The organism is Micromonospora sp. NPDC049230, from assembly GCF_040647875.1.
GTDB lineage: Bacteria > Actinomycetota > Actinomycetes > Mycobacteriales > Micromonosporaceae > Micromonospora.
Genome location: NZ_JBEZCZ010000021.1, coordinates 1 through 57,671 on the forward strand (window position 1 = coordinate 1; position 57,671 = coordinate 57,671).

The following is a 57,671-nucleotide window of genomic DNA, read 5'->3' on the forward strand; positions in this document are numbered from 1 at the left end:
CGGCGCCAGCACAGCCCACTCGTGATTCGTCAGATCGCCTCGTGCCACAACGGGTCTAACGAGCGAGATTCATGATCCGCGAGACAGAACCTAGGCGCGGGTCCTCCGCTGCCGGACGATCAGCAGCAACGTGGCGCCGAGCAGCACCGCCAGCAGGCCGGCGGTCATCCAGCCCCCGATCGGGAACGACTCGCCGGTCACCGGGAGCTTGCCCTTTACCGTGATGGTGATGGTGGACTCGGGAGAGACAGGCGCCGGACCGTCCGGCGGGGTGCCGGTCGCGGTCGCCGTGTTGCGCACCGACCCGTGGCGGTAGTCGGCCTTGCTGACGGTGTAGGTCGCCGAGCAGGTGACGGCGGCGCCCGCCGCCAGGGTCACCGCCCCGTTGGGTGTCCGGTCCGGTCCGCAGGTGATCGGACCGAGGTTCGTCGGCGCGGCCGGCGCGGTGAGGGTGTCGGTGACAGTCACGCCGGTCAGGGCCACCTGCCCGGTGTTGGTGACCACGAACTGGAACGGCACCTGCTGGCCCGGCCGACCGATCTTGTCGGTGCTGCTGGACTTCACCACGGCGATCGCCGCACCCCGGGTGGCCGTGACCTCGGCGGTGGCCGGATCGGAGCGTACCGGTGCCGGTGGTGCTTGCCCCGGGATGGTCGGCGGCGTGCCGGCGGCGACGGCGGTGTTGGTGATCCGGCCGGCCTCGATGTCGGCCGCGGTGACGGTGTAGGTCGACGTGCAGGTGGTGCTCGCTCCCGCCGTCAGCGTGACGCTGCCGCTGGCCACCGGCGGCGTGCCGCAGGTGATCGCCCCGGGCGTGCCGGTGCCGGAGAACTCGGTCTCGTCGACCGTCACCGCGCTGAGTGAGGTGTTGCCGGTGTTGGTCACCACGAACTGGTACGTGACGGTGTCACCGACCGCGGACACCACGCTGGGTGTGACCGCCTTGGTGATGCCGATCTCCGGGTGCGGGATCGGAATGTCCAGCGACGACGGCGGGGAGACCGGTGCCGGCCCGATCGGTGGTGTGCCGGTGGCGGTGGCGACGTTGATCAGCGCCGTGCCGGTGAAGTCCTCCGCGGTCACCGTGTAGGTCGCCCGGCACAGGATGGAGGCACCCGGAGCCAGGGTCACCGCGCCGTTCGGGGTGTTCTGCGGACCACAGGTGATCGGCCCGAGCACGGCGCGCTCGGACGGCGGCAGCACGGTGTCGGTGACTGTCACGCCGGTGAGCGTGAGGCCGCCGGTGTTGACCACCAGGAAGGTGAACGGCACCTGCTGCCCGGGCGCGGTGATCGCCACGGTCGTCGACGACTTGATCACCTCGATGTCGGCGACGAGCCCCGCCTCCGGAATGGTCAGCGTCGAGGGCGGCGAGTTCACCGGCGTCCCCCCACCGGGCGGCGTCCCGTGTGCGGTGGCGGTGTCGGTGATCCCGCCGTTGTCGAGGTCGGCCTGCGTGACCGTGTACGTGGCGGCGCAGTCGGTGGACTCGCCGGGGGCGAGTGTGGTCGTCGTGCAGGTGATCGGGCCGAGGTCGGCGTTGGAGGAGGGCGGTGCCTGCACGTCTGTGACGTTGACGGTGGTCAGGGTGAGCCCGCCGGTGTTGACCACGTGGAACCGGTAGGGCACCTGCTGCCCGACCGCGCCGATCGTGACGCTCTCGGAGGACTTGATCACGGAGATCGCGGCGACCAGGCCGGTCTCCGGGATCGTCAGTGTGGACGGTGGCGAGTCGATGGGCGTGTCACTGCCCGGCGGGTTGCCGTGCGCGGTGGCGACGTCGACGACCGCGTTGTTGTCCAGGTCGGCCTGGGTGACGGTGTAGGCGGCGGTGCAGGTGGTCACCGCACCGGGCGCGAGCGTGGTCTGCGGGCAGGTGATCGGCCCGAGGTTCGCGTTCGACGAGGGTGGGGTCTGCGCGTCGGTGACTGTGACGTTGGTCAGCGTGACGCCCCCGTTGTTGACCACGAGGAACTGGTAGGGCACCTGCTGCCCGACCGTCGTGATCGACGTGGTGGTGGACGACTTGACCACCGAGATCGACGGGGTGACGTCGGCTGCCGGGATGGTCAGCACCGACTGGTCCGAGTCGACCGGCTCGTCCGTGCCCGTCGGGGTGCCGTGCGCGGTGGCGATGTCGGTCACCTCGTCGTGGTCGAGGTCGGCCTGGGTGACCGTGTAGGTGGCGGTGCACACTGTGGTCTCGCCGGGGGCGAGGGTGGTCTGCGGGCAGGTGATCGGGCCGAGGTTCGCGTTCGACGACGGCGGGTCCTGCACGTCTGTGACGTTGACGTTGGTCAGGGTGATGCCGCCGGTGTTGGCCACCAGGAACCGGTAGGGCACCTGTTGGCCCACCGCGTTGATGGTCGCGGCGGTGGACGACTTCACCAGCGCGATCGCCGGCGCGACCGCGTCGCCCGGGATCGTCAACGTCGACGGGGGCGACTGCACGGGTGGACGGCCGCCGGGTGGGGTGCCCTGCGCGGTCGCGGTGTCGCGTACCGAGCCGAAGTCCAGGTCGGCCTGGGTGACGGTGTAGGCGGCGGTGCAGGTGGTCTGCGTGCCGGGGGCGAGGGTGGTGGCGGCGCAGGTGATCGGGCCGAGGTTCGCGTTCGACGAGGGCGGGGTCTGCGCGTCGGTGACGCCGATGTTGGTCAGGGTGAACCCACCCGTGTTGACCACCTGGAACGAGTACGGCACCTGCTGTCCGGCGGTGGTGATCGTGGTGGTCGTGGACGTCTTCACCACCGCGATCGAGGGGACCAGGCCGGTCTCCGGCAGGGTCAGCGTCGAGGGCGGCGAGTCCACGGGTGTGCCGCCGCCGGGCGGGGTGCCGTGGGCGACGGCGGTGTTGGTGACGCCGTCGTTGTCGAGGTCGGCCTGGGTGACGGTGTAGGTGGCGGTGCAGGTGGTCTGCGTGCCGGGGGCGAGGGTGGTGGCGGCGCAGGTGATCGGCCCGAGGTTGGCGTTCGACGAGGGCGGTGCCTGCACGTCCGTGACGTTGATGTCGGTCAGCGTGAGGCCGCCGGTGTTGACCACCTGGAAGGAGTACGGCACCTGCTGCCCGACCGTGGTGATCGACGCGGCGGTGGAGGTCTTCGTCACCGCGATCGACGGGGTCAGCCCCGCCTCGGGAATGGTCAGCGTCGACGGTGGCGAGGTGACCGGCGTGCCACTGGGCGGCGTGCCCCGCGCGGTGGCGGTGTCGGTGACCCCGTTGTTGTCGAGGTCGGCCTGGGTGACGGTGTAGGTGGCGGTGCAGGTGGTGGTCTGGCCGGGCGCGAGAGTGGTCACCGGGCAGGTGATCGGCCCGAGGTTCGCGTTCGACGACGGCGGCGCCTGCACGTCGGTGATGCCGACGTTGGTCAGGGTCAGACCGCCGGTGTTGGCGACCAGGTAGCGGTAGGGCACCTGCTGGCCCACCGAGCTGATCGACGCGGTCGTGGACGACTTCACCACGGTGACGGCGGCGGTGAGCCCCTGCGCCGGGATGGTCAGGGTGCTCGGATCGGAGACGACCGGTGGACCGGTGGGTGGGTTGCCCTGTGCGGTGGCGACGTTGGTGACGCCGTTGTTGTCGAGGTCGGCCTGGGTGACGGTGTAGGTGGCGGTGCAGGTGGTCTGTGTGCCGGGAGCGAGGGTGGTGACCGGGCAGGTGATCGGGCCCAGGTTGCCGTTCGACGACGGCGGGGTCTGCGTGTCGGTGACCGAGATGTTGGTCAGCGGGACGCTGCCGGTGTTGACCACCTGGAACGAGTACGGGACCTGCTGACCGACACTGGTGATCACCGTGGTGGTCGACGACTTGACCAGGTCGATGTCCGCCGGGGTGCCGCCCGCGCAGGCGAGCGTGGTGCTGAACGGGAAGTAGTGGATCTCGCCGCCGCGGTGCTCCAGCGTACGGGTGATGACGCTGCCCTCGGTGTTGCTGGCCGAGAGGTCGGTGAGGCTGGCGTTGGGGGCGTAGATGGTGCCCTCGACCGTGGCCGCACCCGGGGTGAGGGTGAGCGCGGTGGCGGTCGGGAAGTTGAACAGGATGTAGCGCGCCTGCGGGCCGCCGATGCCGGCGAAGTTCGGGGCGGTCCAGGCGAAGGTGTTGCCGACGCCGCTGGTGTCCACGTTGACAAGCAGTGGAGTGTCCGCCGTGGGCTGACTGGCGAAGGTCAGCGTCTGAATGTTGTTCAGATCGCTCGCGCCGAGGTTGAGCACGTTTGTCACACCGGGGGTCAGGGTGACGACGGCGTTGCTGCCCGCCGGGATGGGCCGGGGCAGCACGTCACCGTTCGGCGTGCGCAGCACCACGGTGTTGTCGCAGGTGGCCAGCCCGGCGGTGGTGTCGCGGAAGCTCGCGAAGGCGCCGGCGAAGTTGATCGGGGAGGCGGGCCCGACGCTGGCGACCGGCTGCCGGGTGACCAACTCGACCCGGGGGAAGGCGTCGTAGTTGTCCGACGGCAGGATCCGGGTGTTGACCTGGGCGCCGTTGTTGTCGGTGTCCCGGACGAACGTGCCGGTCAGGTCGCCGACCTTGGCGTACCCGCTGTTGAGCACCTGGAGCCGGCTGCCGCCGACGCTGCCGGCGAAGTTCACCCGTCCACCCACGACCAGGGCTGTCGGGTTGGCGTCGCCCGGCACCACGAACGACCCGGCGGTCGCCCCGGCCAGCTGGTAGCCGCCGAAGGTGAGGTCGCCACCCACGGCGAGGGTGCCCTCGTTCTCGTTGTCGAACACACCGGCGTCGCCTTCGGTCATCACCCCGAAGCTCAGCGCCTCGGCGACGGGATTGACCGGCCCGAAGGCCTCGGCCGCGGCCAGGACCTGGTTCAGCGGGGGTTCGGCCGGCGTCGGCGCCAGCAGGGCGTTGACTGCCAGCACGCCGCCGACGGCGACCAGCGCCGCGGCCCGTGACCTGCGACCACCCCACGAAGAAATCCTCATCACGCCCCCGTTGCGTCCAGTGTGCGAGGGGAGCGTAGCGAGGCGTTTGAGGTGCTATGAGGTTTTTGTCCGAATAGGTCATCCCGGCGCACACCGGCGAGGCGACCCGGGATCGCGGATCTCGTCGAACTGCGGACGCCGTGGCTCCGTGTTTATGATCGACGACCCCGACCGGGGGCGAACGCGGCCGTCCGGTTCGGCCAGGAGACAAGAGGTGAGGTGCGCGAGGGTGATCCGCGAGGCGTACGCCTGCTGGGTGCGCGAGCCCGGCGCGGCGGAGATCCGGCCGGTGCCGCTGCCGACGCCCGGCCCCGAGGACGTCCTCGTCCGGGCCCGCTACTCCGGGGTCAGCCGGGGCACCGAGACACTTGTCTTCGCCGGCCGGGTGCCCCCCGACCAGTACGCCGCGATGCGCGCGCCGTTTCAGGAGGGTGACTTCCCCGGCCCGGTCAAGTACGGCTACCTCAGCGTCGGCGAGGTCGAGCAGGGGCCGCCGGAGCTGCTCGGGCAAACGGTGTTCTGCCTGCACCCGCACCAGAGCGCGTACGTCGTGCCGGCCACCGCCGTGGTGCCCGTACCGGACGGGGTGCCGCCCGCCCGCGCGGTGCTCGCCGGCACTGTGGAGACCGCGATCAACGCCCTGTGGGACGCCGCGCCGCTCGTCGGCGACCGGGTCACCGTGATCGGCGCGGGCATGGTGGGCTGCTGCGTCGCCGCCCTGCTCGCCCGGTTCCCCGGCGTGCAGGTCGAATTGGTCGACGTCGACTCCCGCCGGGCCGGGGTGGCCGGCGCGCTCGGCGTCGGCTTCGCCCAGCCGGCCGACGCCAGCGGCGACCGGGACCTGGTCGTGCACGCCAGCGCCACCGGCGCCGGCCTGCAACACGCCCTGGACCTGCTCGCCCCGGAGGGCACTGTCATCGAGCTGAGCTGGTACGGCGACCGCCCGGTGCAGGTGTCGCTGGGCGGGGCGTTCCACTCCGGTCGACTCACCGTACGCAGCAGTCAGGTCGGCATGGTCGCTCCCGCCCGGCGGGGCCGGCGCAGCTACCGCGACCGGCTGGCGCTCGCCCTGGACCTGCTCGACGACCCGGCCTTCGACGCGCTGATCACCGGCGCGTCCCGGTTCGCGGAGCTGCCCGACGTGCTCGCCAGACTGAGCACGGGTGACCTGCCCGCGCTCTGCCACCTCATCACCTATGACGACGGGGAGTGACAGTGTTCAGCGTGACAGTTCGGGATCACATGATGATCGCCCACAGTTTCCGGGGGGACGTGTTCGGTCCGGCCCAACGCCTGCACGGGGCGACGTTCGTGGTGGACGCGACCTTCCGCCGCGCCGACCTGGACGCCGACGGCATCGTCGTCGACATCGGTCTGGCCACCGAGCAGCTGCGGGCCGTCCTGGGGGAGCTGACCTACCGCAACCTCGACGACGAGCCGGCCTTCGCCGGGGTGAACACCACCACCGAGGTGCTGGCCCGCACCGTCGCCGACCGGCTGGCCGAGCGCGTGCACGCCGGTGACCTGGGCGCGGGTGCCCGCGAGCTGGCGGGAATCACCGTCACCCTGCACGAGTCGCACGTCGCCTGGGCCAGCTACGAGCGGGCACTGTGATCGAAGCGGGCCGGGCGGCGCCCACCGCCGGCCCGGGTAGCACCGGCCGTACGGTGCACGTCGTCCTGCCCGGCGACATCGACGACCCGGCCACTCCCAGTGGCGGCAACACCTACGACCGGCGCGTCTGCGCGGGCCTCGGCGAGCGGGGCTGGGCGGTGCACGAGCACGCGGTGCCCGGGGCCTGGCCGAGCCCCGAGCCGGCCGACCGGGCGGCACTGGCCGGGGTGCTCGCCGCCGCGCCGGACGACGCCGTGGTGTTGCTCGACGGTCTGCTCGCCTCGGCCGTGCCGGACCTGCTCGCCCCGCACACCCGCCGATTGCGCCTGGTCGTCCTCGTGCACATGCCGTTGGACGACGAGGTGGAGGGCCGGGCGCTGGCCACCGCGCGGGCCGTCGTCACCACAAGCGAGTGGACGCGCCGCCGCCTGCTGCTGCGCCATCCACTGCGGCCCGACAGCGTCCGGGTCGCCCGACCGGGGGTGACGGCGGCGTCGCCGGTGCCTGCCGGCCCGACCGCCGGGAACCGGCTGCTCTGCGTGGCCGCGGTCACCCGCCACAAGGGACACGACGTGCTCGTCGACGCGTTGACAGTGCTGCCCGAGGTGCCCTGGACACTTGTCTGCGCCGGCACCCTGACCCGGGAGCCCGAGCTGGTGCGCCAACTCCGGGACCGGCTCGCCGGCGCGGGCCTCGCCGACCGGGTCCGGCTGGCCGGCCCGCTGACCGGTACGGCGCTCGACTCCGCGTACGCCGCCGCCGACCTGCTGGTGCTGCCCTCGCGAGCGGAGACGTACGGCATGGTCGTCACCGAGGCGCTGGCCCGCGGCCTGCCGGTGCTGGCCACCGAGGTGGGTGGCCTCCCCGAGGCGCTCGGCCGCGGCGCCGGCGGCGACCTGCCGGGGCTGCTGGTCCCGCCGGACGACCCGGCCGCGCTGGCCGGCGCACTGAGCTGGTGGTGGGGCGACGACGTGCTGCGGGCCCGGTTGCGCCGGGCGGCTCTCGCCCGGCGCGACACCCTGACCGACTGGACGGTGACCGCCGCGTCGCTGGCCGCCGTGCTGGAGGAGGTGGCGCGATGATCGTCGAGGAGACGCTTCCGTTCGCCGACTGGCTGCGGCTGCGGGAGCCGGCCGACGCGGCGGCGCGTGCCGAGGACCTGGTGGACGCCGTCCGCCCCCGGCTCACCGGTGCCGCCCCGATGGTGATCCACGACCTGGGCAGCGGCACCGGCTCGATGAGCCGCTGGCTGGCCACCCGCCTGCCCGGCCCGCAGCACTGGGTGCTGCACGACCGCGACGCCGACCTGCTCACCCGCGCCGCCGAGGGCATGACCGGGGTCACCGCCGCCGACGGCGCCCCGGTCACAGTGGACGTCCGCCGCGGCGACCTCACCCGGCTCAGCGCCGCCGACCTGGCCGACGGGTCCCTGGTCACCGCGTCCGCGCTGCTGGACATGCTCACCGCCGAGGAGATCGAACGGGTGGTGGCCGCCTGTGTCGGCCGACCCACCCTGTTCGCCATCTCGGTCACCGGCCGGGTCCGGTTCACCCCGACCGATCCGCTGGACGCGGCGGTCGAGGCCGCGTTCAACGACCACCAGCGGCGTACCGCCGACGGCCGACGACTGCTCGGCCCGGACGCCGTCGCCGCCACCGCCGCCGCGTTCGCCCGGCACGGCGTCGACGTGCGGGAACGGCCCAGCCCGTGGCGGCTCGGCCCGGAGCAGGCCGACCTGGCCGCCGAGTGGTTCCGGGGTTGGCTGGGCGCGGCCTGCGCGCAGCGTCCCGACCTGGCCGGCCCGGCCCAGGCGTACGCCCGGCGTCGGCTGGCCGACGCGGCGGCCGGTCGGCTCAGCGTGCTGCTCGAACACACCGACCTCCTCGCGGGTGGATGAACTGTTCACCCCCTGGGTACGTGGACTAGGGCAGGTGAACGATCTTCAGGGGGAGGGCCGGCGTCGATGTTCTGGGCCTGGGCACGAGTGGTCGGCGGGGTGGGTCTGCTCGCCGTCCTGTTGTGGCAGGTGGGCAGCGGCCCGTTCCTCGCCGGGGTGCGGTTGATCGACGCGCCCGCCCTGGTCGCGGCGTTGTCCATCGGGGTGCTCACCACGGTCTGCGCGGCGTGGCGGTGGAGTCTCGTCGCCGGTGGCCTGGGCGTGCGGCTGCCGCTGGCGACCGCTGTGGCGCACTGCTACCGGGCCGTCTTCCTCAACGCCACACTGCCCGGCGGGGTGCTCGGCGACGTGCACCGGGCGGTTCGCCACGGCCGGGACGCCGGTGACGTCAGCCGGGGCATCCGCGCGGTGGTCTGGGAACGCACCGCCGGGCAGGTGGTGCTCGTCGGCGTGGCGCTTGTGGTGCTCGCGGTCTTCCCGTCGCCGGTGCGGCCGTATCTGCCGCTCGCCGCCGCGTCGCTGGTCGGGGGCGGGCTGGTCGCCGTGCTGCTGGCCCGGGCCGTGCCGAGCGCCGGCCCGTCGCGCTGGGCGCGGGCGCTGCGCACCGCCGGGGCGGATGTGCGGTCCGGGCTGCTGTCCCGGCGCACCTGGCTGGGCGTGCTGATCGCCTCCGCGGTGATGGTCGCCGGCCACCTGGCCACCTTCCTGGTGGCGGCCCGCACCGCCGGATCGGACGCCCCGCTGGCACTGCTGCTGCCGTTGACGCTGCTCGCCCTGCTCGCCATGGGGTTGCCGCTGAACGTCGCCGGCTTCGGCCCCCGGGAGGGGGTGGCCGCCTGGGTGTTCGGCGCGGCCGGCCTCAGCGCGGCCGAGGGCGTCGCCACCGCCACCGTCTACGGTGCACTGATTCTCGTCGCCAGCCTGCCCGGAGCCGCGGTGCTGCTGGTGCGACGAAACCGACACCCGGTCGCCGCCCGGGAAGCCGTCCCCGACGGCGGCTGTTGAGTCGGTGGTGAGAAACACGCGTCGCCGCACGTCGGTGGCGCCGGACAGAGGAGTCCCATGCCCGAAGCATTGCCGGTCGCCACGATCCGTACCCAGGTCACTGTGCCGTTGACGTTTCCCGATGGCTACACCACGACCGCCCGGGTGTTCTCCTTCAAGGGCCTGGTGGACGCTCGGGAGCACCTGGCCCTCGGCCTGGGCGACTGGGTGGGCGCCCTGGACCGGCTCGCCGCCGGGGGAGAGCCGCCGCTGGTCCGCCCGCACAGCGAGTGCCTGACCGGCGACGTGTTCGGCAGCCAACGCTGCGACTGCGGGCCGCAGTTGCGCGAGGCGGTGCAGCGGATCGCCGAGGCCGGCGGTTTCCTGCTCTACCTGCGGCAGGAGGGACGGGGCATCGGCCTGTACGCCAAGCTCGACGCGTACGCGTTGCAGGACGCCGGGCTGGACACCTACCAGGCCAACGTGGCGCTGGGGCGGGGGGAGGACGAGCGGGACTACTCCGTCGCCGCGCAGATGCTCGCCACGTTGGGCGTGCCGCGGATCCGACTGCTGAGCAGCAACCCGGACAAGGCCGTGCAGTTGACCCGCCTCGGTGTGGACGTCGCCGAACAGGTGCCCACGAGCGTCTTCCTGTCCCCGGCCAACGCCGACTACCTGGCCGCCAAGGCCGCCAAGGCGGCGGAGGTCGTCTCGGCCGCGCCCGACCGGCCCGCCGACCGGTGAGCCTTCCGCCGGCGCCGACGCGGCCGTACGTGCTGCTCAGTTGCGCCACCTCGATCGACGGGTACATCGACGACGCCTCGGACAAGCGGCTGCTGCTGTCCAACGACGACGACCTGGACCGGGTCGACGCGGTTCGGGCCAGCTGCGACGCGATCCTCGTCGGGGCCGGCACCGTCCGCCGCGACGACCCCCGGCTGCTGGTGCGTTCCGCGAGCCGCCGGGCCGAACGGGTGGCGTGTGGTCGGCCCGCCTCGCCCACCAAGGTCACCCTGACCACCCACGGTGATCTCGACCCGACCGCCCGCTTCTTCACCGCCGGCGACCCGGCCCGGCTCGTCTACTGCGCCTCCGGGGGGCTGGAGAAGGCCCAGGAACGTCTCGGTCGACTGGCCACAGTGGTGGACGCGGGGGAGCCTGTCGACCTGGCCCGGCTACTGGCCGATCTGGCCGCGCGAGGCGTACGCCGGCTGATGGTGGAGGGCGGCGGGACTGTGCACGCCCAGTTCCTCGCCGCCGGTCTCGCCGACGAGCTGCACCTGGTGGTCGCACCGTTCTTCGTCGGCGACAGCCGCGCCCCACGGTTCGTCGGCGAGGGGAGTTTCCCCTGGCACCCGGGCCGCCGCGCCCGGCTGGCCGAGGCCCGCCAGATCGACGACGTGGTGCTCCTGCGCTACGCCCTCTCCGACCGCTGCGCCGAAACCTGACGCCACCCGTCCTGGCTCGGAGAAGGGCCGGCGTTGCTGGCCTTCCGCCGTTGGTCAGGTCTCGTCGACCTGCCCAAACAGGTGGCCCGATCGGCGCTGGGAACAAGTGTGGTGGGTCCGTAACGTCAGCGCCATGAGCGTTGTTGTTAACCCGAGCGCCCCCGATCCCGACCGAGGTCGTAACGTCCTTGAGGACGATTCCGCCCACATCTTCCGTCCCTGGGTCATCCAGGGGGGCTTTCAACCACTGGCGATCGCCGGGGGCGAGGGTTCCTGGGTCTGGGACTACCAGGGCAACCGCTTCCTCGACTTCTCCTCCCAGCTTGTCGTGGCGAACCTCGGCCACGGACATCCGAAGGTGGTCGCCGCCATCAAGGCGCAGGCCGAGCAGCTGTGCCTGATCGCCCCCATGTTCACCACGGAGGCCCGGACCGAGGCAGCCCGGCTCATCGCGGAACTCGCACCCGACTCTCTCAACCGGGTCCTGTTCACCACCAGTGGCAGCGAGGCCATCGAGAACGCGATCCGGATGGCGCGCCTGCACACCGGTCGCCACAAGATCCTCTCCGCGTACCACTCGTTCCACGGCTCGACCAACACCGCCATCCAGATCACCGGCGATCCGCGACGGTGGAGCACGGACACCGCCACCGCCGGCGTGGCCCGGTTCTTCGGGCCCTACCTGTACCGCTCGCCCTTCCACGCGGACACCGCGGAGCAGGAGTGTGCCCGCGCCCTGGCGCATCTGGAGCAGGTCATCGTCCAGGAGGGGGCGAAGACGATCGCCGCCGTGGTGATGGAGACGGTGCCCGGCACCTCCGGCGGGGTCCTCGTGCCACCGGAGGGCTACCTGGCCGGCGTGCGGGAGCTCTGCGACAGGTACGGCATCATGCTCATCTTCGACGAGATCATGGTCGGGTTCGGTCGCACCGGCCGGTGGTTCGCCTTCGACCACTGGGACGTCCGCCCCGACCTGGTGACCTTCGCCAAGGGCGTCAACTCCGGGTACGTGCCACTGGCGGGCGTGATCGTCGGCGATCACATCGTGGACACCTTCCGGCAGCGGCCGTACCCCGGCGGCGGGACCTACTCCGGGCACCCGCTTGCCTGCGCGAGCGCGGTCGCGGCGATCACCGCCATGAAGGAGGAGGGTGTGGTGGAGCACGCCGCCTGGCTCGGGGAGAACGTGTTCGGCCCTCGGTTGGCGGAGATCGCCGAGCGTCACCCGTCCGTGGGCGAGGTCCGTGGACTTGGCGCGATCTGGGCTATCGAACTGGTCCGCAACCGGGGCACCCGCCAGATGTGGGTGGACTACGAGAACCCCGACCGTCTGGCCCCGCACGCCATGCAGCTCTTCGGTGCGTGCCTCTCCCTCGGCCTGTTGCCGAACCTCTACCTGAACCGGTTGCACGTGACCCCGCCGTGCACCATCAGCGCCGCCGACGCCGAGGAGGGCCTCGCCCGGATCGACCAGGCGCTGGCCGTGGCCGACCAGCAGTACGAGCAGGCGTGACCGCGGCGCGGCGGGCGAGGGAGCCGTCCCGCTCCCGGCCCGCGCCGGAATGACAACGAGCAGGGGGAGCGTCCACCGACGCTCCCCCTGCTCGGGTACGAGGTCTACCGGGGCGGCGGGATGATGCCGAACTGCGAGACCGCCGAGTAGTCGAAGACGTCCCAGTGCTCGGCGATCCGTCCGTCCTCGATCCGCAGCAGGTCCGCGGTGTGCAGCTTCAACTCACGTCCGCTGGTGGCCTCCCGGCCACGCCAGCGGGAGAAGAGCGCCACGAAGTCGTCCTGGACCAGGATGTGATCGATGGTGCCGGTCAGGTCCGGGGCAGCGACGAAGAGCCCGGCGAAGAACTGCTTCATCCCCGCCAGCCCTCCGCCGGACTGGGCGGCGAACCGATTGTGCTGGATGTAGTCCGCCCGGTAGTGCTCGTCGGCGTACTCCAGGTTCTGCTTCTGCATCACCTCCTCCCACACCCTGAGCACCAGCCGAAGGTTCTCCTGCTCGGCTGGTGACGCCGTCCAGTCCGGCTCGCTGGCCGGCTGCTCCTGGTCGGGAGGGGTGATGCCGAACGGCACCAGCGCCGAATAGTCGAAGACACTCCAGTGCTCGGCGATCCGGCCGTCCCGAACCCGGTAGAGGTTGGCGGTCTGCGAGTTGAGTTCCTTGCCGGTGCCCGCCATGTGGCCGTGCCAGGCCACGAAAACCATGGCCCGGTCGTTCTGCACCACCATGTGCTCGATGGTGCCGGTGAGATCGGGGAACATCGTCAACATGGTGGACGCCCACTGGCGCAGCCCGGAGATGCCAGGTGCCGCGCCCGGCTGGTGGTTCACGTAGTCGTCGGCGAAGAGCTGCTCGGCCAGGTCGAACGCCTGGCCGTTGTACACCTCACGAAACAGTCGCTCGACGAGGGCGGCGGTGGTCCCCGCGTCGCCGCCGGACAGCGGAGGGTCCTGTGTCGGAATCATGTCGTCCTCTCCATTCGTCGGGCCACCTCGGAAACGGCCGACCCGGTTCGGCGCGACGACGTCATCGCCGTGCGTTCGCCGCACCGCCGACCGCCGCGACGGCGGTCCGTGCCATTGCGCAATGGTGCGGCGCGGCTGCCCCGGACCGGCAGCGCCCATCGACCCGTGAACGTGAGGTGCCCGATCGGCCAGCACTCGCAGTGACCGCGGGAGAGGTGGCAGGGGCGGTCAGCCCCGGGGACCGGCGATCATCCCGATCGGTACGGCGCCGAGGCCCGCCTCGGCGAGATGACGAAACGCCGGGCACTGGGTGAAGTCGTCCGCCGAGCATTCGAGGGCGTGCTCGATCAGCTCCTTGGCCGCAGCCGTCTCCCGGATCCGACGCTCCAGCTCGGCGTGGTGCTCGGCCAGCAGCTTCCGTCGCATCACGCCGTTCGGAGCGGCGAGCACCTCGCGGAGCTGATCCAGGCTGAGCCCGGCGGACTTGCCGCGCAGGATCAGCGTCACCCGGGCGATGTGCTCGTCGTGGTAGAGCCGTCGACCGCTCACCCGGGTCGCTGGCGTGAGCAGCCCCACCGACTCCCAGTGCCGGAGCACGTGGGTGGCCAACCTGAACCTCTCGGCGAGTTGCCCGATGGTCATCGTCTTTGGCGTACCACTTGACTTCATGTTGACATGAGATTCCAGAGTAGGAGAGCAGTCAAGCCGAAACAAAGAACTACCTGCTGTCAGAGGAGGACGCGCTGTGTTTGACGCGATCGTGATCGGTGGCGGGCCGGCGGGCCTGTCAGCTGCGCTCTGCCTCGGTAGAACACACCGGAGCACCCTCGTCCTCGACACCGAGGACGGGCGCAACGCCCCGGCGCAGAACGTTCACAACTTCTTCACCCAGGACGGCACGCCCCCCACCGAGATCCGGCGCATCGGCGCCGAGCAGCTCGGCCACTACCCGAGCGTGCGGCTACAGGTCGCCGAGGTCTCCAGAGTCGAGCGCGAGGCCCCCGAGGCGTTCGCCGTCGTCCTGGCTGACGGGCAGGTCGAGCACGGACGCCGGCTGCTGCTGGCCACCGGGCTCGCCGACGACCTGCCGGCGATCGAGGGCATCGGGCCCCTGTGGGGGCGTTCGGCGTTCCACTGCCCGTACTGCCACGGATACGAGGTGAGCGGTAGCCCCATCGCCGTGGTCGGGTCCACCCCCGACCGCGTACGACTGGCCGTGCACCTGAGCCGCTTCACCGACGACATCGTCCTCTGCGCCGACGGCGAGACCGAGTTTCCGGAGCCGCTCACCGCCGCACTGGGGAAGGCCGGAGTCGAGATCCGGACCGAACGGGTCACCGCGGTCCGCGCGGACGGCCCGCAGCTGCGCGCCATCCAGTTCGAGACCGGACCGGAGTTGGAGCGGTCGGGCATGTTCATCAAGACCGGCCTGCGGCAGCGGTCCCCGATCGCCGCGCAGCTCGGCTGTGCCATCTTCCCCGACAACGCGGTCGAGGTGAACGAGTTCGGCCAGACGAGCGTGCCCGGCGTCTACGCGGCCGGCGACATGGCGCGACGCTCCACCGTCCCGATGCCGGTCTCCGCGGTGGTGGTCGCCGCGGCCAGCGGCACGGTCGCCGCCGGCATCATCGACCAGGACCTGCTCAGTGTCGAGTACGGCCTGCCCAACCCGTTCGCCAACGCCCGGAGCTGATCATCATGAACCGAGAAGAGACCGCGCCGGCCCCGGGCGCCGCAGCAGAGAACCAGGTCGCCACAGCCGGCCGCAGCAACGTCCCGCTGGCCGTGATCGGTCTCGCGCTCGGCATCCTGGTCTCGGTACTAGACCAGACGGTGGTCTCGATCGCGTTGCCCAACATCGCGGCGGACCTCGGCGGCATCGACAACATAAGCTGGGTGGTCACCGCGTACGTCCTGGCGTCCACGGCGACCGGCACGCTGTACGGTCGCCTCAGCGATCGGTTCGGTCGCCGTGGCATCTTCATGTTCGCGATGCTCGTCTTCACTGTGGCATCGGCGCTCTGTGCGGTGGCCGACACCATGGGCCAACTGATCGTGTACCGCACGGTGCAGGGTGTGGGCGCCGGCGCGTTGTTCGCGATCCCCACCATCGCGCTCTCCGAGCTGGTGAAACCGGAGAGCAGGGGTCGCATGCAGGGCGCCGTCGGCGCGTTGTTCGCGATCGCCAGCCTGGCCGGGCCCCTGGTCGGCGGCGCGCTCACGGACACGGCCGGATGGCGTTGGATCTTCTACATCAATCTGCCGCTGGGCGTGCTGTCGATGCTGCTGGTGGCCTTCGCTCTGCGACTGCCCAGGGCGACGGGGCGGCCGAGCATCGACTTCCTGGGCTCCGCCCTCCTGGTCGGTGCCGTCGTGGCGCTGCTGCTGACCACGGAGTGGGGCGGTCGTACCTACGACTGGCTGTCCGGCACGATTCTGAGTCTGGCGGTCGGCACCGTCGCGCTGTTCGCGCTCTTCGTCTTCTGGGAGCGGAGGGCGGCATCTCCGGTAGTGCCGATGCGCCTGTTCAGCAATCCGACGGTCCGGCTCATCCTGCCGGCCACTGCCGTGCTCGGCGCGCTGCTCTACGGGTCCATCGTCTTCCTGCCCACCTACCTGCAAAGCGCGTTCGACATCAGCGCCACGGTGGCCGGGCTCGGCATCAACCCGTACATGCTGACCTTCGTGGTGGCCTCGTTCCTCTCGGGGAGCCGGGTCAGCGCCAACGGCAACGCCCGCCCGTTCCTGATCGCCGGACCGATCGCCATCGCTGTCGGCTTCGGGCTGCTGAGCCTGCTCGACGCCGACAGCAGCTACATCATGGTCGTCGCCGCGTTGCTCGTCATGGGGGTGGGCGTCGGTTTCATCATGCAACTGCTCGTCACCGTCGCGCAGAACGCCGTGCAGCCCTCGGACCTGGCCGCCACCTCGGCGGCGATTCTCTCCATCCGGGGCCTCGGCATGTCCCTCGGCGTGGCGCTCTTCGGTAATCTGCTCAGCCGTCAACTCGGTGCCGACGCGCAGCCGGGCCGGGACGTGGCGAATGCGATTCCGGACGTGATGGTGTGGGGCATCCCGCTGGCGCTGCTGCTGTTCGTGCTGACGGTGGCGGTGCCGGGAAAGACAATCGGGAACAAGTCCGTGTCGGCCGAGGGGCCCGCTACGGCCGACACGGACGTCCCGGCGCGCAGCTGACCCACCCGGGTCAACCACTGCGCCGCTCAGAGCTGCTTCCCGCCGCGCCCCCCCGTTCGCGGCGGGAAGCAGCTCGCCCGTTTCCGCGTCCGGGTCCGGGGGCCCGCCGGGGGCGCGTCGACGTACCCGTTCTGGTGGCCCGATCGGCGCTGGGAGCGACACGACCCGCTCCGTAACGTCGTCGACATGACCACACTGGACGCACCGCCTCTGCTCACCGAGACCGTCACCACCGCGGCGTTCGACCTCCTCGACCTTCCCGCCGACGCGGGCCGGGTGGCGCTGGTCCGGCTGGACAACGGCGACCCGCCTGGCCCGACGATGCGTCCCACCACGTTCGGTCCGCAAAGCCTGGTCAACCTCGAACGTACGCTGGACGAGCTGTCCACAATGGCGGCCGCGGGTGAGATAACCGCGGCGGCGTTCACCGGAAAGGCGATGATGTTCGCCACCGGCGCGGACCTGGCCATGGTGCCGACCGTCACCACCTACGAGCAGGCCCTGGAGATCGTCGGGCACGGTCAGGCAGTGCTGCGGCGGCTCGCCGACCTCGGCGTACCAACCTTTGCCTTCATCAACGGCCTCGCCATCGGCGGCGGCCTGGAGTTGGCCCTGCACTGCACCTACCGGACCGTCTCCGAGTCGGCGCCCGCCCTCGGGCTGCCCGAGTGCGCGCTCGGCCTGGTGCCCGGCTGGGGCGGCACCAGGCTGCTTCCCCACCTGATCGGGCCGGAGAGGGCGGTGCGGGTCATCGTGACGGACGCGCTGGAGGACCGTCGGCTGCTCGACTCGCGGACCGCGCACCACCTCGGTGTCGTCGACGTCTTGCTGCCCCCCGCCGACTTCCTCGGCGCCTCGCTCGACTGGGCGGCGGGGGTGTTGCGGGGACGGACGGTGGTGCCACGGCCCGCGCCAGCGCCGGCGGCCTCCTGGAGGGCCGCTGTCGCGCACGGCCACGAGTTCCTCGGGGCCCGGCAAGGGGTCACGGCGGCGGCGAGGCGTGCGCTCGACCTCATCGCACTGGCCGAGGCGGCCCCTGCGGACGAGGCCTTCACGGCCGCTGCCGAGACAACCGCGCAGCTCTTGATGACCGATGAGTTCCGGGCCGCCCTCTACGCCGTCGGTCTGGTCCGCGCGGCGACGGCACCGGCCGTCGGCGGTGGACTGCCCACCCCGATCCGGCGCGTCGGGGTGCTGGGTACTGGCGACGCGGCGGCCCGGCTCGCTGCTCTGTGCGCGCGGCGACTACAGGTCCCGGTGGTGATCTGCGATGCCGACCGGACCGCTGCCGACAGTGCCGTCCAGCAGGCCGGGGAGTTGGTGGCGGCGCAGGTCGGGACCGACCGCGCGGGCACCAGCTACGCGGTGCGCCAGCGCGCGCTGCTCAGTGGCGGTGACGTTGCGGCTCTCGCTGGCGCCGACGTGGTCCTGGAGTGCCTGGACGATCCGGCGGCCGCTGCTGGCCTGCTGCGGCTGGCGGAGGAAGCCCTCGGGGACACCGGCGTGCTGGTCAACACGACGGGGACGGCCCGGGTGGCCGACCTCGCGGCGGGGATGCGGCGTCCCCAGCGGCTGCTGGCCCTACGGCTGGTGCCACCTGTGGAAACGTCCGGGCTGGCCGAGGTCGTCCGCGGGGACGGGACCGATGACGCCGCCGAAGCCGCGGCCCGGACGCTGGCGCGTCGGCTGGGCAAGGTGCCGGTGCCGGTCGGCGATGTGCCGGGCGGTGTCGTCGTGCGCCTGCTCACCCGCCTGGTGACGGCGTCCGTCGCGGCGGCCGGCGACGCGGCGCGCGCCGACGCGGCGCTGGCTCCGCTGGGGCTGCCCGCCGGGGTGGGTGCGCTGGCCGACCTCGTCGGAGTGGATCTGCCGGCCGCGGTTGCCGACGCGCCCGCACTCTCGGTGGACGAGGTGCGCCGTCGCGTCGCGGTCGCGCTCGCCGAGGAGGTGCACGCGATGCTCGCCGAGAAGGTCGTCCATACCCCGACCGACGTCGACAGGAGTCTGCTGCTGGGCGCCGGCTGGCCCACGCACCTCGGTGGCCTCACACCGTACCTGGATCGCGTCGGGGCGTCCGCGCAGGCGCACGGTGAGCCGTTCCTTCCGGCCGGTGTGGCGAGTCTGCCCAGGTCGGACGCCGACTCGGCCGCGGCACGGTGACCGGTTCCGGTGCGTCCGCGGACCCGGCCCGTGGCGTCGGTACGCGAGGCGGCGCGGAGGGAGACGACCCGGTGCGGGAGGTCCGCGCCGGTGCGCCGCCGTCGCGGGCCGCCGCGGTGCGTACCTTCCTCCGCCATCTGCTGGAGATGCTGGCCGCGATGGTCGCCGGCATGGCGGTGTTGGGCTTCGTCTGGTCGCTCGTCCTCGCTCGACTCGGCTGGCCGTCGCTTGACGATCGGCCGCTGCTGGGAGCACTGGTGATGGTCACGGACATGACGATCGCCATGGTCGTCGCGATGCGATACCGCGGGCACGGTTGGCCGGCCACCGTCGAGATGTCCGTCGCGATGTGTCTGCCGTTCGCGCTGCTGGCCGGCCCCTACCTGATGGGTCTGCTGGCGGCCGACTCGATGATGATGGCCGGGCACCTGCTGATGGTGGTGGCGATGGTCGCAGTGATGCTGCGGCGTCGTGCCGAGTTCGTCGTCCGACACGACGCCGAGGATGTCCGTGCGGCGCCTCGCCAGGGAGGCCGACCCGCCGGACCGTAGCGGGACCAGGGCTCAGCGTGCCGGCGGTGGGTCGCCCTGACGAGATGTGGTGGCGCCGGTCCGGGCCGTGGCGGGTCCGGCCACCCGATTCACGAAATCCCGGAGGGCCGCGCCGAGTTCCGCGGGGCGCTCGCAGGGCGGCGTGTGGCCGGTGTCGGCCAACACGAGGAGTTCCGCGCGCGGCAGTTCGGCGGTGTACCGCTGGGCGACCGGAAGCCGGATGGGAACGTCGGCCGCGCCGTGCACCACGAGGACCGGCACGTCGATCTTCCCGAGCTGGTCGGAGATGTCGCGTCTGCGGTAGACCGAGTAGCAGGTCTGTGCGATGTCGTTACCCACCAGAGTGCGAAAGTGCGCGATCCAGTGCCGGGCCACGTCGGTGTCGAGGAAGCCTCGGGCGAAGTTGAGCCGCGCCATCAGCCGAGCCAGGTCGGATGAGACACCGTCGGTGATGGCGACCTCGACCATCGCCTCGTAGGGGTTGGCGGTGCTCGCCGGTTCCTGGTACGGCTGCGTGGAAACCAGCACCAGCCCGCTGGTCAGGTCCGGCCGGCTCAACGCGACGCGCATCGCCTTCATGCCGCCCATGGAGTGTCCCACCCAGACAGCGGGCTGGCCGTCGGTGAGCCTCTGCACCACGTCCGCCAGCCGGGAGGCCTCCTCCTCCAGCGAGTACGCGGCACTGCGCGGGGGCGAGGTGCCGTGCCCGGGCGCGTCGATGGCGATCACCTGGTGGGTGGCCGACAGGCCCTCGACGGCCTGTTGCCACACGCGGCTGTCGGTGAGGAGGCCGTGCAGGAGGACGACTGGTGGCCCCTCGCCGCGTCGGTGCACCCCGAGCGACCAGTCGCCAGTCGTGAGTACGGTGCTGTCAGTAGCGTGCTCGATGGTTGTCACCCTGTCAGCCTCGACGCTACGGGCGGAGCCAGCGAGAGCCTGACGGGTGGTGCGGTCGACGCGGGACATCGATGTGCCCTGTTGGGCACCTCGGGCGGCGCTGGGCGCGGCGGGACGCGACTGCCATCATCGGCCACACCGGGTGGCCTATTGCCGGTCAGTCCGTTCGTTGAGCAGGCCCTCCTTGAGAGCGATCGCCACCGCGAGTGTCCGGTTGGGGCTGTTCAGCTTCGCCAGTACGTTCGCGACGTGTCGCTTGGCGCCGTGTTCGGAGATGCCCAGCCGCCGGGCGATCTGCTTGTTGCTGAGGCCGTCGGCGAGCAGGAGCAACGCCTGGAGTTCGCGCGGCGTGAGGAGCACCCCGCGACCGGGCTTCTCGCTGCGTCGTCGGCGGACGTTCGAGAGCAGCTCACGAGCAAGGGTGGAGGGGATCGACATCTCGCCGCTGGTGATCCGGTGCAACGCCTCGTGCAGCCGGTCGCGGGTCAGCTCGGACTGGATGAGGAAGCCGTCGGCACGAAGGTTGGCCGCCTTGGACACATCCTGCTGGTCACTGGTGTTGAGCAGGACGAGGACCTTTGTTCCGTGTGCGTTCGCCTCCTGGATGGCGAGACTGACCGAGCCACAGTCCTCGGTGGGACAGGGCAGAACCACCACGTCGAAGTCACGTTCACTCATGTTACGAATGAGTTCGTCGACGCTGGCGAAGGTCAGGAGCTGAGAGATGGACGGAATCGCCATGAGCATGCTGGTCAGTCCGAGTTGAACAACCTCGTTGGGTATTGCGACTGCGATCGTCAAGTCACCATCCTGACCGACGGGATGACGATGATCGATGTCATTGGTGAAACTTCGGGTCATGTCGTCCCCCGTAAGTTGGGTCCTGTTTCCCTCGGTGCCGCCAAGCTGCTGGGGCGCGCACCAGCCAGCGACGTGCGTCTCGTGGCCAAACGCACGCGGTCGCTGGTGGCCTGCCTCCCCAGGTGCGCCACATAGCGCGGTACTACTAAGCTTGCCTAGTAGTACGTTACGAACGTAACGGGCTACTCCCCGTAGCACAACCGCGTGGGAGGAATCCCTGACGGTCCAATCCTCGCGCGGACCGGCTGGCGAGGGCGCACTTCCGGCAGATGCCGGATCGGGTGTCCGAATGGGCACCCCGTCCAGCGGCCAATGAACGGACCATCCAGTTAGGTCAATGGGCCGACGGAAGTGACCCTTGGGTCTGCCCGCCCCGACCTCTACCGTCGCAGCGGAGCCGCACGATCTGAACCACGCGGAGGCCCCATGCTCTACCAGTCGGCGATCTCCATTCCCGAGGCGATGCGCAGCGCGGCGGCCCACGGCGGCTCGCTGACCTTCCTCGACGCGAAGTTGCAGGCTACCCGCCACACCCTCGACGAGCTCAACGACCTCGCCGAGGGCCTCGCGGGTGGTCTGGCGAAGGCCGGCATCGCGCCCGGCGACCGGGTGGGGGTGCTGGCCCCGACGTCCGACCGGATGATCGCCACGCTCTTCGCGCTGTGGCGCCTGGGGGCGGCCGTGGCGGTCCTACCCCGGCCCCGGCAGACCGACGGGGACACCATCCGGCGCGAAGTGGCCGACCGGCTCGCCGCCATCGGCGCGGCCGCCCTCCTGACCGACGCGGCCACCGCGACCGAGCTGAGCGGCCGTCTCCCCCTCGCGGTGTGGGCAATGGACGCCGTCCCCAACGCGCCCGCGGCGGCACCCCCGCCCCCCGCGCCCGATCAGCTCGGACTGCTCCAGTTCACCTCCGGTACGACCGGCCGGTCGAAGGTGGTGCCGGTGCGGCAGGCGCAGCTCGTGGGCAACGTCGCCAGGTGCGCTGTGGCGCTGCGGATGCGGCCGGGCGACACATATGTGAGCTGGCTGCCCTTCTACCACGACATGGGAATCGTGTCGGTGGTCGGCCTGCTCTGTCAGGGGCTCGACGTGGTCGTGTTGGAGCCGGAGACCTTCCTGCGGCGCCCGGCCACCTGGATGGAGGTCGTCTCCCGCTACCGGGCCGCGATCACGGCCGGGCCCAACACCGCCTATCGCCTGGCGGCACGGGCGCAGCAACTGCGTCCCGCCGCACTCGACCTGTCCGCCCTGCGGGTCGCCATCAACGGCGCCGAGCCGGTGACGGTGGATGTGGTGGAGGAGACTCTGGGGACGCTGGCCACTGTCGGGATGCGTCCGGAGGCGCTCTGCCCGACCTACGGCATGGCCGAGACGACCCTTGTCGTGACCACCGGCGAGCCCGGGCGTACCGTGCCCGTCCTCGACCCGGCGAGCCTCACTGTCGGCGCCGGCCTCGACCGGCCGGTCCGTCCCGTGGTCTCCTGCGGCCGGCCGCTGCCGGACACCGAGGTCACGATCCGCGACCTGGACGGGCGGACCCTGCCGGACGACGCCGTGGGAGAGGTGTTCGTTCGCGGACCCGGCGTCGTTGACGGCTACTGGTCGCTGCCGGGCGAGCGGCGCGACGTTCCCGACGGCGACGTGCGGATTCTCGACGGATGGCTGCGCACCGGCGATCTCGGCTTCCTGCGGGACGGAGAGCTGTACGTCTGCGGCCGGATCAAAGACATGATCATTATCGGTGGCCGCAACCTCTACCCGGAGGACTACGAGAACGCCGCCGAACGCGTCGACGGCGTGCGGTCCGGCAACGTCATCGCCTTCGCCCTCGCCGAGCAGGAGCGGATGGTGGTGGTCGCCGAAGGGCTCGGGCGGGACGACTCGTTGACCGGTCTGGCCCGGGAGCTGTTCGACCGGCTGCGGGCCGACACGCAGTACGCCCCGCACGAGGTGGTGCTGGTGCGGGCCGGGACGCTGCCGAAGACGTCCTCGGGTAAGCGTCAGCGCCGCAAATGCCGGGAGCAGTACCTCGCCGGCGAGCTACGGGTCGTCTGCACGGTGCGCTGAGCGGTGGCCGGGAAGCGGGTCCTGGAAGGGAGCCCGCGCCCCGGCCACTGGTGTCAGCGTCGCTCGTCCACGAAGGAGCTGGACACCTTGGCCGCGAGGTTGACCAGCTCGTCGGTGGCACGCACGTACCGCAACAGGGTCGGTAGGTGACCGGTCACCACCAGGTCCCCGTCGAGCATGCCCTCGATGGGGTCGAGCCGGCTCTCGATGACGTCCTTCCACCTCGAGTAGGGCGCCCGGATGACGAACGTGGCACCGGCGGCACGCTCCTGCTCGACGTCGTAGTCCGCCTGCTGACACTTGCCGTCCGCGAAGGTGGCGAGGCACCAGATGTCCGCTGGGACACCGTTCTCCGGCTCCGCCTCGAACACGAAGGCGATGTCGGCCTCAAAGGTCCGTGCGGCGTCCTCGAACTCCTCCGACGAATTGATCCGCTCGACGTATCCGTCGAGCCACTTGGCGCTGGGAAATACGGGCATCAGGCTCCCTTCGTGGGCTGCCATCCGACGTGGCCGCTGCAAGTTGTGTAGCCGGTGTCCGGGCCGCTGCGAAGACCCGGCCGGAGCTGTCGACCGCCCGCGACGTCCGGGATGACCGAACGGGTAGGCCGACCAGTTCCGTCCACGCACCGCATTAGGCGCGGTCGATGGAGTCTTGGCGTCGGGCGGCGCCGTCGGCAGTCTGGTCCGGTGTCCGTCATCGAGCTTCACGACCTGCGCAAGGTGTACCCCGACGATGTCGTCGCACTGGACGGCCTGACCTTCGACGTGCCGGCCGGTGAGATCTTCGGCTGCCTGGGACGAAACGGCGCCGGCAAGACCACCACGGTACGCATCCTCACCGCCCTCACCCGACCGACCGGCGGCTCCGTGCAGGTCCTCGGCCTGGACCCGCAACGCGCGCGGCGCCAGATCCAGTCCCAGGTCGGCGTCTCCCTCCAGCAGGCCGCGCTCGACCAGCTCATGACCGGTCGGGAACACCTGATCCTGATGGCGCGTCTGCGCGGTCTCGGCGCGGCCGGTGGACGGAGGCGAAGCGACGAGCTGCTTGAGCGGTTCGGTCTTGGCGCGGTCGCCGACCGGTACGTCGCCACATACACCATCGGTATGCAGCGTCGCCTGGACACCGCCATGGCGCTGCTGCACGAGCCGACGCTGCTCTTCCTCGACGAACCGACGACAGGGCTCGATCCGCAGAGCAGGCGGGCCCTGTGGAGTTTCGTGTCCGAGTTCCGCGCGAACGGTGGCACGGTCTTCCTCACCACCCAGTACCTCGACGAGGCCGACCAGCTCTGCGACCGGATCGCCATTCTGGACCAGGGCAGGGTCAGCGTTCTCGACACTCCGAGCGCGCTCAAGCGGGGTGTGGGCGGCAAAGTCCTTCAGGTCAGGGAGTTCCCACCCGAGCACCTGCCCGGCGTCGTCGCCATCGTCGGGGAGCAGGCGTGCCGGATGGACGACTCGACCCTGGACGTCGACCTGTCGGGGCAGGAGCAGCTCCTGCCCGACGTGCTCGCCGAGCTGCGGCGTGCCGAGGTGCCGATGGCGCGGGTCGATCTCGTCGATCCCACCATCGAGGAGGTCTTCGTCCGGCTCACCGGCGAGGGCGTCGACACCCGCGGCCTGAGTGAGCGGGCCGCCGGTGTCGCGGCCATTGGACGGACCCTGGCCACCGGACGCGGAGGAGGCAAACGATGACCGAATTTGCCGGAACCACCTGGACCCTGTTGCTGCGCAATCTTCGCGAGGGCGGCCGGAGCCCCGTCATCGCCTTCATCTTCCCGGTGCTCTTTCCGCTGTTCGTCATCACCCTGGTCGCCTCCAGCTATGAGCGGATGGCGGTCATCCCCGGCTTTCCGGTCACGCCGTACGCCGCGTACATGGCCCCCGGCATGCTGCTCTTCACCGGCATGATGGGCTCGGGATACTCGGCCACCGCCCTCATGCTCGACGCGCAGACCGGCTTCCTGGATCGTCTGCGTCTCTCTCCGGCACGCCCGATGGCGGTGCTGTTCTCCCGGGTGCTGTTCGACGCCGCCCGGGTGGTGCCGGCCGTCATCGTCGTGCTCGGCGTCGCCATGGCCCTCGGCGCCCGCGTCGAATCCGGGCCGCTTGGCATGCTGGCCATCCTGCTGATCTGCTCCGGGTGGTCGGTGGCCTACGGCGGTCTCTTCTACATCGTCGCGCTGCGCACCGGTAACCCGCAGGCACCGTTGGCCATGGCCCCCCTCTCGGTGCTGCTGCTGTTCGCCAGCCCTGCCGCGGCACCACCCCTGCTGCTACAGGACTGGCTGGCCGGACTCGTCGGCTGGAACCCCTTCACCTACGTGATCGAAGGAGTGCGGGCGCTGATGACCGGCCCGCTCGACGGGAGCACCCAGACCGCGCTGCTGCGGGCCGCCGCGGTCATCGTCGCGCTGACGGCGATCAGTCAACTTTTCGTCGTACCGAGCTTCCGGAAGCTGGTCGAGGACTGACCGGCTCGGCACCCAGGAGGACCCTTGCTGCTCTACTGCTTCCCGCACGCGGGTGGTGCCAGCACCACGTACCGGCCGTGGCAGCGTCTGCTCCCGGCCGGTGTCGTGGTGCGCCCGATGTCGTACGCTGCGGTCGGTCTCAGCGCTGGGGCCGACCTTCGGGCCGCCGCCGCGGTGCTCGCGGACCGCATTGACGCCGATCGGGCAGGACCAATGGCGTTCTTCGGGCACAGCATGGGTGCGCTCGTCGCCTTCGAGGTGGCGCGGACGCTGCGGACGAGGGGGCGTCGAGGCCCTGAGCTGCTGGTGGCCGCCGGGCACGTCGCGCCACATCTGCCCTCGCCCGGCCCCGTGCTGCACGGACTGCCCTCGGATGCCTTCTGGCGGGAGGTGCGCGCTCTGGGCGGTGGCCGGGACGACCTCATCGAGGACGCCGAGCTGCGTGCCGCCGTCGAGACCCGGGTCCGGTCGGAGTTTCGCGCGGCCGAGACCTACCGGTACACCCCCTCGTATCCGCTCGACTGCGACGTGCTCGCGATAGCCGGGTCGGAAGACGAGCAGAGCCCGGTCGAGGGAATGCGGGAGTGGCGGATGCACACCCTGGGCGACTTCACCATGAACGTGCTGCCGGGCGGCCACTTCTTCGTCGACGCGTACCGCCAAGAGGTCCTGGCGATGATCCGGGCCGGGCTTGCCGGCACCGGCGCGTCCGGCCGGACCAGCATGGGCTGATCCGGCCGGCGAAAAACTCAGGTCGCGGGTGTTCTGGACTCGAGTTCGTAGGACGCCTGGATCCGGTAGGTGCCCTTGTTGCCGTCCCGGTCCACAGTGACGTCAGCCTCGCGGACCAGCTTGAGGTAGAGGCCGTCGGTCACGTCGAACCACGCGTCGGCCACCGCGGTGCCGTCGAGTCCCGCGCCCTTCACGTAACTGTCGATCCGTACGTGGTGCGTGGGCCGGCTCACCCCCTCCACTGTGACGTTCTCCTCGCCGATGTACTTGATCACGATCCGGGCCCGGTTGCCGTGTGCCTCGCAGACGGTTTCCTCGACCCCGCCGGCCGCGCTCGCCTTGCCACCGACCTGGATCATCGCCGGGTTGCAGTGGTGGGTCTCGTCTCCGCTGATGCCCGCGAAACTCACCTTCTGCATGTGCGCCAGGCAGAGGTACTCGCCAGGTGCGCTGCACTGCCGGTGGGCGTCGGTGTGTTCCTCGATCGGTGTGAAGTACAGCTCCCACACGCAGCCGCCGGCGTGATGGACGCGGGCGTACGTCTCTGTGGGGAACGGCCGATCATAGCTGTCCCCGTCGTACTCGATGGAGTCGTGGCCCTGGGTGCGGTAGCTGTAGACCCCGGCCGCCGGCACGGTGAAGCCCTTGATCTTGTCTCTGGCCGCCACCGGCAGCGCGGGAGCGCCGAGGTCGTCCCGGCGTGAGCCCGGCTTCTTGCGGTATTCGTCGAGGGCCTGCTGGTAGCTGACCGGGGAGCCCTCCGGCGAGATCGCCTGGGTTCGGGTAGCAATCACGAAAGCGCCGGCAGCGAGGGCTATCGCGATGAGGGGTAGCAGGCTGAGCAGTCGTCGTCGGCGATTCGGGACCGGTGATGCGCGTTTCACAAGCTTCCTCCCATTTGACGTCGGTGCTCTGTCGATCCCACCCCGAACGTCGCAGGGGCAGAAGCCCCGGGGAGGGCGTAGATGGGTCGACACCGGTGCCGTGCTCGAACGGGTACCAGGCACGTAGCCAGCCAGTGCGTACGTTCTCGTGCGCTTACCGGGGATTACCTGTTCTCCCGGCGCGAGACAACGTGGGGAATTTGAATGCCCCGTCAGAACGACGGGCGGCGGCGACGCCGAACACCCGAAGGGGAAGACGCCGTGAATCGTGCTGGAACCGATGTGACCGTCTCCGTTGACCGCGCCGAGCTGATGGCCGCGGATCCCGCACAGCGCCGCCACCAGCTCGTCGTGCACCTGGCCGAACGCTACGAGGCGGTTACCCACCGACCGGCTCCGGCGGATCCCAACGAGCCGATCTTCCTCGAGTCCCTTCAGGCCACCGAACTCCAGGTGCTCCTGGAGAGTGACCTGGGGGTGTCGGTGTCGATGGTGGACCTCGCGGAGTCGCCCAGCCTCGGTGACCTGGCGCAGCTGCTCGACGACGCCCTCACCGAGGACCGGGGCACCGGCCAGACCGATGTGCCGGTGGTGGTGGTGGATCGTGCGGGGTGGGGTGAGCCGTTTGGTTTGACTGATGTGCAGCAGGCGTATTGGTTGGGTCGGTCGGGGTTGTTTGAGTTGGGTGATGTGTCGACTCATTTGTATGTGCAGTTTGAGTCGGTGGATTTTGATGTGGTGCGGGCTGATGCGGTTTTGCGTCGGTTGTTGGATCGGCATCCTATGTTGCGGGCTGTGGTGCGGGGTGATGGCCGGCAGCAGGTGTTGGATGGTGTGGTGTTGGGTGTGGAGTGGGAGGATTTGTCGGCGCTGTCGGTGGAGGATGCGGCGGTGCGGGTGGGTGTGGTGCGGGATCGGTTGTCGCATGAGGTGCGGCGGGCTGATGCTTTTCCGTTGTTCGGGTTGGTGGCGCAGCGTTTGCCGGGTGGGGTGACGCGGGTTCATCTGAGTTTGGATTTGTTGATCGCGGATGCGACGTCGGTGCAGGTTTTCTTGAGTGAGTGGGCGGCGTTGTATGCGGATCCGGGGGTGGAGTTGGCGCCGGTGGAGTTGACGTTTCGGGATTATGTTCTGTCGTTGGGGCAGGTGGAGTCGGGGGAGACGTATCGGCGGGCGCGGGAGTACTGGTTGGGGCGGTTGGAGGAGTTGCCGCCGGCGCCGGAGTTGCCGGTGGTGGGGGTGTCGGGGCCGACTCGGTTCGTGCGTCGGGAGTTTCGGGTGGAGTCGGGGGTGTGGGGTGCGTTGCGGGATCGGGCGCAGTCGTGGGGGGTGACGTCGTCGGCGTTGTTGTGTGCGGCGTATGCGCAGGTGTTGTCGGTGTGGGCGCGTCAGCCGCGGTTCACGGTGAATGTGACGGTGGGGGATCGGTTGCCGGTGCATCCGGATGTGGAGCGGGTGATTGGTGACTTCACGGGTTTGGTGTTGGTGGAGGTGGACGCTGCTGGGGCGGAGGGCTTCGGTCAGCGGGTGCGGCGGTTGCAGGAGCAGTTGTGGCGGGATCTGGAGCATCGGGCGTTTGGTGGGGTGCGGGTGTTGCGGGAGTTGGCGCGGGTGCATGGTCCGGCGCGGGCGGCGATGCCGGTGGTGTTCACCAGTGTGTTGGGTCGACCGATGCCCGGGGGCGCCGAGGGGGTGGTTCCGGGGTTGGGTCGGTTCGTGGAGGCGGTGTCGCAGACGCCGCAGGTGCATGTGGATTGTCAGGTCTATGAGCAGGGTGACGCGTTGGTGGTGAGTTGGGACGCGGTGGAGGCGTTGTTCCCGGCGGGTTTGTTGGATGAGGCGTTCGCCGCGTATGAGGGTTTGTTGCGGCGGTTGGCGGTGGAGGCGCAGGCGTGGGAGTCGCCGGGTGGGTTGGTGCCGTTGCCGGCGACGGTGGGTGAGGTGTGTGCGCGGGCCAATGATGTGGTGGGGCCGGTGCCGTCGGGGTTGTTGCATCAGGTGGTGGCGGATCGGGCGTTGGCGCAGCCGCAGGCGTTGGCGGTGGTGTCGTCGTCGGGGTCGTTGACCTATGGCGAGGTGCTGCGTTCGGCCCGTCGGGTGGGTCGTCGGTTGCGGATGGCGGGGGCGCGGCCGGGTGAGTTGGTCGCGGTGTGCATGGACAAGGGGTGGGAGCAGGTCGTCGCGGTGTTGGGGGTGTTGGAGTCGGGAGCGGCGTATGTGCCGGTGGATCCGGGGTTGCCGGGGCCGCGGCGGGAGCATCTGTTCGCTGTCACCGGGGTGCGGGTGGTGTTGACGCAGCAGGCGGTGGCGGACCGGTTGTCGTGGCCGGACGGGCTGTCGGTGTGGTCGGTCGACGACGAGTCGCAGTGGGTGGGTGTTGATGACGCGGCGTTGCCGGCGGTGCAGTCCGCGACGGATCTGGCCTATGTCATCTTCACGTCTGGTTCCACCGGGTTGCCCAAGGGGGTGATGGTTGATCATCGGGCGGCGTTGAACACGGTGGTGGACGTCAACCGGCGGTGGGATGTGGGTCCTGGTGATCGGGTCCTGGCGGTGTCGTCGCTGAGTTTCGACCTGTCGGTGTGGGACGTGTTCGGGATGTTGGCCGCTGGTGGGGTGGTGGTGATGCCTGATCCGGGCACCGGTCGGGATCCGGAGCACTGGGCGCGGTTGGTGTCGCGGCATCAGGTGACGGTGTGGAATTCGGTTCCGGCCCTGTTCGAGTTGTTCGTCGAGCAGGTGGCGCAGCGGGGCGGGTCCGACGCGGCGTCGCTGCGGCTGGCGTTGCTCTCCGGTGACTGGATTCCGCTGTCGCTGCCCGACCGGGCCCGTGAGGTGGTCGGCGACCTGACGGTGATCAGTCTGGGTGGTGCCACCGAGGCGGCGATCTGGTCGATCCACCACCCGGTCGAGCAGGTCGACCCGTCCTGGAGCAGCATTCCCTATGGCCGGCCGCTGACGAACCAGAGCTTCCACGTGCTGGACCACGACCGGCAACCCCGTCCGATCTGGGTTCCCGGCGAGTTGTATATCGGTGGCGTCGGGGTGGCCCAGGGCTACTGGCGTGACCCGCAGCGCACCGCTGCGAGTTTCGTCGTGCATCCCGACACCGGTGAACGGCTCTATCGCACCGGAGACCTCGGCCGTTACCTGCCCGACGGCACCATCGAGTTCCTCGGCCGGGAAGACTTCCAGGTCAAGATCGGTGGGTTCCGCATCGAGTTGGGCGAGATCGAGGCGACCCTGACCGCCCACCCCGACATCACCGCCGCCGTGGTGACCGCCCACGGTGATCCCCGCGGAAACCGACGACTCGTCGCCTACGTCGTGACGGACACCACCGGCGACCTGCCCAACGACGACGTCCGTGACTGGCTACGCAGCAGACTCCCGGAATACATGATCCCCGCTACCGTCATCGAGCTGGACCAGATGCCACTGACCAGCAACGGCAAAGTCAACCGGACCGCGCTACCCGACCCCAGCACCCACAGCGACAGCCACGAACACGTCCCCCCACGCACCCCCACCGAGAACGCCCTCAACACCATCTGGCAGAACCTCCTCAACCTTCCCAAGATCAGCATCAACGACAACCTCTTCGACCTCGGCGCCGACTCCCTCCTCGCCCTCCGCGCCACCGCCGCCGCCGACAACGCCGGACTCCACCTCACCCTCCGCCACATCTTCCAAAACCCCACCATCGCCCAACAAGCCACCACCGCCACCACCGTCACCGGCCAGACCGATGTGCCGGTGGTGGTGGTGGATCGTGCGGGGTGGGGTGAGCCGTTTGGTTTGACTGATGTGCAGCAGGCGTATTGGTTGGGTCGGTCGGGGTTGTTTGAGTTGGGTGATGTGTCGACTCATTTGTATGTGCAGTTTGAGTCGGTGGATTTTGATGTGGTGCGGGCTGATGCGGTTTTGCGTCGGTTGTTGGATCGGCATCCTATGTTGCGGGCTGTGGTGCGGGGTGATGGCCGGCAGCAGGTGTTGGATGGTGTGGTGTTGGGTGTGGAGTGGGAGGATTTGTCGGCGCTGTCGGTGGAGGATGCGGCGGTGCGGGTGGGTGTGGTGCGGGATCGGTTGTCGCATGAGGTGCGGCGGGCTGATGCTTTTCCGTTGTTCGGGTTGGTGGCGCAGCGTTTGCCGGGTGGGGTGACGCGGGTTCATCTGAGTTTGGATTTGTTGATCGCGGATGCGACGTCGGTGCAGGTTTTCTTGAGTGAGTGGGCGGCGTTGTATGCGGATCCGGGGGTGGAGTTGGCGCCGGTGGAGTTGACGTTTCGGGATTATGTTCTGTCGTTGGGGCAGGTGGAGTCGGGGGAGACGTATCGGCGGGCGCGGGAGTACTGGTTGGGGCGGTTGGAGGAGTTGCCGCCGGCGCCGGAGTTGCCGGTGGTGGGGGTGTCGGGGCCGACTCGGTTCGTGCGTCGGGAGTTTCGGGTGGAGTCGGGGGTGTGGGGTGCGTTGCGGGATCGGGCGCAGTCGTGGGGGGTGACGTCGTCGGCGTTGTTGTGTGCGGCGTATGCGCAGGTGTTGTCGGTGTGGGCGCGTCAGCCGCGGTTCACGGTGAATGTGACGGTGGGGGATCGGTTGCCGGTGCATCCGGATGTGGAGCGGGTGATTGGTGACTTCACGGGTTTGGTGTTGGTGGAGGTGGACGCTGCTGGGGCGGAGGGCTTCGGTCAGCGGGTGCGGCGGTTGCAGGAGCAGTTGTGGCGGGATCTGGAGCATCGGGCGTTTGGTGGGGTGCGGGTGTTGCGGGAGTTGGCGCGGGTGCATGGTCCGGCGCGGGCGGCGATGCCGGTGGTGTTCACCAGTGTGTTGGGTCGACCGATGCCCGGGGGCGCCGAGGGGGTGGTTCCGGGGTTGGGTCGGTTCGTGGAGGCGGTGTCGCAGACGCCGCAGGTGCATGTGGATTGTCAGGTCTATGAGCAGGGTGACGCGTTGGTGGTGAGTTGGGACGCGGTGGAGGCGTTGTTCCCGGCGGGTTTGTTGGATGAGGCGTTCGCCGCGTATGAGGGTTTGTTGCGGCGGTTGGCGGTGGAGGCGCAGGCGTGGGAGTCGCCGGGTGGGTTGGTGCCGTTGCCGGCGACGGTGGGTGAGGTGTGTGCGCGGGCCAATGATGTGGTGGGGCCGGTGCCGTCGGGGTTGTTGCATCAGGTGGTGGCGGATCGGGCGTTGGCGCAGCCGCAGGCGTTGGCGGTGGTGTCGTCGTCGGGGTCGTTGACCTATGGCGAGGTGCTGCGTTCGGCCCGTCGGGTGGGTCGTCGGTTGCGGATGGCGGGGGCGCGGCCGGGTGAGTTGGTCGCGGTGTGCATGGACAAGGGGTGGGAGCAGGTCGTCGCGGTGTTGGGGGTGTTGGAGTCGGGAGCGGCGTATGTGCCGGTGGATCCGGGGTTGCCGGGGCCGCGGCGGGAGCATCTGTTCGCTGTCACCGGGGTGCGGGTGGTGTTGACGCAGCAGGCGGTGGCGGACCGGTTGTCGTGGCCGGACGGGCTGTCGGTGTGGTCGGTCGACGACGAGTCGCAGTGGGTGGGTGTTGATGACGCGGCGTTGCCGGCGGTGCAGTCCGCGACGGATCTGGCCTATGTCATCTTCACGTCTGGTTCCACCGGGTTGCCCAAGGGGGTGATGGTTGATCATCGGGCGGCGTTGAACACGGTGGTGGACGTCAACCGGCGGTGGGATGTGGGTCCTGGTGATCGGGTCCTGGCGGTGTCGTCGCTGAGTTTCGACCTGTCGGTGTGGGACGTGTTCGGGATGTTGGCCGCTGGTGGGGTGGTGGTGATGCCTGATCCGGGCACCGGTCGGGATCCGGAGCACTGGGCGCGGTTGGTGTCGCGGCATCAGGTGACGGTGTGGAATTCGGTTCCGGCCCTGTTCGAGTTGTTCGTCGAGCAGGTGGCGCAGCGGGGCGGGTCCGACGCGGCGTCGCTGCGGCTGGCGTTGCTCTCCGGTGACTGGATTCCGCTGTCGCTGCCCGACCGGGCCCGTGAGGTGGTCGGCGACCTGACGGTGATCAGTCTGGGTGGTGCCACCGAGGCGGCGATCTGGTCGATCCACCACCCGGTCGAGCAGGTCGACCCGTCCTGGAGCAGCATTCCCTATGGCCGGCCGCTGACGAACCAGAGCTTCCACGTGCTGGACCACGACCGGCAACCCCGTCCGATCTGGGTTCCCGGCGAGTTGTATATCGGTGGCGTCGGGGTGGCCCAGGGCTACTGGCGTGACCCGCAGCGCACCGCTGCGAGTTTCGTCGTGCATCCCGACACCGGTGAACGGCTCTATCGCACCGGAGACCTCGGCCGTTACCTGCCCGACGGCACCATCGAGTTCCTCGGCCGGGAAGACTTCCAGGTCAAGATCGGTGGGTTCCGCATCGAGTTGGGCGAGATCGAGGCGACCCTGACCGCCCACCCCGACATCACCGCCGCCGTGGTGACCGCCCACGGTGATCCCCGCGGAAACCGACGACTCGTCGCCTACGTCGTGACGGACACCACCGGCGACCTGCCCAACGACGACGTCCGTGACTGGCTACGCAGCAGACTCCCGGAATACATGATCCCCGCTACCGTCATCGAGCTGGACCAGATGCCACTGACCAGCAACGGCAAAGTCAACCGGACCGCGCTACCCGACCCCAGCACCCACAGCGACAGCCACGAACACGTCCCCCCACGCACCCCCACCGAGAACGCCCTCAACACCATCTGGCAGAACCTCCTCAACCTTCCCAAGATCAGCATCAACGACAACCTCTTCGACCTCGGCGCCGACTCCCTCCTCGCCCTCCGCGCCACCGCCGCCGCCGACAACGCCGGACTCCACCTCACCCTCCGCCACATCTTCCAAAACCCCACCATCGCCCAACAAGCCACCACCGCCACCACCGTCACCGGCCAGACCGATGTGGAGGAGCCGACCGGACCCAGCGATCTGACTCCGTCGCAGCGGTGGTTCCTGGCACAGGACCTGCCGGAGCGGGACCACTGGAACGACGCCTCGTTCCTGCTGTCCCTCCAGCGACCACTCGACCTGGGACTGCTGCGCACCGCACTGTCCAAGGTCATCGAGCACCACGACGCCCTGCGGCTCCGCTTCACCCGCAAGGACGAGGACTGGCAGGCGGAGATCGCCCCCTTCGACCCGGCGTCCGAGCTCCCGTTCGCCGTGCACGACCTGGCGGGGCTGGGCACCGCTGACCAGAAGGACGCGGTCACCAAGATCAGTGATGGGTGGCAGCGCAGTCTGGACCTGCACGCCGGCCCACTGCTGCGAGTGGCCTACTTCGACATGGGGCCGCGTCCGCACTGCCTGCTGTTCCTCGCGCACTGGCTGGCCGTCGACCACTACTCCGGGCGTACTGTCATCGAGGACCTGCTCGCCTGCTACGCGGAGCTGGAAGCGGGCCGACCGGCGGCGCTGCCGCGCAAGACAAGTCCGTTCCGGGCCTGGACCCGGGAACTGCGCTCGTACGCCCAGAGTGAGCCGGTGCGCGCCGAGGTCGGGTACTGGACGGCGCCGCAACGACGCGACGTCGACGCCGTCCGGTGCGATCACACGGAGGGTGCCAACGACCTGACATCGCTGCGTACCATCACCGTGCGGGTCGCTCACCGCACCACCGAGGCGCTGGTCCGCCTCCTTGCCCGACGCACCTCGGTGGATCTGGGTGAGGCACTGACGGCCGCGGTGCTGCGGGCACTGCCGGTGAGCCAGCGGGGCTCCCACGAGAACGTGCGTCGCGTGCTTGTCGACCTGGAGTGGCACGGCCGCGACCTGCCGTTGGGGCAGCTGAACGTGAGCCGGACGGTCGGTCGGTTCTCCACCCTGGCCCCGGTGCTCGTGGAGATGGACGTCGCCGCGCCCGTGCTGTCGGGCATCGCCGAGGTCGGTCGGCAACTACGCGCCGTACCCGCGCACGGCGGTCACTACGGACTGCTGCGCTATCTCGGCGCCGACCAGGAGGCCGAGGTGCTCGCGGCGATGCCGCAGGCTGAGGTGGGTGTGAACTACCTGGGACAGGTCGACGAGGTGTTCCTCCGCAGCGACCTGCTCAGCGTGCCGCGCATGTCGTACGGGCAGCAGCGCAGCGAAGTGGGCGCACGGGTCCGGCTGCTCGACGTCGTCGGATACGTCGTCGCCGGCCGGCTCAGTCTCACCATCGGGTACAGCGTGAACCGGCACACGCCGGAAACGATGGCCAGCTTCGTCGACGCGCTGGTCGCGACGCTCGAAGAGATCGCCGAGCAGGTGCGCTGAACCCTGGTGGCGCCCGGCCCGGCCGGGCGCCACCAGGACCCGCCGCCACCCGGCAGGTCAGGCGGACCAGAGCAGCGCGAGCCCGGAGAAGGTGATCACCAACATGCACACCAGCATGGGCACCATCGCCCGGGTCAGCCGTGCGGACGGCAGCACGCGGGCGGCGTGGGCGTGTGCGGCGACGCTGCCGGCCACATGGCCGACGATCACCGCCGCCACCTGCACCAGGGAGACGAGCAACAGCGGCGGCACCCATGCGCCTGCCTCCGCCGCCTCGCCCTCGCCGCCGTGACCCGCACCGCCGAGGCTCTGCACCTGAACGACGAACAGGGTGAAGTAGTGCGCGATGACGTAGCCGGCCGCGACGGGCACCAGACTGGGCGTGAGTCGCGTGGTGACGACGGGCGACGGGACACCGCCGAGTCGGGCGGCCGTCACGGCCGCGGCGACGATCAGCGCGTACCCCGTGGCCGCCGTGCCGATCAGCGCCAGCGTCGCCCACAGCGTCGGTAGCGGCGCGTCCTCCAGACGTTCCCGCCACCAGGCGCCAGCGCTGAGACTGTCGTAGAAGGTCGCGCCGAGCAGCATCGCCACGGTGGCGAGGAGCCCGGGGGCGACCGGGACGGACGCGAGGCCAGTCAGCGGGCGCCGCAGCACCAGGGAACCGTCAGTGCCCCGCCCGATCGGGGACAGCCGTCCGACGAGGTCGGAGTAGACCTCGAACGCGTCCCCCCGCTCGAACCAGCGGTCACCGAACAGCAGGCCGGCAGCGAGGTGCACGGCCGCGTACCCGGTGAGCCAGGCGGCCACCGACGAGGGCTGGTGCCGTGCCGGCGCGACAAGCTCCCACCAGGCGAAACCGAACAGGCCGACGGCCGCGGGCCAGTAGCCCAGCCGGTCGGGTAGGGGCAGCCGCCCGTGCGCGGGGTCGGTCCGGGCCGCGCGGCTGATGAGCAGATGCGCGGTCCGGATCGGGTTCAGGTGCCGCCACACCGGGCCGAGCAGCAGCGACACCGGAACCAGGCCGACCCAGAAAAGGCCGAAGACCACCCCGAAGGCCGGGTTGTCCGGTCCAGCCGGGCCGGCCCAGAGCGTGCCGAGTGTCCACGTCACGGCACCGACGCCGAGCAGCGCGGCCGCCACGCGCAGCGGGGGCTGGTCGGCAATGGACCGCACCACGGCTGGCAGCGGACGTTCGGCGTGTTCCGGTGGGACCCTTCGCCCGTTGAGGCGCAGAACGTCGAAGGAGGCGTACAGGGCTACGCATGCGGCGACCAGGGCGTAGGACAACGGAATCGGATCGTCCACCGAACCTGTGGCGTGTGCGAGGTTGGTTACGCCGTCCATCGAGGCAGCGTGCTTGCCCGGCCGTCGTCGCGCCAGCCTCGACGAGCGGTACCGCCCAGCCAGGTGGGCTGTGCCCAACCGGAGTGCCCTTCTCGCTGGACCGATAGTGGTGGTCGTCGGAGCGTGTCCGGACGTCGCCCGTCCTGTGAGGCTCAACCTGTTCCCATGTCCCTGGAAGGGAGTCCCGCCGTGCCGACCGTTCCCGCGCTCGGCCGTGCCGCCGTCTACGCCGGTGTCGTCGTGTTCCTCCTAGGTCAGGCGTTCGACACCTACTGGCACGCCCGCAACGTCTCGTTCGTTCCGGAGCCCCCTCGGGAGCTGTGGAGGATCCACCTCGGCATCTATCTGGGCGCGGTCATGCTGGCCGTGCTCGGCGGCTGGCTGCTGACCCGACCCGGGCTCCGGATCGCCGGTCTGCTGATGCTGCTGGGCGGCGCCACCCAGCTCCTCGGCTTCGGGTGGGACATGTACCTGCACGGGCAGGGCCGCTCGAAGGAGATCTGGCACGACCTCCTCTGGTACGGCTTCGGGGTCGTCGTCCTCGGCGTGGTGCGCCTGGAGGCGCTGATTCGCCGCCGCCCGGCCACCGTCGACATGCGGAACGTCGCCTGAAGCCGCTACCGTTATCAGCAAGGTGTATGTCGGGACGGAGGGTGGGGTGCCGTGTCGTCCCAGCTGAGCAGGATGCTAGGAACCCTGGGTGCCGAGGTGCTGGAGACGCTGTGGGATGCGCCGGGGCCGCTCACGGTGCGCGAGGTGCAGGAGCGTCTCAACAGTGCCCGCGTCGAACCGCTCGCCTACACAACCATCATGACCGTGTTGGCCAGGCTCGCCGAGCGAGACATCCTGGTGCGTGAGATGAGCGGGCGTGCGTACGTCTACCAGGCGGTCGTGGCCGACGCGGCGGAGCTCGCGGTGCGGGACGTGATCCGTGACCACGGAGAGATGGCGGTCGCGCACTTTGTCGACATGTACTCCGCAGAACTCGGGATCCGGTCCCGCCTGAGCCGCCTGATACGTGACGAGGAAGCCAGCGGGTAAGCGTGCCGAGCGGCCTGTCTGCCGCTTGCGACAAACCGGCGACCAGACCTGAGGGAGGCAGCTGAGGATGTGCTGGTCGGTCCGGTGGAGATACCTACTGACACGCGTGGCTCAGATGACGACGGTGCTCGTCGTGTTCGGCTACCTGATGACGGCGATGAGCCGGGCGGTGGCCTCGTTCCAGCTGGGCGTCGCCGGTAGCGGCGGCACAGTGCCGAGGTTGGGCGTCGAAATCCTCGCCCTCGTCGGTATCGCGGTGACGGTCTCCGGGATCGTTCGCTTTGCGTTCACCCTGGCCCGTCAGTGCATCGGGATGGTGACCCTGTCCCGGTGGGTGGCCGTGCACCGGGTGGAACCGGACTCCCAGCTCCTGCGCGCCGGGGAGGGCGTCCTCCGCGCCGACCGGATCGTGCAGGTCGACTCCCGCGGCGCGTTCGCTCTGACCTATGGACTCCTTCGGCCCAGGGTGCTGCTGAGCAGCGGTATCCTCGCCGTCGCCACCGAAGCCGAGCTTGCCGTGGTGCTCCGCCACGAGTGGCATCACGCCGAGCGGCTCGACCCCCTGAACCGGCTGATCCTCGGGCTGTTCTCCGCCCTGATGTGGTATCTGCCCGGCAGCCGACGCATGCTCCGACACCACCTGCTCTGCCAGGAGCTGGCCGCCGACCGCGCGGCGTTGTCCCGGTCGCGGCGGCACGTGCTGGCGGGCGCGTTGCTGAAGATCGCCTCGGCGCCGCGATTCAACGCGGCAGTGGCCAACATGCACACCGCCGAGGTCCTCGAAGCGCGCGTGCGGCAGCTGGAGGAACGGGCATCACTCCACGAAGGACGGTGGACGAAGGCCTACCGACACGTGCCGTGCGCGCTGCTCGTCGCCGCCGCACTGGCCGGCGACGTGGCAGTGGCCACGCTCATCGAACAGCTCTGTTGCGGCTGACCGGGTGGGTGCCGACCGCGCTGGACCGGGGCAACCAGCGCCGGGTCCGTGGGCTGTCGGTCGGCTCCGTACCGGGACGGGTCGTCTCCGTTGGCAGGAGACGAACCGGCTACGTGGCCGGCTCCACCGCCCGCCGCACAGGTCGGAACCGGAAGTCGGCGGGGTTCCTCCGGCGCACCATCCGCTGGTAGCGGGGTGTCCGGTAGGGCCAATTGGTGGAGACGCGGCCGCTCGCGTCCTTGAACCAGCTGGTGCACTGGTCGGTCCAGACCAGCCCGTCGAGGGCGCCGTCGACCAGGCGGCGCCACTCGGCCATCCGTTCCGGACGGACGTCCCACGCGCCGGCGCCCCGGTCGGGCGACGCCACCACCGACTGGGCGATGTAGTCCGCCTGCGACTCCAGGGCCAACAGCACCGAGTTGTGCCCCAGATTGGTGTGCGGGCCGTACATGAGGAACATGTTCGGGAAGCCGTCGACCATCATGCCGAGGTAGGCGTACACCCCCTGCTTCCAACGGTCGTGCAACCGGACCCCCTCGGCGCCCGTCACCTCGACGGAGGCGAGGAATTCGGTGGTGCGGAAGCCGGTGGCGTAGATGATGGTGTCGAGGCGTCGCTCCCGTCCGTCGGCAGTGTGGATGCCGTCGGCGGTGATCTGGGTTATCTCATCCCGGATGACCTCGACGTTCGGCCTGCTCAGGGCCGGATAGTAGTCACTGGCGAGCAGCAGCCGCTTGCACCCGATGGGATAGTCCGGGGTGAGCTTGGCGCGCAGGGCCTGGTCGCTGATCTGGTCGTGCAGGTGTTTACGGGCCGCGGCGGCGAGCACCCCGGCGATCCGGTGCCGCCGCAGCGCCGAGAAGAGGACCAACTCGGAGCGCCAGAACAACATCGACCGGTACGCCTGGTGGAGCCCGGGCAGCACGCGTAGCACGGACCGCAGCGGGGGCCGGAACTCCGGCGAGGGCTTGGGCAGGACGTACGCGGCGGACCGGTGGAACACGTGCATCGAGGCCACCTGGTCGACGATGCCGGGCACGATCTGTGCCGCGCTCGACCCGTTTCCGATGACCGCGACACGCTGCCCGGTGAGGTCCACCCGGCGGTTCCACCGGGCCGAGTGGAAGGAGGCGCCCGAGAACTCGTCCTGCCCCGGGATGGCCGGGACGTTGGGCAGGTGCAGCTGCCCGAGGGCGAAGACCACCATGTCCGCCTCGTAGCGTGTGCCGTCGGCCGCGCCGAGGTGCCACGTGCAGGTGCCGTCGTCGTAGCTCGCGGACTCGATCGTCACGCCGGTGCGCAGGTGCGGCCGCACGCCGTACCGGTCGGCGCACCCTCGGAGGTAGTCGAGGATCTGCGGCTGACCCGGGTAGCGCACCGACGCATCGCGGTACGGCGCGAAGGAGTACGAGTAAAGGTGCGAGGGGATGTCACAACTCGCACCCGGGTAGACGTTGTCGCGCCAGGTGCCGCCGAGGTCGTCGCCCTTGTCGAGGATGAGGAACGAGGTGATCCCGCGTTGCTTGAGTTGGATGCCCACGGCCAGACCCGCGAAGCCGGCGCCGACGACGATGACGGTGTGCCGTGACGGTCGAGTGCCCTGCACTTCTGCGCCTCCTGCTGGTCGGCTGGGTCAGTTGACCCGGCGGTAGACCGACACGTGCCAGGGCGACTCCCCGGTGAACTCCTGCCCCTCCCAGCCGCCCCACCGGCCTTCCGGCCGCAGACCGGCCAACCTCGCCATGAGGTCCAGCTCGCTGGGCCAGACGTAGCGGAACTGAAGCGGGTACTCCTGGACGCCGTCCTCGCCCTTGAGCCCGTACCGCGGCCACATGCGCTGCGTCACCGGGTCGTGGTTGCTGACGCTCAGCAGCAGACTGGTGCTCTCCTTCCGGGCGACCTCCATCGCTTGACCGCTGCTGCGACCGGCCTCGAACCGTGCCACGTCGGGGACGAACGCCTGCACCACCAGGACACCGCCGTTGACCAGATGCTCGGCGGCGTTGCGAAGACAGCGAACCTGGTCCTCCTGGGTGGGCAGGCTCAGCAGGGTGTTGAAGACGATGTAGACGACACCGAACCGCCTGTCGATGCGCATGTCGGTGAAGTCCCCCAGCACGCGCTGGACCTGCTGGCCGCCGGGCTTGGCCGCCAGCAGGTCGAGCATCTGCACCGAGGCATCGACGCCGGTGACGGACAGGCCCCTGGCGGCGAGCGGGAGAGCCACCCGGCCGGTGCCCACGCCGAGTTCGAGCAGGTCCCCGGTTTCGGCGTCGGCGGCCGTCTGCTTCGCCAGGTCGGCGAGGAAGGTGACGGTCTGTTCGGTGTCGTCCTGCAACTGCACCACCCAGTCGTCGTAGATCCCCGCGAGGCGCTCGCCGTAGGACTCCGGTCCGAATTCACTGTGATCAGTCATGGCCGACATTCAACTTTCGGTGAGGGGTGGGAGCCAGACGCGGATAACCGGGTCGGCAGGGGTAGCCGACAGGTCACCTAGTGATCTGACGCGGCGCTGTCGGGATGGGTCTCGGCGTTCAGCCGGGCGAAGAGTGGCACGGGAAACCACCGGCTCAGGGCCACCGAGTTGAGCGTGACCCGCGAGGTGGCCGCGTCCGCGCTCACGAGCCGCGCAGCCTGTTCCAACTGCGCAGACCGGAAGTCGTAGATGAGCAGGCGCCCGCCGGGCCGCAGCACCCGCCGCAGCTCGCTGACGGCGGCGACGGGGACCGGCCAGTGGTGCATGCTCAGGGTCGAGACCACCACCGCGAAGGATCCGTCCGGATAGGGCAGGGCTGTGGCATCGGCGACGTCGACGGTGACCCGGTCGGTCAGGCCGGCCTCGGTGACCCGCCGGCGGGCGACGGCGACCATCTGCGGGGAGACGTCCACGCCGGTGAGGCGCAGGTCGGACCGCCGAGAGGCCACCGTCCGCAGCAGTCGCGCAGGCCCGGTCCCGACGTCGAGGACGGGCCCGGCAGCCACCGCGCACACGTCGCGGGCCACCCGATCGTAGAGGCCGGCCAACATCCGGCCGCTCAGGCGGTCGTAGGTTTCGGCGGTCATCCCCATTCCACTGGGATCGGTCGCGCCCCGCTGGCGACCGGCGAACAGCCGCGCCGATCGGTGGACGAAGTCACGCAGCATTGCCATGGAACACCTCGACTCGACTGCGGGCCTGGTGAGATAGGCCGACTGCGGACAGTCTTGCAGTTCAGGCCAACATTAAGTAAAGGGCGACTCGCGGCGAGCCGCCCCGGACACGGCCCGCACCGGCGCGCCGTGCGACTGGCCCGGCAGCCGATGGCTCAGCGGATGGCCGAGAACGACACCCGCATAACTTCCGGCCCGCGCAGGATGACGTGCGGCCGGTACTCCAGCGACTCTTCGACAAGCCGGGGATCCACGACCCTCGTCACGAAGGCCTCGATCGCCAACTCGGCTTCCAGCCGGCCGAGGTTCGCGCCCAGGCAGAAGTGCGGACCCGCCGAGAAGGAGAGGTGGTTGAGTCGGTTCTCACCACCGCGGGTGATGTCGAAGCGCTCCGGGTCGTCGAACACCTCCGGGTCGCGGTTCGCGGCGGCCGTGAGCAGCAGCAGGTCCATCCCCTCGGGCACCGTGAAGTCGTCGAACGTCATTTCGGCGCCGGCCATCCGGTGCAACATCTGCACCGACGGCTCGTACCGCAGGATCTCGTCCACCGCGCCCGGGATGAGGCTCACGTCCTCGCGCAGCATCGCGAGCTGCTCCGGATGGCGCAGCAGGGTCAGGATCGCGTGCGAGATGAGATTGGCGGTCGTCTCGTGACCGGCCATCACCAGCAGGGCCAGGGTGGCGAGCAGCTCCGTCTCGGTCAACCGGTCACCCGCGGCCTCGGCCTGCACGAGTCGGGGCAGCAGGTGTTCCTCCGACCATTCGCCCTTGGCGATGAGATCGCGGAAGTACTGGTAGAACGCGGCGCGTGTCTCCACGTCCTCCCGGTCCACGTCCTCGTCCCGGTTCGCCGCCATCAGGGGATCCAGTGCCCGGCCCAACACCGTCGACCACTGGCCGAAGATCCGGTGGTCCTCGGGCGGTACCCCGAGCAGCTCGCAGATCACCTTCACCGGAACCGGATACGCGAAGACGCTCGGCACGTCGACCGGCGATCCGTGTGCCGCGACATCGGCGACCAGGTCGTCCACCACGGCGCGTACCCGTGGTTCCAGGTTCGTGACCATCCGCGGCGTGAACGCTTTGGAGACCAGCCCCCGCAGGCGGGTGTGATCGGGCGGGTCCAGGAAGGTCATGACCTCTCGCCGGGACTCCACCGCCTGACTGCTGAGAATCTTCGACCGGCTCCGGTCGGCGCTGGCCGCCGGGTGCCGCAGCACCCGCTCGACGTCGCGGTGCCGGGCGAGCACCATCAGATTGCCGTTCATCGCCGGGAACGGGGACGCCTCGCGGATCTGGCGCAGCAATGGATAGGGGTCGGGCCGGGACCGGGGATCGAAGAAGTTCATCAGGTGCAGTTCCGGCGCATCCGTGTCGTCGGTTACCGTGTCAGTCATTCCTCCACTCTTGGAGATTCGCGTACTTCTGGACAGGGTCACCCGCGCTGACCGATCGGGTACCCCACGTTCGCGGCCCGAAGGGCGCTGCCGGTGACCGGCCCGACGCTCCACTGTTGGTCCCATGGATCTCACGGCGCTCAACCCAGCGCAGCCTGAACAGGGCTCCGCGTTCAGGCCATGGCAGACCTGGCGCGACGAGCAGGGACCGGCCGTGCTGGTCGCGGCGGCGATCCTCGCGGCAAACGCGCGCAACGTCCAACCCTGGTCCTTCCAGGTGGCCTCCGACCGGATAGACCTCTTCGCCGACCTCACCCGACGCCAGGGCGCGCTCGACCCGCTCGACCGCGAGCTGAACGTCGGTCTCGGTTGCGCACTGGAGAACATGTCGTTGGCGGCGAGGGCCAGCGGCTGGTCGCCCGAGATCCACCTCTGCCCTGACCCGAGCCGACCCGAGCACGTCGCGACCATGCTGCTGCGCCCGGGAACGCCGGACGTCTCCGAGCTGTACCTGGCGATACCCGCCCGGCACACCGACCGGGGACCGTTTCGGAAAACGGCGCTGTCCGACGACCTGCTCGCCGAGATCGGTAGCCTGGGCGCGGTCGACCTGCCCCGGGCCGGGATCCGCTGGTTCAGCACCACCCAACAGCGGCGTCGTATTGGCAGCGCCCTGGTGGCCGCGACCGAGGCGATCATCCAGGACGAGGAACAGTCCCGCGCCGGACACGCCTGGTTCCGCGGCAGTGACGAGGAGGTGCGACGTCACGCCGACGGGATGACCACCGCGACGCAGGGCATGCATCCGCTCCTTGCTCGCATCGGTGGGTGGCTGCCCGCGCCCTCACGCCGGACTGCCGATCGCTTCTGGCTGCGTCAGACAAAGAAGGTGCACGTGCCCACGGCGGCTGCGTTCGCCATCGTCACAGTGCCCGACGCCGGTGACGTCGTCGACCGGATCACCGGTGGGCGGCTGCTGCAACGCATCCACCTCTTCGCTACCACACGAGGGTTGGCCGTCGGACACCTCAACATGCTCACCGTCAGGGCCGACCGTGAGCGGCACACCGGGGCGCCCCCGCAGTTCGGGCAGATCCTCGCCGACCTGGTCGGTGACCCGTCTGTCCAGGCGCTCGTCACCTTCCGCATCGGATATCCCACGAGGCCGGCGGCGGCAAGTCCGCGCCGGCCGGTCTCTGCCGTCCTGCGCTGAGACCGGACATCCGACGCGACCCATCCCCGCTCTTCGGCAGGAGGACCATCCATGTACGACGCGATCGTGGTCGGCGCCCGTTGCGCCGGATCCACCACGGCCATGCTCCTCGCCCGGGCCGGCCACCGCGTGCTGCTGCTCGATCGCGCCACCTTTCCGAGCGACACCATGTCCACGCACTACGTCCACCAGCCCACCATCGCCCGGCTGGCCCGCTGGGGTCTCCTCGACGAGCTGCGGCAGAGTGGCTGCCCTCCGCTGGAGGTGGCCCGCTGGACCCTGTCCGGCGTCTCGGTGACCGGCTGCGCACCAGCCGTCGACGGAATCCGCGCCGCATACGGACCTCGCCGGTACGTGCTCGACACGATGCTGGTCCGGGCCGCCGGCGCGGCGGGCGCCGAGGTGCGCGAAGGGGTCAACGTCAACGGGCTGCTCTGGGAGGACGGGCGTGTCGTCGGCGTCACCGGTAGCAGCGACCGGGGCACCCCCTTCACCGAGCGCGCCCGCGTGGTGATCGGGGCCGACGGCATCGACTCGGCCGTCGCGCGCGGCGTCCAGGCACCGATGTACGAGGAGGTGCCCACCCTCTGCTGTCTGTACTACACCTACTGGAGCGGCACGCCGGCCGACTACGAGGTGTACGTCAACCAGCGCCGCGCGGTGGGGGTCGTGCCCACAAACGACGACCTGGTCATGGTCGGTATCCAGTGGCCGCGTGAGGAATTCGACGACGTGCGCAAGGACGTCGAGGGCAACTACTGGAAGGCCCTTGAGGTGGCCGCTCCCTCCCTGGCCGAGCGGCTGCGCGAGGGTCGCCGCGAGGAACGGTTCGTCGGGACGGGCCGGCTGCCGAACTTCTTCCGGCAGGCCACGGGCCCGGGCTGGGCGCTCGTCGGTGACGCCGGATTCCACAAGGATCCCGTGGGGGCGTTCGGCATCAGCGACGCGGTCCGCCACGCCGACCTGCTCGCCGAGCAACTGATCCCGGCCCTGTCCGAGGGCGGTCCACTCGACGCCGCCCTCAACCGGTACGGCGTCCGGCGCGACGAGGACGCCATGCCCGAGTACTACTTCAATCTCCAGGCGGCTCGACTGGAGCCCATGCCCGAGTTGCTCGATGTGCTGCGGGTGATCGATGGCGACCAGGAACAGGTCGACAGGTTCTTCGGACTGATCGCCGGGATGTACACCTGGCAGGAGTTCTTCACCGAAGACCTGATCGACCGCACCGAGGCCGCGCGGGCCCGTGCGGGCAGCGGCCAGACGGACTGATCGTCGGACGACCTGATCCCCCGCCCGCCACGCTGCGGGCGGGGGAGAGCGCGTTTCCGACACCTGCTCGTCGCACCGACCCCACACCGCCGTAGGCCGGTCGTCACCAGGACGACCGGCCTGCCCGCCGTGGGGTGCAGCCAGGGCCTGTTTCGCAAGGACTGGCCGGCCTGCGGCGGGCCCGGACGACGACCGGCGGCGTTGCGGTTTCATCCGGATACGACACCGGTATCCGGACGAAACCGCGCCTTGTCGGATCACCGCCCGGACTCCGCCTCGGCTCGACCGCCCCTACGAAACAGGTCCTAACGCGGGTCGACGCGCAGCGGCAGAGCCGCCAGCCGGCGTTGCATGAACAGCGGCATCCAGTCCAGCTCGGCCGGCACCGCGTCGAGTTCGGCCCGCGTGGCGGCCAGCTCCTCCAGGATCATGCTGCCCTGCTGCCGGGCGAGCACGGCCCCCACACAGAAGTGCAGCCCGTGGCCGAGAGCCAGGTGACGATAGGCGGGCCGGGCGATGTCGAACCGGTCCGGCTCGGGGTAGACGGCGGGGTCGCGGTTCGCCGCGCCCAGCAGGACGAGCACCCGTTGTCCGGCCGGGATGACGTGGTCGCCCACGTGCAGGTCCTGCCGGGTCCAGCGGCCACCGCCAGCCGTCGCCAACTGGAGCGGGCTCTCGAACCGGAGCACCTCGTCCACCGCGTTGGGGGCCAGCTCGGGCCGCTGACGAAGCAGCGTGAGCTGGTCCGGACGACGCAGGAAGCAGAGAAACGCGCTGGCGGCGAAGGCGACAAGCGTCTCGTGGCCGGAGATGAACGTCAGGATCGCGTTGGCGTGCAGCTCGTCTCGGGAGATCACCCCCTCACCCTCGGCCTGCACCAGGGCGGAGAAGAGGTCCTCTCCCGGCTCCCGGCGGCGACGCTCGGCCAGCCGGCCGAAGTAGTCGTCGAACGCCTGGAAGCCTTCCAGGGCACGCTCCAGCGAACCGGCGGCGGCCGGGATGTCCGCCGCGGGGGAGAGCGCCTGCCCCCACTCCTTGAGCAGCGGCAAGTCCGCGCGTGCCACCCCGAGCAGGTCGCCGATCACCTGGAGGGAGACCGGGAAGGCGAGGTCGTCGACCACCTCCAACCGACCCGACCGCACCGCCCGGTCGAGGATCGCCCGGGCGGTGTGACGCGCCTCGGCGAGCACCCCGGCGATCGCCGACGACGAGAACGCCCGCCGAGTCAGGTTCCGTAGCCGGGTGTGATCCGGCGGGTCCTGAAACAGCAGGGTCTGCTGCATCGGGTGCAGTTCGGCCGGCACCATGGAGAGCAGCATCTCGGACACCTCGGGCGGCGGTTGCACCCGCAGGCCGGGCTCGGCAAGGACGGCGCTGGCGTCCGCGTGGGAGGCCACCAGATACGAGTCGAGGTACTCCCAGTAGACCGGGCCGCCCAACGCGCGAATGCGTTCGTACTCCGGGTACGGGTCCGCGCGGAAGGCCGCGTTGTAAGGGTCGAAATCGTCCAGGACGGGCGGGGTCAGCTGCGACGTCGGGGTGGCGCTCACTGTGGTCTCCCTGGTTGGCGGGTGCGGCTTAACCGACCAGGTCGCCCTCGTCGGCGAAAGTGTCCTCGGGCAGCCGCCCGAGCATGTCCAGCAGACTGTCGGGCGAGAAGAAGTCCTCCGGCGCCACGGTTCCGGCGATGACGCCGAAGAAGCGGTTCGCGTGCTCCGGCGACGTGGCGAGGACCTGGACGAGATGCCGGGTCATCGGGTCGAACTCGAAACTGGCCGCCTCGCAGGTGAAGTCGTACATCATCGCCGACTCGGCGTTGCGCCGGCGCTCGTAATCCGACATCGCCTGGTCCCACCCTTCGGCGCCGGTCAGCGTCGCGTGCAGTGCCGCGCTGAGCGCCTCGGCGTCCCGCCACGCGTCGCTGATGCCCTGGCCGGTCAGCGGGTCCTTGTGGAAACCGGCGTCACCGAGCAACGCCCAACCGGGCCCGTACGGGCGGCGGTAGTAGTTCTGTAGCGCCGCCGTGCCCAGGAACCGCGACACCCGGGTGGCGCCGTCCAACTCCCGGTCCAGGGCAGGAGCCGCCGCCCGGATCGCACGGCGGTAGTGCCCCTCGATGTCCTCGCGGTAGGTCGCAGCGAACGAGTGCGGCCGGGCCGCCTGGATCAGGTAGGCGTCGTCGTGGGTGGGTATCACCCCGATCTGGGTGTCCTCCTGGATGAACACCTCGTTGCGGTTGCGTCGGTGCGCGGACAGCCCGTGCCAGTAGGTGTAGTAGACGACCGTGTAGGCGGGCCGCTCGTCGTAGCTCTCCGCGCCCACCGCGCGGGCCACCATCGAGTGCCGGCCGTCCGCGCCCACGACCACGCTGGCCCTGATCGTCTCGTCCGACCCTCCCGCGGACCGGCCGCGGACACCGCAGACCTGGTCGCCGTCGAAGAGCAGCTCCCGTACCGTGAACCCCTCCCGCACCTCGACGCCCCGCTCCCGTGCCGCCCTGACCAGCAGGGCGTCGAGCACGATGCGCCGGGGGGCGTACGCCATGTCGATGCCGTCGACCGCTGGCGCGAAGCCGCTGACCAGCGTCTCACCGAACCACCAGCGGGCCTCCCGGATCGGCGGACAGCCGCTCGCGCTGAGCTGTTCGAGCAGGCCCCAGCGCTGTAGCCGGGCCAGCCCGCTGGGCTGGATGTAGTGGGTCGACAGTCGGTCGCTGGGAAAGTGGGACCGGTCCAGCACGAGCACCCGGTGCCCGCGTTGGGCAAGCAGCATCGCGAGTGGGGAGCCGGCGCAGCGTCCCCCGATGACGATGACGTCGTACATCGTGCCTCCGCTCCGGCGCGTCCCGGCCGCCCGGTGCCGTCCACCGGGCGTGCCTCCGCGTGTGTGCTGACCAGTGGCAGCCAACCAGCGACGACGCACGGGCGTGAACGCCCGAAGAGAGGGGCCGATCGGCCCCCCTCTTCGGTGTCCCGGACCGTCCGGCACGGGGGGCGCGGAAGCACTGCCCTCTCGGCGCTGTGCCCCGGCCGCCGGTGGTGGTGGTCTTTGGTAACCAGGGGTCGCCGACCCCGAGCCGGAACCGGCACCGAGCGGGAGGAGCTCCTCTTCGATGGCTATCGACACGACGAGGTTCGAGCGGATCAGACAGGCGGCCGGTTCCCGGTCGGAGTCGGACGTCTTCGCCTTCGCCCAGGAGCACGAGGGCGGTGTGGGTGGGCTGCTCGACGAGGTCTTCGGCAACATGCCCGATGTGTTCCGGGCCGACCGGGCGAAGGGCCAGCAGGCCGACTTCCAGTACGTCATCAAGACGCCGGATGGTCCGCACGAGTACTTCGTCCGGATCCACGACGGCATCTGCGAGTCGGGTCGGGGACGGGTCGACTCTCCGCAACTCACCACCACTGTGGAGCTGCCCACGTTCCTGCGGCTGGTGACCGGACGGATCAACGGCATGCAGGCGTTCCTACGCGGCAAGGTCAAGCTCTCCGGCAACACGCTCTACGCGGCGAAATTCGAGCACTGGTTCGAGCGTCCGTCCTGAGCGGTGACGGCGGTGAGCAGGAGGAGGGGTGATGGCTTCCTGGCCGGAGGGCGGGCGGTTGGCGTTGGCGGCACCGCCCAAGGTGCGCTTCGCCGACACGCCGGTCGGGCTGCTGGCCGGCGGCGTTCGTCCGGCGTCGCCGCCTGCTCTTCCGACACCGTTGCTGTTGTGGGACCTCGCCACCCTCGTGCCCACACCCGAGCTGGACCGCGAACTGCACCGTGCGGCACTGGCCGGGCTGCTGGGGCGGCCGGCGCCGGTGCTGCCGTACCGCCCGGACCGGCGTACCGACCCGGTTGTGGCAGTTGACCTGCTCGACAGATCGGGGCGCAACGCCCACCGAGCGACCATTCTGCCCAAGCTGCTGGTGGCCCTCGCCCTCGTCCTGGCCCGGCGGGGACTACGTCCGACCGACATCGACGGGCCACCGGGTGCTGGACGCGAGGCCGTCGAGCTGGTCTCGCGGCACTGTCCGGGGCTGCGGCAGGGGGCGGTGGCCGCTGCGGTGCGAACCAACGCACTGCGCAAGCTACGTGCCACCGGCCTGGACCGGCACCTGCCGGGCGGCCGGGCGTACGGCTCGGACGACTGCCGGTGGGAGGCCCTGGTCAGACTGGCGGTCGCCCGGTCCGCGACGGCCGCTGGTGTCGTGGTCGCCACCGGTGGCGCGGAGCTCGGCGCCGCCGCCCGGCGGGCCGGGGCAACGGTCGTCGCGGTCGCGCCCCGCGGCCCGGACGTCGAGCGTTGGGCCGACCTGGTGGTCCCCGGACCCTTCGACGTCGCCGCCGCACTGCGGCCCGTGGTCGCCCACGGACTACGCCGGCCCCGGCCGGCGCTGGTGTCGTCCCACCCGACCCTTGAGGAGTGATGATGCAGCTGGGTCTGTCGTTGCCGACGGTCGGACCTCCGGGACGTCGTCGATACCTGATCGACGTCGCCGAGGCGGCCGACGAACTCGGCTTCCACTCGCTCTGGATCAGCAGCCATGTGGCGCTTCCCAAAGAGCGTGACGGTAGCTGCCTGTATCCGCGGGCGAAGACGGCCGACGCGTACAACTGGGGAGTCGCCTGGTTGGAGCCCCTCACGCTGATGGGCTTGGTGGCCGGGGTGACCGAGCGGATCAAGGTGGGCACCCACGTGCTCGCCCTGCCCTACCGCAACCCGGTCATCCTCGCCTCCGAGCTGGCCACCCTCGACCAGCTCTCGCTCGGCCGGATCATCCTGGGCGCCGGGTTGGGCTGGATGGAGGAGGAGTTCGCCATCGTCGGCGTGCCCCGTTCCCAACGGGGGGCCCGCACCGACGAGTACATCGAGGTGATGCGGACGCTGTGGCGCGGCAAGCGGCCCGTCTCCTTCCACGGACGGTTCGTCGACTTCGACGACATGTGGCTCGCCGCCCGCCCGCACAGCGAGACCGGCCCGCCCGTCTTCGTCGGCGGAAACACCGAGCACGCGCTGCGCCGCGTCGCCCGGCTCGGCGAGGGTTGGCTCGCCCACGAGCTGTACCCGGAGGAGATCCGCGCCGGCCGCGAGACGCTGGCGCGGCTGAGCCACGAGGCCGGCCGGGACCCGGCGGAGATCATGGTGACGGTCCGCCGGGGCCTGGTGCCCCCGTTCCCGGTCATGGACTTCATGTCCGACCGGGTCAGCATCACCGGGTCTGCGGACGAGGTCGCCGCCCAGTTCGACGCCTACCGCGACGCCGGTGTCTCGCTTCTGGTCCTGGATCTCTCCATGCGACCGGCAGAAATGATCAAAACCATGGAGTGGCTGCGCGAAGAGGTCACCACTGTTCAGCCGGGAAGCGACACGTCGGCCCGGTCACGATCCAGGGAGGAAATGTGAGCACTTCACCGGAACTCGTCGGGGACAGCCGTCGGGATCAGCAGATCAAGGAGATCGTCTGCGACGTTCTCGAGATGGAACCCGCTGACGTCACCGACACCAGCCTGTTCAAGGAGGACCACGGGGCCGACTCGCTGCGTGCCATCGAGATATTGGCGGCGCTGGAACGCGAGTTCGACATCACCATCGACCAGGCCGAGCTGAGCCGGATGGTCAACCTCAACGGCGTGCGGGCGGTCGTCGCCGAGGCCGAAGCCGGCCGCTGATCCGGCTGCCGGGCCCGAATGGACGGGGAGGCCATGGAAAACCCTGAAGATCGCAGCGGATCCACCCGGGTGGTGGTGACCGGGCTGGGGGTCGTCAGCAGCATCGGAATCGGTGCGGCCGACTTCCTGACCGGCCTGCGCGGTGGCCGGACCGGCGCGAAGCCGATCACGGCCTTCGACACCGATGGTTTCGCGTACGCCAACGGCTGCCAGATCGACAACTTCGATGCCAGTCGATGGCTGCGGCACACGCCGGTCGGCAGTCTGGGCCGCGCCAGCCAGTTCTCGGTCGCCGCGGCACGGATGGCGGTCGAGGACTCCGGACTGCCGCTCGACGTGCTCCGGGACCGGCGTGCGCTCGTCTCGGTGGGGACCACCGACGGGGAGTCCCATGACCTGGACCGCCTCACCGAGACCGAGGTGCGGGAGGGCTACGCGCAGCTGGACCCCGTCGTCGCCGCCCGGGTGCCCGCGGTGCGCCTCTCCACGAGCATCGTTCGGGAGCTGGAGCTGCGCGACGTGGAGACCGTCACCATCCCCACCGCGTGCGCTGCCGGCAACTACGCGGTGGGGCACGGCTACGACGCTATTCGCCTCGGTGACGCGGACGTCGCGCTGGTGGGTGGCGCGGACGCCCTCTGCCGCAAGACCTTCACCGGTTTCTACCGCCTGGGCACCATCGCCCCGCAGGCGTGTCAGCCGTTCGACCGCAACCGGCGGGGCATCCTCACCGGGGAGGGCGCCTGCATCCTCCTGCTGGAGAGCTTGGAGTCGGCGCGGGCGCGGGGCGCCCGCATCTACGCGGAGGTGCTCGGCTACGGCCTGAACTGCGACGCCCACCACCCGGTCGCGCCGGACCGGGACAGCATCGCCCGGTGCATGGAACTGGCGCAGCACAACGCCGGGGTCAAACCCGAGGAGATCGACTTCATCTCCGCGCACGGCACCGGCACCCGAGCCAACGATGTCACAGAGGCCGCCGCCATCCGGCGGGTCTTCGGTGACCGCCCCCCGCCCACCATCTCGATCAAGGCGATGATCGGCCACACCATGGGGGCGGCGAGTGCCCTTGCCGCCGCCGCCTGCGCACTGGCCATCTCCGAGAGCTTCATTCCACCGACCGTGAACCATGTCGAGACAGATCCGGAGTGCGGCCTGGACTGCGTGCCGAACCAGGCCCGCGAAGCGGAGTTGCGGGTGGTGCAGAACAACGCGCTCGCCTTCGGCGGTAACAACGCGGTGCTCATCCTCGGCCGTTGCCGACCGGACGCCGGAGTCGCGGCGTGAACGCGGGAGGTCGCCGGTGAGCGCGCTGATCACGGGAATGGGTGCGGTCGCGGCGGTCGGCGACGACGTCACGGCGATCTTCGACGCGCTGTGCGCCGGACGCAGCGGGGTCGGCCCACTGCGGGGATTCGATCCCACCCGCTTCCGGGCCCAACACGCGTACGAGATCGACGACCGGCCGCCGTCAGGGGAGGACCTGACACTACGGGCGACCCGATGGCTGGAACAGGCGGTAGAGCAGGCACTGACCGACGCCGGTCACGACGGCGACCTGACCGACGTGCCGGTGTTGATCGGCACCACCCTGCGGGAGCTGCGCTCGGTCGAGCTGAGCTGGCGGGACAGCGTCCCCTTCGACCTGCGGGACCTGCACTTCGGCACCGCGCTGCGCCGCCGCTTCGGCGCGACCCGCACCTACACTGTCGCCAACGCCTGCTCGGCGTCCCTCTACGCGCTGGGGCTGGCGACCGACCTGCTCGAACTGGGTGAGGCCGACTCCGTGGTGGTCGCCGGGGTGGACACCATCACCGAGAGCACCTACGGAATGCTCGACCGGGTCTACCCGCTCCCTCCGGACGCGGTGCGACCCTTCGACCGGGACCGTCGGGGCATGTTGCAGGGCGACGGCGCGGTGGCGATCGTGCTGCGCCGCGAGGCCGACGGCCCGGCTGGCGGCAAGTCCCACGCCAGGGTCCGCGGCGTCGGATTGAACTGCGACGCCTACCACCCGTCCGCCCCGGACCCGGACAGCATCGCGTCGGTCATCGCCGACGCGCACCGCCGCGCCGGCACCAAGCCCGCCGAGATCGACCTGGTCATGCTCCACGGCACCGGCACCCCCCGCAACGACGAGGCTGAGGCGGAAGCGCTGCGGTCGGTCTTCGCCGACGACGTCCGGTCCTGTCGGATGACCGCGATCAAGTCGATGACCGGGCACACCGCCGGCGCCTCCGGCCTGCACAGCCTCGTCGTCGCCGTCCGCGCGATGCGGGAGGGCCGGATACCGCCGGTCGTCGGCCTGGTCCGACCGATCGAGGAGGTGGCCGGATTCGGCCTGGTGGCCGACCGCGAACTACGCGCGCCGGTACGCACCGCCCAGGTCCACTCGTTCGGATTCGGCGGACTGAACGCCGTCGCGATCATCGAGAAGGTGATGTAGATGCCTGACTCAGTGGTGGTGACAGGCATCGGGACCGCCATCGCCGGCGTCCGCGACGTCGGCGACCTCCTCGGCCCCGGACCGGTGCGTGGCGACGACGATCCGACTGACCGCATCACCGGTCGCGGACACCGCTACAAGGACCGCGCGACCCGACTCGGGCTCGTCGCCGGTGCGGCCGCGCTCCGCGACGCCGGGCTGCCGACCGACCGGGCCACACCACCGCACCTCGGCACCGGCGTCGTGGTCAGCTCCAACCTGGGGAACGTGGACACGGTGTGCGACACCGTACGCACCATCGCCGACGAGACGTACCTCGCCACCAGCCCGATGCTGCTGCCCAACACGGCCAGCAACGTGATCGCGTCCTGGCTCGCGATCTCCTTCGGACTACGCGGGGTGAACCTGACCCTCTGCAACGGCCCCACCTCCGGCCTCGACGCGGTCCACTGGGCCCGGACGATCATCCGCTCCGGCCGCGCCGAACGGATGCTGGTGGTCGGCGTCGAGCCGGTGACCGAGCCGGTACGCCGACTCGCCGCGCCGGACCGCGGGGACACCCCCGCGGACCCACCCGGACCGATCACGCTCTTCGACGGCGCGGTGGGGCTGGTCCTGGAGGCTGCCCGGGTTGCCGCCGCCCGGCAGGTCCCCGTACTCGCCACCGTCGACAGGTACGCCCGTGCCGGCACCCACGACGAGGCGACCCGCGCGGTGTGCCAGCCGGACGCGCGGGTGGGACTGTGGTGTCCACCGCAGCGGCCCGCCGGTTTCCCGCTCGACCGGGCCGGACTGCCGGCCGCGGCGCGGACCGCGGCGGAACTGGACCTCACCACAGTGCTCGGGCACAGCTCCGGCGCCCTCGGCGTCCTACAGTGCGCGGCCGGCAGCGCCTGGCTGGCCGACGGGGGATCGGGATCGGTGCTGGCCACCGCCGGCATCGGTGCCCCCGCCACCACCCACCCTCGTCTCGACGACGCCACGTCCGCCCTGCTACTGACCACCGGAGCCTCCCGGTGACCGCCGCGCGATGGTCCCGCGATCCGGCGCCAGCTCCGGCGCCGGTGACCACGGCCCACCACCCGGTGCGGGTGCACCGGTTGCGGCCCGCACGTGGCCTCTCGTGCCAACGGTTGCTGCTGCTCAACGGCCTCGCCGGCAGCCCGTCGATCTGGCGGCCCTTCGCCCAGCGGGTGCCCGCCGAGATCGAACTGTGGGGGGCGGAGCTGCCCTGGGCCTCCGGCGGAGACCCCCACTGGCAGGCCGCCGGTGGCCCCACCACGGAGGCGGTCGAAGGGGCACTGGCCGCGGTTCCACGGGGCGCGGACGCCATCGTCGCCCACTCCTTCGCCGCGAACGCGGTGCTGGAGCTGCTCAGCCGACGCGTACCGGATCGGCTCCAGGCGGTCATCCTGGTCTCGCCGTTCTACCGGGCCACGGCGGAGCGTTTCGACTGGTCGGACATCAGCTACTACCTCAACGACTTCCACCGCATCCTCGCCGAGGGGATCCGGGTGTCCGCCGCCCATCCGCTGGCGCCTGAGGTGGTCGAGCGAATGGCGCTGCGGCTCCGCGAGCGGGTCGGGCCGTACGGGTGGATGCGGTTCTTCGACGCGTACCTGCGTACCCCGTTCCTGGACCTGACCAGGGTGCTGGTCCCGGTCCTGGTGGTCGGCGGCCGCAGGGACCTCGCCGTACCCATCGCGGACGTCGAGGCGCTCGCCGAGGCACTGCCGGCGGGACGGCTCGCCCGCGTCGCCGCCAGCGGCCACTTCGCCATGGCGGAACACCCGTCCTGGTTCACCTCCGTCGTCCAGGACTTCCTCGCGGTGAACGCGCCGCCGTCCCCGTTGCCCATCGTCGACGTACCCCTGGAGCTGCTGTGACCACCACGCACATCGCCGGACCGACCCTCGACGCCGTACTGCGGGAGGGGACGCGGACGCGGCTGCGGCCCCGCTACGAGGGAGCCAACATCTGCACCTGGATCGGCTTCAAGCACGTCAACTACCTGGTCGAGGAGGCGGTGCTGGAGCACCTGCGGGCTGGTGGTCTCGCGCCCGGCGGGTTGTACGAGCGGTATGGCCTCGGCGTGGACCTCGTCGACCTGGACACCCGCATCCTGCACGCGTTCCACGTCGACGACGTGGCGGTGGCGGAGGTGACCCCACTCGACCCGGTCGGCGGAGAACTGGTCTTCTCCGTCGTCCTGCTCGTTGACGGCGACCAGCCGATCCGGGCGGCCACCGCACGGGTCCGGGTCGTTCTCCGGCAGGACAGCGACAACGCCCCGGACGTGCCGCCGGAGCTGCGGCCGGTCACCACGACGGCGATCCGCCGAGCGGAGCGTGCCTCCTCGGCCGCGCCGGGCGGCAACGAGTTCCACTGGAGCTGGCGGATCCCGTACTTCTACTGCCACTTCACCGAGCGGCTACAGATGTCGGGCTACCTGCGGCTGATGGAGGAGGCCGTGGACCTCTTCCTCGAGCAGCGCGGCATCTCCATCCGGACGCTGCTGGACGAGCAGGACTGGATTCCCGTCGTGCCCCGCTCGCGCATCACCATTCTCGACGAGGTTCGGATGGAGCAGGACCTCGAGTTGGTCTTCACTGTCGAGAACGTCTTCAAGGGGCTCACGTACGACGCGCGGCTGGACTGGTACGTCCAGGACCAGGACGGGCGGCGACACGTGGCGGTGGGCCGGATCACCCACGGGTACGCCCTGATCGAGAACCGACGGGACTGGCGTCTGGTCGAGTTCGACGAGCGGATGCTCAGCGCGTTGTCGGCGCCACCCGCCGGGGCCGGTGCGGTGCGCGGCCGGGGCGGTATGGCCGGGGAGCCACGGGGATGAGAGACGTCGTCATCACTGGCGTCGGCGCCGTCACGTGCCACGGTGTCGGCACCGCCGCGCTGTGGCAGGCGATGTGCCAGGCCCCGGTTCGCCTGCCGGACCGGCTCCCCGACCCGTACGCCCCGGGTCAGCACCCGTACATGTACCTCGCGCCGCCCGATCCGCTGCCCGAGGCTCCCGGCGCGGCGTCCCGGCTCGCCGTCGCCGCGGCGACGGAGGCCCTGGACGCCGCCGGCCTGCCCGCCGGCACCCACCCACCTACGCCACTCAACGTCGTCGTCGGCACCTGCATGGGGGAGACCGGCCGGGAGGAGCAGCGACGCGCCGCCGGCGGCACGCCGGGCCCGGAGCCGACCTTCTCGGTGGCGACAGAACTGGGCGACCGGCTGCGGGCCACCGGCGTCAACACCAGCGTCAGCAACGCCTGCGCCGCCAGTGGCTACGCACTGGGCATTGCCGCGGACATGATCCGGGTCGGCGAGGCCGATCTCGTGTTGGCCGGTGGCGCCGACGCCTACTCCCGGGTGGCGGTCGGGTGTTTCGATCGGATGCGGGCGGCGGACTCGGTTCGGTGCCGGCCGTTCGACCGACACCGTCAGGGCACCGTGTTCGGCGAGGGCGCGGCCATGCTGGTACTGGAGTCGGCCGAGCACGCCGTCGCCCGCGGTGCCGTGCCGCTGGCGAGGCTCGGCCGGTCCGGGTGGAGCTGCGACGCGTACCACCCGACCGCACCGGAGCCGAGTGCCGAACAGATCGTGCGCGCGATGCGGCAGGCGTTGGGCGAGGACGCGCCCGACGACGCCGGCATGACTGGCGGACGACTCGGGTGCGTCATCCCGCACGGCACCGGGACCAAGCTCAACGACGTGGTGGAGAGCCAGGCGCTGCGCCAGGTGCTCGGGGCGG

At 70.4% G+C, this 57,671-nt stretch carries 46 protein-coding genes and 1 pseudogene (1 of these 47 running past the window's edge); 32 read left to right on the plus strand and 15 right to left on the minus strand.

From position 1 onward, the window contains the following. Positions 1 to 90: 90 nt before the first annotated feature. Positions 91 to 3,459 (minus strand): hypothetical protein, encoded by a 3,369-nt coding sequence (locus tag AB0A95_RS18840; protein WP_357557110.1) that lies wholly within the window; start codon positions 3,457 to 3,459, stop codon positions 91 to 93. A 228-nt stretch (positions 3,460 to 3,687) separates the two neighbouring features. Next, a pseudogene (locus tag AB0A95_RS18845) lies at positions 3,688 to 4,815 on the minus strand (choice-of-anchor A family protein); the annotation flags it as partial. Positions 4,816 to 5,164: 349 nt separating this feature from the next. Between AB0A95_RS18845 and AB0A95_RS18850 the strand changes: the two are divergent. From AB0A95_RS18850 to AB0A95_RS18885, 8 genes are all read left to right on the plus strand, one after another. Next, positions 5,165 to 6,148, plus strand: coding sequence for a dehydrogenase (locus AB0A95_RS18850; protein WP_357557011.1), 984 nt, complete (start codon positions 5,165 to 5,167; stop codon positions 6,146 to 6,148). Positions 6,149 to 6,150: 2 nt separating this feature from the next. Then, positions 6,151 to 6,549, plus strand: coding sequence for a 6-carboxytetrahydropterin synthase (locus AB0A95_RS18855; protein ID WP_357520820.1), 399 nt, complete (start codon positions 6,151 to 6,153; stop codon positions 6,547 to 6,549). Next, a complete protein-coding gene (locus tag AB0A95_RS18860; protein ID WP_357557111.1) occupies positions 6,549 to 7,631 on the plus strand; it encodes a glycosyltransferase family 4 protein in 1,083 nt (360 codons plus the stop codon). The genes AB0A95_RS18855 and AB0A95_RS18860 overlap by 1 nt, the downstream gene beginning before the upstream one ends. Continuing rightward, positions 7,628 to 8,446, plus strand: a complete 819-nt coding sequence (locus AB0A95_RS18865) for a class I SAM-dependent methyltransferase (protein WP_357557012.1) — start codon at positions 7,628 to 7,630, stop codon at positions 8,444 to 8,446. Before AB0A95_RS18860 ends, AB0A95_RS18865 begins: the two co-directional genes overlap by 4 nt. A 66-nt stretch (positions 8,447 to 8,512) precedes the next feature. Further along, positions 8,513 to 9,451 (plus strand): lysylphosphatidylglycerol synthase transmembrane domain-containing protein, encoded by a 939-nt coding sequence (locus AB0A95_RS18870; protein ID WP_357557013.1) that lies wholly within the window; start codon positions 8,513 to 8,515, stop codon positions 9,449 to 9,451. A 57-nt stretch (positions 9,452 to 9,508) separates the two neighbouring features. After that, positions 9,509 to 10,174, plus strand: coding sequence for a GTP cyclohydrolase II (gene ribA, locus AB0A95_RS18875; protein ID WP_357557014.1), 666 nt, complete (start codon positions 9,509 to 9,511; stop codon positions 10,172 to 10,174). Then, positions 10,171 to 10,878, plus strand: coding sequence for a dihydrofolate reductase family protein (locus tag AB0A95_RS18880; RefSeq protein ID WP_357557015.1), 708 nt, complete (start codon positions 10,171 to 10,173; stop codon positions 10,876 to 10,878). Before ribA ends, AB0A95_RS18880 begins: the two co-directional genes overlap by 4 nt. Before the next feature lie 133 nt (positions 10,879 to 11,011). Continuing rightward, entirely contained in the window at positions 11,012 to 12,391 is a 1,380-nt protein-coding gene (locus AB0A95_RS18885; protein WP_357557016.1) for an aspartate aminotransferase family protein, read from the plus strand. A 104-nt stretch (positions 12,392 to 12,495) separates the two neighbouring features. On the opposite strand, the gene AB0A95_RS18890 is transcribed toward AB0A95_RS18885, so the two are convergent. Next, positions 12,496 to 13,356 carry an ester cyclase family protein gene (locus AB0A95_RS18890; protein ID WP_357557017.1) on the minus strand — a complete coding sequence of 287 codons (861 nt, stop codon included), beginning with the start codon at positions 13,354 to 13,356 and terminating at the stop codon, positions 12,496 to 12,498. A 228-nt stretch (positions 13,357 to 13,584) separates the two neighbouring features. Then, the gene (locus AB0A95_RS18895) at positions 13,585 to 14,025 is read right to left on the minus strand and encodes a MerR family transcriptional regulator (protein WP_357557018.1); all 441 of its coding nucleotides are present in this window, start codon (positions 14,023 to 14,025) and stop codon (positions 13,585 to 13,587) included. 76 nt (positions 14,026 to 14,101) lie between these two features. On the opposite strand from AB0A95_RS18895, the gene AB0A95_RS18900 reads away from it, so the two are divergent. The 4 genes from AB0A95_RS18900 (at position 14,102) to AB0A95_RS18915 (ending at position 19,262) form a co-directional block, all read left to right on the plus strand. Further along, positions 14,102 to 15,049 carry an NAD(P)/FAD-dependent oxidoreductase gene (locus tag AB0A95_RS18900; RefSeq protein ID WP_357557019.1) on the plus strand — a complete coding sequence of 316 codons (948 nt, stop codon included), beginning with the start codon at positions 14,102 to 14,104 and terminating at the stop codon, positions 15,047 to 15,049. Between the two features lie 5 nt (positions 15,050 to 15,054). Then, a complete protein-coding gene (locus tag AB0A95_RS18905) occupies positions 15,055 to 16,551 on the plus strand; it encodes an MDR family MFS transporter (protein ID WP_357557020.1) in 1,497 nt (498 codons plus the stop codon). A 186-nt stretch (positions 16,552 to 16,737) separates the two neighbouring features. After that, a complete protein-coding gene (locus tag AB0A95_RS18910) occupies positions 16,738 to 18,711 on the plus strand; it encodes a 3-hydroxyacyl-CoA dehydrogenase NAD-binding domain-containing protein (RefSeq protein ID WP_357557021.1) in 1,974 nt (657 codons plus the stop codon). 71 nt (positions 18,712 to 18,782) lie between these two features. Continuing rightward, on the plus strand, positions 18,783 to 19,262 hold the full coding sequence (locus AB0A95_RS18915) for a hypothetical protein (RefSeq protein ID WP_357557022.1): 480 nt from the start codon (positions 18,783 to 18,785) through the stop codon (positions 19,260 to 19,262). Between the two features lie 12 nt (positions 19,263 to 19,274). Here the strand turns inward: AB0A95_RS18915 and AB0A95_RS18920 are convergent, their stop codons facing one another. Together AB0A95_RS18920 and AB0A95_RS18925 are read right to left on the minus strand one after the other, a co-directional pair. Then, positions 19,275 to 20,159 (minus strand): alpha/beta hydrolase, encoded by an 885-nt coding sequence (locus tag AB0A95_RS18920; RefSeq protein ID WP_357557023.1) that lies wholly within the window; start codon positions 20,157 to 20,159, stop codon positions 19,275 to 19,277. Between the two features lie 147 nt (positions 20,160 to 20,306). Next, the gene (locus tag AB0A95_RS18925) at positions 20,307 to 20,837 is read right to left on the minus strand and encodes a response regulator transcription factor (RefSeq protein ID WP_357557024.1); all 531 of its coding nucleotides are present in this window, start codon (positions 20,835 to 20,837) and stop codon (positions 20,307 to 20,309) included. Between the two features lie 609 nt (positions 20,838 to 21,446). On the opposite strand from AB0A95_RS18925, the gene AB0A95_RS18930 reads away from it, so the two are divergent. Then, positions 21,447 to 23,090, plus strand: coding sequence for an AMP-binding protein (locus AB0A95_RS18930; protein ID WP_357557025.1), 1,644 nt, complete (start codon positions 21,447 to 21,449; stop codon positions 23,088 to 23,090). A 53-nt stretch (positions 23,091 to 23,143) separates the two neighbouring features. Here AB0A95_RS18930 and AB0A95_RS18935 read toward each other — a convergent pair whose 3' ends face one another. Further along, entirely contained in the window at positions 23,144 to 23,569 is a 426-nt protein-coding gene (locus AB0A95_RS18935; RefSeq protein ID WP_357557026.1) for a hypothetical protein, read from the minus strand. A 210-nt stretch (positions 23,570 to 23,779) separates the two neighbouring features. On the opposite strand from AB0A95_RS18935, the gene AB0A95_RS18940 reads away from it, so the two are divergent. Genes AB0A95_RS18940 through AB0A95_RS18950 form a run of 3 tightly spaced genes read left to right on the plus strand, consistent with a single transcriptional unit; the run spans position 23,780 to position 26,298 of the window. Further along, the gene (locus AB0A95_RS18940) at positions 23,780 to 24,787 is read left to right on the plus strand and encodes an ATP-binding cassette domain-containing protein (RefSeq protein ID WP_357557027.1); all 1,008 of its coding nucleotides are present in this window, start codon (positions 23,780 to 23,782) and stop codon (positions 24,785 to 24,787) included. Next, entirely contained in the window at positions 24,784 to 25,566 is a 783-nt protein-coding gene (locus tag AB0A95_RS18945) for an ABC transporter permease (RefSeq protein WP_357557028.1), read from the plus strand. The genes AB0A95_RS18940 and AB0A95_RS18945 overlap by 4 nt, the downstream gene beginning before the upstream one ends. Before the next feature lie 24 nt (positions 25,567 to 25,590). Beyond that, on the plus strand, positions 25,591 to 26,298 hold the full coding sequence (locus AB0A95_RS18950; protein WP_357557029.1) for an alpha/beta fold hydrolase: 708 nt from the start codon (positions 25,591 to 25,593) through the stop codon (positions 26,296 to 26,298). Between the two features lie 17 nt (positions 26,299 to 26,315). Here AB0A95_RS18950 and AB0A95_RS18955 read toward each other — a convergent pair whose 3' ends face one another. Further along, the gene (locus tag AB0A95_RS18955) at positions 26,316 to 27,092 is read right to left on the minus strand and encodes a hypothetical protein (protein WP_357557030.1); all 777 of its coding nucleotides are present in this window, start codon (positions 27,090 to 27,092) and stop codon (positions 26,316 to 26,318) included. Between the two features lie 372 nt (positions 27,093 to 27,464). Between AB0A95_RS18955 and AB0A95_RS18960 the strand changes: the two genes are divergently transcribed. Further along, a complete protein-coding gene (locus AB0A95_RS18960; protein ID WP_357557031.1) occupies positions 27,465 to 35,453 on the plus strand; it encodes an amino acid adenylation domain-containing protein in 7,989 nt (2,662 codons plus the stop codon). Positions 35,454 to 35,510: 57 nt separating this feature from the next. On the opposite strand, the gene AB0A95_RS18965 is transcribed toward AB0A95_RS18960, so the two are convergent. Beyond that, on the minus strand, positions 35,511 to 36,800 hold the full coding sequence (locus AB0A95_RS18965) for a hypothetical protein (RefSeq protein ID WP_357557032.1): 1,290 nt from the start codon (positions 36,798 to 36,800) through the stop codon (positions 35,511 to 35,513). Positions 36,801 to 36,989: 189 nt separating this feature from the next. Between AB0A95_RS18965 and AB0A95_RS18970 the strand changes: the two genes are divergently transcribed. From AB0A95_RS18970 to AB0A95_RS18980, 3 genes are all read left to right on the plus strand, one after another. Further along, entirely contained in the window at positions 36,990 to 37,412 is a 423-nt protein-coding gene (locus tag AB0A95_RS18970) for a hypothetical protein (protein ID WP_357557033.1), read from the plus strand. 72 nt (positions 37,413 to 37,484) lie between these two features. Continuing rightward, on the plus strand, positions 37,485 to 37,841 hold the full coding sequence (locus AB0A95_RS18975; RefSeq protein WP_357557112.1) for a BlaI/MecI/CopY family transcriptional regulator: 357 nt from the start codon (positions 37,485 to 37,487) through the stop codon (positions 37,839 to 37,841). 115 nt (positions 37,842 to 37,956) lie between these two features. Continuing rightward, positions 37,957 to 38,778, plus strand: a complete 822-nt coding sequence (locus AB0A95_RS18980) for a M56 family metallopeptidase (protein WP_357557113.1) — start codon at positions 37,957 to 37,959, stop codon at positions 38,776 to 38,778. Between the two features lie 109 nt (positions 38,779 to 38,887). Here the strand turns inward: AB0A95_RS18980 and AB0A95_RS18985 are convergent, their stop codons facing one another. The 4 genes from AB0A95_RS18985 to AB0A95_RS19000 all read right to left on the minus strand — a co-directional run bounded on the left by AB0A95_RS18985 (position 38,888) and on the right by AB0A95_RS19000 (position 43,325). After that, positions 38,888 to 40,384, minus strand: a complete 1,497-nt coding sequence (locus AB0A95_RS18985; protein ID WP_357557034.1) for an NAD(P)/FAD-dependent oxidoreductase — start codon at positions 40,382 to 40,384, stop codon at positions 38,888 to 38,890. A gap of 27 nt (positions 40,385 to 40,411) precedes the next feature. Continuing rightward, on the minus strand, positions 40,412 to 41,194 hold the full coding sequence (locus AB0A95_RS18990) for a methyltransferase domain-containing protein (RefSeq protein WP_357557035.1): 783 nt from the start codon (positions 41,192 to 41,194) through the stop codon (positions 40,412 to 40,414). Positions 41,195 to 41,271: 77 nt separating this feature from the next. Next, the gene (locus tag AB0A95_RS18995; RefSeq protein ID WP_357557036.1) at positions 41,272 to 41,928 is read right to left on the minus strand and encodes a class I SAM-dependent methyltransferase; all 657 of its coding nucleotides are present in this window, start codon (positions 41,926 to 41,928) and stop codon (positions 41,272 to 41,274) included. Positions 41,929 to 42,083: 155 nt separating this feature from the next. Further along, positions 42,084 to 43,325, minus strand: a complete 1,242-nt coding sequence (locus AB0A95_RS19000) for a cytochrome P450 (RefSeq protein WP_357557037.1) — start codon at positions 43,323 to 43,325, stop codon at positions 42,084 to 42,086. Between the two features lie 124 nt (positions 43,326 to 43,449). Between AB0A95_RS19000 and AB0A95_RS19005 the strand changes: the two genes are divergently transcribed. Together AB0A95_RS19005 and AB0A95_RS19010 are read left to right on the plus strand one after the other, a co-directional pair. Continuing rightward, complete coding sequence (locus tag AB0A95_RS19005) at positions 43,450 to 44,538, plus strand: hypothetical protein (protein ID WP_357557038.1); 1,089 nt, start codon at positions 43,450 to 43,452, stop codon at positions 44,536 to 44,538. A 51-nt stretch (positions 44,539 to 44,589) separates the two neighbouring features. Further along, a complete protein-coding gene (locus tag AB0A95_RS19010; RefSeq protein WP_357557039.1) occupies positions 44,590 to 45,810 on the plus strand; it encodes an NAD(P)/FAD-dependent oxidoreductase in 1,221 nt (406 codons plus the stop codon). A 305-nt stretch (positions 45,811 to 46,115) separates the two neighbouring features. Here AB0A95_RS19010 and AB0A95_RS19015 read toward each other — a convergent pair whose 3' ends face one another. Then, the gene (locus AB0A95_RS19015) at positions 46,116 to 47,360 is read right to left on the minus strand and encodes a cytochrome P450 (RefSeq protein WP_357557040.1); all 1,245 of its coding nucleotides are present in this window, start codon (positions 47,358 to 47,360) and stop codon (positions 46,116 to 46,118) included. A 28-nt stretch (positions 47,361 to 47,388) separates the two neighbouring features. Then, complete coding sequence (locus tag AB0A95_RS19020) at positions 47,389 to 48,633, minus strand: NAD(P)/FAD-dependent oxidoreductase (protein ID WP_357557041.1); 1,245 nt, start codon at positions 48,631 to 48,633, stop codon at positions 47,389 to 47,391. A gap of 289 nt (positions 48,634 to 48,922) precedes the next feature. Here AB0A95_RS19020 and AB0A95_RS19025 point away from each other — a divergent pair, with 289 nt between their 5' ends. The 10 genes in view from AB0A95_RS19025 to AB0A95_RS19070 are tightly spaced (at most 33 nt apart) and all read left to right on the plus strand, a layout consistent with a single transcriptional unit that may run on beyond the window. Further along, on the plus strand, positions 48,923 to 49,354 hold the full coding sequence (locus tag AB0A95_RS19025; RefSeq protein ID WP_357557042.1) for an SCP2 sterol-binding domain-containing protein: 432 nt from the start codon (positions 48,923 to 48,925) through the stop codon (positions 49,352 to 49,354). A 31-nt stretch (positions 49,355 to 49,385) separates the two neighbouring features. Next, the gene (locus AB0A95_RS19030) at positions 49,386 to 50,222 is read left to right on the plus strand and encodes a hypothetical protein (RefSeq protein WP_357557043.1); all 837 of its coding nucleotides are present in this window, start codon (positions 49,386 to 49,388) and stop codon (positions 50,220 to 50,222) included. Further along, complete coding sequence (locus AB0A95_RS19035) at positions 50,222 to 51,199, plus strand: LLM class F420-dependent oxidoreductase (RefSeq protein WP_357557044.1); 978 nt, start codon at positions 50,222 to 50,224, stop codon at positions 51,197 to 51,199. Before AB0A95_RS19030 ends, AB0A95_RS19035 begins: the two co-directional genes overlap by 1 nt. Next, the gene (locus AB0A95_RS19040; protein WP_357557045.1) at positions 51,196 to 51,465 is read left to right on the plus strand and encodes an acyl carrier protein; all 270 of its coding nucleotides are present in this window, start codon (positions 51,196 to 51,198) and stop codon (positions 51,463 to 51,465) included. Before AB0A95_RS19035 ends, AB0A95_RS19040 begins: the two co-directional genes overlap by 4 nt. Positions 51,466 to 51,498: 33 nt before the next feature. Continuing rightward, entirely contained in the window at positions 51,499 to 52,752 is a 1,254-nt protein-coding gene (locus AB0A95_RS19045) for a beta-ketoacyl-[acyl-carrier-protein] synthase family protein (protein ID WP_357557046.1), read from the plus strand. Positions 52,753 to 52,768: 16 nt separating this feature from the next. Next, positions 52,769 to 53,911, plus strand: a complete 1,143-nt coding sequence (locus tag AB0A95_RS19050) for a beta-ketoacyl-[acyl-carrier-protein] synthase family protein (protein WP_357557047.1) — start codon at positions 52,769 to 52,771, stop codon at positions 53,909 to 53,911. Next, the gene (locus AB0A95_RS19055; protein WP_357557048.1) at positions 53,912 to 54,931 is read left to right on the plus strand and encodes a beta-ketoacyl synthase N-terminal-like domain-containing protein; all 1,020 of its coding nucleotides are present in this window, start codon (positions 53,912 to 53,914) and stop codon (positions 54,929 to 54,931) included. It begins immediately after the preceding gene. Continuing rightward, positions 54,928 to 55,797, plus strand: coding sequence for an alpha/beta hydrolase (locus tag AB0A95_RS19060; protein WP_357557049.1), 870 nt, complete (start codon positions 54,928 to 54,930; stop codon positions 55,795 to 55,797). The genes AB0A95_RS19055 and AB0A95_RS19060 overlap by 4 nt, the downstream gene beginning before the upstream one ends. Beyond that, positions 55,794 to 56,765, plus strand: coding sequence for a thioesterase family protein (locus AB0A95_RS19065; protein ID WP_357557050.1), 972 nt, complete (start codon positions 55,794 to 55,796; stop codon positions 56,763 to 56,765). Before AB0A95_RS19060 ends, AB0A95_RS19065 begins: the two co-directional genes overlap by 4 nt. Beyond that, positions 56,762 to 57,671 carry the 5' portion of a beta-ketoacyl synthase N-terminal-like domain-containing protein gene (locus AB0A95_RS19070; protein ID WP_357557051.1) on the plus strand. Its footprint extends 269 nt past the window's final position, so only the first 910 of its 1,179 coding nucleotides appear in the window; its start codon is at positions 56,762 to 56,764; the stop codon falls past the right edge of the window. Before AB0A95_RS19065 ends, AB0A95_RS19070 begins: the two co-directional genes overlap by 4 nt.

Excerpts from the sequence above, each read along its gene's own strand:
- AB0A95_RS18890 (WP_357557017.1), bottom strand. The coding sequence starts at position 13,356 with ATGATTCCGACACAGGACCCTCCGCTGTCCGGCGGCGACGCGGGGACC.
- AB0A95_RS18870 (WP_357557013.1), top strand. The coding sequence starts at position 8,513 with ATGTTCTGGGCCTGGGCACGAGTGGTCGGCGGGGTGGGTCTGCTCGCC.
- AB0A95_RS19045 (WP_357557046.1), top strand. The coding sequence starts at position 51,499 with ATGGAAAACCCTGAAGATCGCAGCGGATCCACCCGGGTGGTGGTGACC.
- AB0A95_RS18965 (WP_357557032.1), bottom strand. The coding sequence starts at position 36,800 with ATGGACGGCGTAACCAACCTCGCACACGCCACAGGTTCGGTGGACGAT.
- AB0A95_RS18990 (WP_357557035.1), bottom strand. The coding sequence starts at position 41,194 with ATGACTGATCACAGTGAATTCGGACCGGAGTCCTACGGCGAGCGCCTC.
- AB0A95_RS18930 (WP_357557025.1), top strand. The coding sequence starts at position 21,447 with ATGCTCTACCAGTCGGCGATCTCCATTCCCGAGGCGATGCGCAGCGCG.
- ribA (WP_357557014.1), top strand. The coding sequence starts at position 9,509 with ATGCCCGAAGCATTGCCGGTCGCCACGATCCGTACCCAGGTCACTGTG.
- AB0A95_RS19000 (WP_357557037.1), bottom strand. The coding sequence starts at position 43,325 with ATGACTGACACGGTAACCGACGACACGGATGCGCCGGAACTGCACCTG.
- AB0A95_RS19005 (WP_357557038.1), top strand. The coding sequence starts at position 43,450 with ATGGATCTCACGGCGCTCAACCCAGCGCAGCCTGAACAGGGCTCCGCG.
- AB0A95_RS18925 (WP_357557024.1), bottom strand. The coding sequence starts at position 20,837 with ATGAGTGAACGTGACTTCGACGTGGTGGTTCTGCCCTGTCCCACCGAG.
- AB0A95_RS18995 (WP_357557036.1), bottom strand. The coding sequence starts at position 41,928 with ATGGCAATGCTGCGTGACTTCGTCCACCGATCGGCGCGGCTGTTCGCC.
- AB0A95_RS19010 (WP_357557039.1), top strand. The coding sequence starts at position 44,590 with ATGTACGACGCGATCGTGGTCGGCGCCCGTTGCGCCGGATCCACCACG.
- AB0A95_RS18945 (WP_357557028.1), top strand. The coding sequence starts at position 24,784 with ATGACCGAATTTGCCGGAACCACCTGGACCCTGTTGCTGCGCAATCTT.
- AB0A95_RS18885 (WP_357557016.1), top strand. The coding sequence starts at position 11,012 with ATGAGCGTTGTTGTTAACCCGAGCGCCCCCGATCCCGACCGAGGTCGT.
- AB0A95_RS19020 (WP_357557041.1), bottom strand. The coding sequence starts at position 48,633 with ATGTACGACGTCATCGTCATCGGGGGACGCTGCGCCGGCTCCCCACTC.
- AB0A95_RS19055 (WP_357557048.1), top strand. The coding sequence starts at position 53,912 with ATGCCTGACTCAGTGGTGGTGACAGGCATCGGGACCGCCATCGCCGGC.
- AB0A95_RS19025 (WP_357557042.1), top strand. The coding sequence starts at position 48,923 with ATGGCTATCGACACGACGAGGTTCGAGCGGATCAGACAGGCGGCCGGT.
- AB0A95_RS18905 (WP_357557020.1), top strand. The coding sequence starts at position 15,055 with ATGAACCGAGAAGAGACCGCGCCGGCCCCGGGCGCCGCAGCAGAGAAC.
- AB0A95_RS18980 (WP_357557113.1), top strand. The coding sequence starts at position 37,957 with ATGACGACGGTGCTCGTCGTGTTCGGCTACCTGATGACGGCGATGAGC.
- AB0A95_RS18865 (WP_357557012.1), top strand. The coding sequence starts at position 7,628 with ATGATCGTCGAGGAGACGCTTCCGTTCGCCGACTGGCTGCGGCTGCGG.
- AB0A95_RS19035 (WP_357557044.1), top strand. The coding sequence starts at position 50,222 with ATGATGCAGCTGGGTCTGTCGTTGCCGACGGTCGGACCTCCGGGACGT.
- AB0A95_RS18935 (WP_357557026.1), bottom strand. The coding sequence starts at position 23,569 with ATGCCCGTATTTCCCAGCGCCAAGTGGCTCGACGGATACGTCGAGCGG.
- AB0A95_RS18895 (WP_357557018.1), bottom strand. The coding sequence starts at position 14,025 with ATGAAGTCAAGTGGTACGCCAAAGACGATGACCATCGGGCAACTCGCC.
- AB0A95_RS18910 (WP_357557021.1), top strand. The coding sequence starts at position 16,738 with ATGACCACACTGGACGCACCGCCTCTGCTCACCGAGACCGTCACCACC.
- AB0A95_RS19030 (WP_357557043.1), top strand. The coding sequence starts at position 49,386 with ATGGCTTCCTGGCCGGAGGGCGGGCGGTTGGCGTTGGCGGCACCGCCC.
- AB0A95_RS18975 (WP_357557112.1), top strand. The coding sequence starts at position 37,485 with ATGCTAGGAACCCTGGGTGCCGAGGTGCTGGAGACGCTGTGGGATGCG.